The sequence below is a fragment of the Paraburkholderia lebeckiae genome (assembly GCF_014201005.1).
Taxonomy (GTDB): Bacteria; Pseudomonadota; Gammaproteobacteria; order Burkholderiales; family Burkholderiaceae; genus Paraburkholderia; species Paraburkholderia tuberum.
On sequence record NZ_JACHDK010000002.1, the window covers coordinates 344,353 to 400,866 of the forward strand.

The following is a 56,514-nucleotide window of genomic DNA, read 5'->3' on the forward strand; positions in this document are numbered from 1 at the left end:
CGCGCTGCTCCCGGCATTCTTCGTCGCGGTCGCGCCCCCCGGCTCCGCCAATATTCCACTGAAGATCGGAGCCCTGACATTCGGCATCTGTGTCGTGGCCGCGATCGCCGCCTTTACCACGCGCGAGACGTACCGGGTCCGGCTCCACGATCTCGGCGACCGCAACGCGGTTCCGGTACCCAAAGGCGAATACGATCGTCTGCGCGCCGAGATGTTGCGTGAGGCGACCGGAACAGCCGACTCACAGGATCTGACGAACCAACTGCGCTCGTAGCCGAAAGCAAGGGCCATATCGGCAGCGACCGCCCGGCGCAACTTACGCTGTTCGGACGAGCCGCGCAGGAACACGCGGCCGCGGCACTCGCCAATATCTGATGCCACACAGGAGAAAGACACATGCACAACCAAGGTACGCCACGTTACGATGGCCCGCGCGAACTCGCGCAATCCCTGACTCCGTTCGCACGTGTGAGCGCATCCGCAGCGGTCTGGAACAAGGAAGGGCTGCGCGCGGACTCCGAGTATCGCGACCTCGGACTCGCCGCGGTGACCAACGGTCGCATCGGCGCCAAGCACATTCGCGCACTGACCCCGTTCACCGATGCCACGGGCTGGCATTGGCACGACATGACTGCGCACTATCTGTATGTGCTGCGCGGATCGGTGACGTTCCGTTTCGCCGGCGTCGAGGGCGATGTGACTCTCAATGCCGGGGACGACCTCTCGCAACCCGCCGGCGTTCCGCACAATGTGATCTGGCGCTCCGATGACCTTGAAGTCATCGAGATTAACGAGCCCGCTGTCTACGGAACATGGGATCTCGCCGAAGCCCCGGCACCCTGGAAGTGAGCAGTAAGCTATGACTGCACCTTCCGTCAACATCGGACATGAGGCCGCAATGCATCCACATATCACGGGAAGAACGCGACTTTACGGGTTAGTGGGCGATCCGCTGACGGCAGCCAAGTCGCCGCAACTGCTGAACCAGCTTTTTATCGAACAGCGCGCGGACGCGGTCTGCGTTCCGTTTTGGGTCAAGGCGGAAGACCTGTCCGCATTCGTCGCCGGCGCACGAGCGTTACGCAATCTTTCCGGCCTGCTGGTCACAATGCCTCATAAGCAACGGATGCTGGATTTTGTCGACGAACTCCATCCCACTGCTTCCAGGGTCGGCGCACTCAACGTGATACGTTGCAACGAAGATGGACGCTGGGTCGGCGCCATATTCGATGGCGTGGGCTGTGTGCTTGGCATGCAATGGGAAGGCAATCATCCGGCGAATAAGTCCGTTCTTCTCGTCGGTGCCGGAGGCGCGGGCAGGGCTATCGCATTTGCAGTCGCGGCGGCGGGCGCCGGAACGTTAACCATATCCGACGTCGACGAGCAGCGGGCTGGCGAGCTCGCGGAATCCGTTGCTGCCGAAACCGGTTGCATCACGCATTCCGGACCTCCCGACCCGCACGGTTTCGAAGTCGTGATCAATGCCACACCGCTCGGCATGAACGCGAATGACGCCATGCCGGTAAATCCCGAGCGGCTCGCACCCGGCACCATCGTCGTAGACATCATCAATGCGCCAGAGCCGACGCAGCTTCGCCGCGCCGCGCATGCGCGCGGCTGTCGTACCCAGGACGGGGGGCCGATGCATGAAGGGCAGGCAGTGCATGCCCTATGCTTCCTTGGGTTCGATTACCACCCTGCTGGCAGGTCAGCACCAGACGACGGCGTGCTTTTCGCGCCTGCAACGAACGCAAGTCGTTAATGCCTTAACGCATCTGGGAAAGCGCCCGGAATCGACAGTTTTACCAGTTTGAATGGAGGGAAGATGCGATGAACAGTTTCAACGTTTCCACATTGGTATGTGCGGCCAGCTTTAATGCGCGCATCGCGCAAGCACGGAGTCGATTCGTCGACGGTGCGAAGGGAGAACACGCATGAAAGTCGCATTGCTGGAGGCCAGCCATTGGCATGTCCCACTCTATCTCGATGCGCTTGAGGCGCCCGGTATCCAGGTGGTAGCCGTTTCAGATGCGGAGCAAGTAAAAGGACAGGCAATTGCCGCGCGCTTTGGGAGCACGTTGTACTCGTCGGCGTATGAGTTGCTCGAGCGCGAGGATGTCGATTTCGCGTTTGTGTTTGGGCGGCATTCCGAAATGCCGACGCTCGCGGAGGCGGTGATCGAACGAAAAATTCCGTTCGCGCTGGAGAAACCCTGCGGCGTAAACATGTCGCAGGTCACGCGGCTGCGCAAACTGACCGAGGAAGCCAATCTTTATTGCGCCGTACCGTTGATCTTCCGGATGAGCGAGTTGCTCGGCGCACTGGAAGATGCGGAGGATTGCATACCGTCGGACTTTAACTACATGTCTTTCCGTTTCATTGTAGGTGCGCCTGGTCGTTACGAAGCTGCAGGCGCAGGTTGGGCACTCGATCCTGTGTTTTCCGGAGGCGGATCCACGATCAATGTCGCAACCCACTTCATCGATCTCTTCAGATTACTGACCGGCAAAGAAGTCGCGCGAGTCTCCGCCACCATGAACTCCCGAACGCATCGAGGCGCCGTCGAGGACTACTCGTTGCTGACAATGCAAACCGAAGACGGCGTGATCGGGCTCGTGGAGACCGGATACAGCTTTCCCAGTACTCAAGACGAGCAGCGCGAATTCTCCTTCACCCTTTCATCCGATCGCATGTACGCAAAATCGGGCCCCGACCGGATCGAGATTCGGGACCGGAACAATCTTGCCGCCGGCACTCGCAGTCGCCGTCTCCAGTTAGAGACCGACATTTACTACCCACTGTTCGTCAAGCGAGTGCTTGGTGAATGCCGCACAGGTGCAAGGCCGATCGCGTCCTTGCGCGACGCCGAGGCGATGATGCAGGTCATGGATGCGGCCTACGCTTCTGCTCGGCAGGGGGGTGCGCTTCAGACTCTTGAACCGATTTCCGGGTAATCCAGGCCATCGGATTGCGTCGCACGCCTATGCCGCTAACGAGATATTGCAATTTGGCCGATTATCCTGCACCGAAGGAAGGCGACTGGATCGCGCGAGACTTCCGTTTCCACACCGGGGAGGTGATGCCGGAGGTGCGGCTACACTACCGAACCATCGGCGACCCGTCCGGCGAGCCGGTCCTGGGCCTGCACGGCACGACGGGCACAGGCGCCAGCATGCTGACGCCCGCGTTCGCGGGAGAGCTGTTCGGGCCCGGACAGCCGCTTGATGCCAACAATTATTTCATCGTCCTCCCGGACGGAATTGGAGCCGGCGGATCGTCCAGGCCGTCGGACGGGCTGCGCACGCGGTTCCCGGCTTACAACTACGACGACATGGTGCTCGCGCAGTACAGGCTCCTGACCGAGGGCCTGGGCATCAGGCACTTGCGCCTGCTGATCGGCAACTCGATGGGCGGCATGCACGCGTGGATCTGGGCGGTGCGATATCCGGACTTCATGGACGCGCTGGTGCCAATGGCGTCGCAACCGACCGAGATGTCCGGCCGCAACTGGATGCTGCGCCGCATGCTCACCGAGATGGTCCGCGACGACCCTAAGTACCTGGATGGCAATTACGCCAGCCCGCCCCGCTCCTTGCGCATTGCCAGCGCGTTCTTCGCGCTGGCCACCAACGGCGGAACGCTGGCCTACCAGAAAGCAGCTCCGACAATGGAGTTGGCCGACAACTTCCTGGACACCCTGTTGGCCCAGCCTTTCACGTTGGATGCCAACGACTTCTTATATCAATGGGGTGCCTCGCGCGGCTATAACCCGGCACCCGGCCTGGAGCAGATCCGGGCTATGGTGCTCGCCATCAACGCGGCCGATGACGAACGCTATCCGCCCGAGACCGGTCTGATGGAGCACGCGATGCAGCATGTGCGCCACGGCCGGCTGCTTTTGATCCCTGCCAGCGAGGATACGTGCGGCCACGGTACCAACGGCCTGGCGCGTTTCTACAAAGCCGAGTTGCAGGAACTGCTGCAATCAGCCCCACGCCGCGCCTCCAGGTGATGCTGACCGGACAATACGGCGCCCCTTCGTCCGGCGCCTCGCTATTGAGCTGGACCTACACAACATGTCTTTCGAGCAACGACCATGTTCCGTTCGGCGATGGGCTGTTGCTGTCGCCGTGCGGCAGCGGGATGTGACGCATACGCTGCCCTCGCGTCCGCCTTGAGCGTCCGCCCGATGGTGTTGTCGCTGCGGTGCTCGTTTCTGCCGCTCGTGGATCAAGCGAACTGGCGCCAAGGCCCGTTGCGCCACAGAGGCGCAGCGGGACGAATGGAAGCGTCCGCTCCGCAGTCCGAAATGAACTCCGGTGCGATCATTGAATGTCGGCGGCCTTGGGGCCCCAGACTATCGTTCCAGCCGATTCCCGGTTGTAAGTCTGCGAATATGGCTGAACCCTTTTGGCGTTGTCGGTCACGAGTATTGCCCCATTGCATAAAGCTGAGCGACGCTTGCCTCGCTGGCGCGCCGTGACGAGAAGGCGTGCTGCCTGCTCATCCAGCGCGGTGAGTCGCCCGACAGCCTGATCTGCATCCGGCGTGCTCATGCCGCCTCACTCACATCCGCACCGACGCTCTGGCGCGGCCATACGGCACCCAGCTTCGCGGACGCTTGCTGCAATAGCGCGTAAAAGGCCTCGTAACGCTCCGGCTGAACCCGTGTGACCGGCCCGGCAATGCTCATGGTGCCGACCACCGCACCGTCAGACAGCGCGCGCACCAGCACCGCCAATGCGACGACACCCGGCTCGGCCTCTTCGACGACAAGGCCATAGCCACGCTGCCTGGTCCGCTCCAACTCCGGAATCAGCTGCTCGACGCTGGTAATGGCCTTCGGCGTCCATGCGCCCGCGGCGGACGCTTTTCCGAGTCCACCACGCAGGGCGTATTCGATCGCCTGGTCGTTCGGCATTCCAGCCAGCCACGCCTTGCCAACCGATGTGGCATGCAAGACGATGGGACTATGCATGGACGGCGAATACATCAGGCCCGGTGCCGCGCCCTGGGACGCTGCCAGCCACGCGAGTGTTCCTTCGTTGACCACTGTCAGCCGGACCAGCTCGCGGCACTGACCCGCGACCTCATCGAGGATCGGCTGCACCAGACCCGGCAGACCAAGCCCATGCAGGTACCGCTGACCGAGCAGGGACAGCTTCAAGGTCAGACGGTACTGGGAGGTCTGTTCATCCTGTTCCGCCCAGCCCTGCTCGCACAGTTGCGCGAGTACGCGATGCGCGGGGCCCTTCTCCAGCCCGAGTTCGGCGGCGATATCGGAGATGCGCATCCAGCGCGCCTCACGTGCGAGCAACTCGATCGCCTGCAGCGACCGATCAACTGCACCCTTGACAACTCTCATAATTGACGCAACGTGATTCTTAATGGAACGGTGTTACAACAATAGACAACCAACACCGGAAAGTCAATCAAAACGGAGACGAGTGATGAAACTGAACACCCCGCTTGAGCCTCACGGGATAGCGATCGGGCAGAACGTCGGCACGATGCTGACCGCGTTTCTCCCCGCGCTCTTCGTCGCGGTCGCGCCCCCCGGCTCCGCCAATATCCCGCTGAAGATCGGAGCCCTGACATTCGGTATCTGCGTAGTGGCCGCTATCGCCGCTTTCACTACGCGGGAGACGTACCGGATCCACCTCAGCGATCTCGGCGACCGCAACGCGGTTCCCGTACCAAAAGGCGACTACGATCGCCTGCGTGCCGAGACGATGGTCGGGGCAACCGAAACAGCCGACTCGCAGGATTTCGCCAATCAGCTGCGCTCCGAAGTACTCGCGAGCCAACAACATCGGGGGTAGACATGATTTCAAATCAGCAGGACCTGTCGGGCAAGATTGCCGTGGTCACGGGCGCTGGGCGCGGGTTGGGTGTCGCTATCGCCGATGTTCTCGCCGACCGTGGTGCCCATGTGATCGTCAATGACCGCACGCTTGAACCGGCAACCGAGGCGGCGAAAAACATTCAGCGAAGGGGTGGAAGCGCTAGCGCCATCGCTTTTGACGTGGCTGATACGAGCCAGGTCGAGGACGCGTTCCGCCGGCTCCTTGCGGACCATGGTCGCGTCGACATCCTGATTAACAACGCTGGAATTGGCGACTTCGTCAGTTTTCCCGAGATTAGCTCAGAGAAATGGGATCGGATGATTAACATCCATCTCAAGGGCTCGTTCCTCTGCTGCCAGGCCGTTCTCGCGTCGATGAAGGCGCAAAAGTATGGAAAGATCGTCAACGTCAGTTCAGTGGCCGGCAAGCGCGGTGACTTCAGTGGCAACGCACATTACACCGCTGCGAAGGCTGGAATCATCGGCCTGACAAAATCGCTCGCGCGCTACGCGGCACCCTTTGGCATCAATGTCAATGCCATCGCGCCGGGCCTCGTCGCGACGGAACTCACCGATGAGATGAGCCCCGAGATGAAGGCGACGACCATCTCTAACATTCCCGCGGGCCGCCTTGGGCGCCCAGAGGAGATTGCACGGGCCGCTGCCTTCCTCGTCTCGGATGATGCAAGCTACATCTTCGGTGAGACACTCAGCGTGAATGGCGGCTCCTACATGGATTGACGCCCTCGACAATCGCACTGCTGTGGAGCCCTTATGAGAATTGCTGTTTTCGACGTTAGCCACTGGCACTTTCCCCTCTATCTCGCTGCATTGCGAGATCCTAGTGTCCAGGTTGTGGGTATTTCAGATACTGCCTCATTTGCTGGATCAACAGTCGCGGACCAGCTGAATTGCAAGCTGTACGGCTCCAATGAAGATCTGCTCAAAGAGGATTTCGACTTTGCCCTGGTATTCAGCCGTCATTCAGAAATGGCCGAACTGGCCGAGCGGCTGATTGCCCGCGGCATTCCGTTTCTCATCGAGAAGCCTTGCGGACTTAATCTCCGGGAGGTCCGCCGGGTCCGGCAGCTCGCCGAGAAGCACGGCGTTTACATCAGTGTTCCCTTCATCATGCGCGTGAGCGATCTGGCTGCCCGTCTTTCCCCCGCAGAGGGATTTACGCCGGAGGGATACCAGCATCTCTCGTTCAGGTTCATCGTTGGCCCCGTAGCTCGATATGAGCGCGGCGGGTGCAGTTGGATGCTCGATAAACGGCATGCAGGTGGAGGGTGCACGTTAAATGTCGGCGTTCATTTCATCGACCTGATCTCGACCCTGACAAACAACCCGATCACCCACGTCTCGGCGCAGATGCGAACGTATCGGCCTGATGTGACCGTCGAAGAGCAAGCCGTGTTCACCTGCCGGAACGCTGCGGGCCAAATCGGAGTAATTGAAACGGGTTATCTGTATCCATCGACAGCGGAAGATCAGCGAGACTTCGCGTTTTCCATCTCGCATACCTCCTCCTACGCCCGGGGTTATGCCGACCAGCTTTACATCAAAGCGCGGGACCAACAGCAGGGACGCACCGCGACGGTCGAATACAACACGGACGCGTTTTACTCGGTGTTCTTAAGGCGCAACTGGGCCGATCTGGCGAATGGTCGTCCTCCGGTTGCAGGTTTGCGGGAGGCCGAGCATGCGATCGCTGTCGTCGAGGCAGGATACCGTTCTGCAGCCAACGGCGGCGCACCGGAACCGGTCGAAAATGCGGTCTAAAACTGTTGCCGCCTAACGGCTCTACGCTACGCTTCGCGCATTCGTTTCCGCCGTTGCCATCGCTCAAGCTGACCCGGAAACAGTGTGTAAAGCGCATCGTCAACTTGATTAGGAGCGCATCCTACCGAAACTGTGTGACGGGTCACGTGTGCTGGTCGCTATGTCGGGATAGATATGTTTTGGCGAAAAAGGCGACTGACTTTTTATCGTCCCGTACGACGCGCCAGACAGAAACAGGAGCACAGCATTTTTTCGTCCAAGACAAGCAACGTTAGGTCATTCCCAAGCGTCTGTTAGTGACCAGACGCCTGCTGATTCAGCGCTGAAGCAAAAAACTCACGCCTCTGGCTGCGCGTTTATCACGCGCCGCGCGAGCGTCGAATAAGCGAGTGGTTCGAAACGATCGAGCCCGTCCTTGACGGCAGGAATGTCGTTATTTCTGGCTTCCTGCTCCATCTGTGCACACGCATTCGCCACCTCGGTCTCCTGAATCATCGCGAAGGAGCCGCGTAGCGAATGAAGATGGGCCAGCACCGTTTTTATATCGACCCGTTCAATGGCGACATACAGCGCCTCGAGCGATTCCTTCAGTGCCTGGCTCATCGCAGTATTTCGGACAGCCTGACGTGGGTTGCCAAGCGGTAACTCGCTTCAATTCCCCCGCACAAAGAAGGTTGACGGTTTTTCGAGCAGCGCGATGAAAGCGCAGGGTCGCTTCCTGTGTTCATTCTGTGGAAGGAGGACTGTCCGATGTTTTCTGCGCCGAAGTCACCATTCCATTATCCAACGCATATCGGAGCAGATCGACTTCTCGCTCAATACCGAGCTTTTCCATCGCGTTCATTTTCTGAGTACTGGTGGTCTTCTTGCTGCGACTCAGCCGTTCGGCAATTTCGTTTTCCGTCAGGCCCGATGCAAAAAGACGCACAACTTCGGATTCGCGCTGACTCAGGACGTCCGAGGAGCCCCTGCCCCGGCGGTTCCAGTCAATCGACTGGACGATCTCGTTGATGGTCGGCGAATAATATTTGCCGCCGTGATGGACGGCATGAACCGCGGGGATAAGGTGGGTGGCAGCGTCGGACTTGCTCACGATGCACGTTACACCTTGCGTCACGAGCGCACGTACTACTGCCGGGTTGTCCAGCATCGTCAGCACAACGATCTTGATGTCAGGATACCGGCGCTTTATAAACGAAAACAGAGCAATTCCATCACCGTATTCGTCCGCGGGCATCGCGTAATCGGATACGACAACGTCACATTGCGTGTTCGTGAGAAGCGCGATCAGTTCAGTCGAGTTGCTGGCTTTCCCTACCCGTTGGATCGTGCTCACATCTGCAAACTCATGTTCGATACCGATCAGCATCATGGGGTGGTCGTCAGCCAGTATGACCCGAATTTCGGAGGCGACCATATTGTCAATGTCATTGAAATAGGGCTGATCGCCCGCAAACAGTTTCGTGTAGCAGGAAAAACAGGTGTCGACCGGGTTGCTCCGCGCGTGAATGATGCGCCGGGGATGGTTGGGGGCCCATTGCCCCTCTTGCGCAGTCGACGCGATGGCGAGTGTCCCGGCCATTGCGACGACGAGACTGCCAACCAAGGTTTTGCGACGCGCGGCAATTGAAATCGCGAAGCGATCGCTGCATTCGCTGTGGCGCGCGAAGTAGTATTCTCGCAATGCACGCGGTCGACCGATCATCTGACTTGAGGAGCCGGGCCAATGGAAAGCATCGACGTACTTGTCGTGGCGGCATTCGCTTTTGTCGGCAGCCACTTTCTCCTGTCCCATCCGCTGCGGGCGGGTATGGTCCGGGCAATCGGCGAACGGGGTGCCATGGGCGTCTATTCGCTGATTGCGATACTGACGTTCGGCTGGATGGTCATGGCTTACGACAGGACGCCCGTCTCCGATCCGCTATGGCCGGCAGGCAACGTGCTGTGGGCGGTTGTGACCGTGCTCATGCTGATCGCGTCGATCCTTCTGATGGGCTCCCTGATCCGCAACCCGGCGTTGCCCACCGGCGGCCGGCCCACCGCGTTTCCCGACGCGGCGCGCGGCGTGTACGCAGTGACCCGTCATCCGATGATGTGGTCGTTCGCGCTTTGGGGACTGTGCCATATCGCCGTGTTCCCGGTCACCCGGAACATCGTGCTTGCCGGGGCGATCATCATCCTCGCGCTGGTCGGTGCCGCGCTACAGGACCGCAAGAAACGGCGGCTGCAACCCGATCTGTGGCCCGCATGGGAATCGAAGACGAGCTATCTGCCGTTCGCGGCGATCGCCGCCGGCCGCGGGCGGCTGGGCGGGTTCGGCATGCACGCGCTGGTGGGCGGCGTCGTTTTCTGGCTCGTCGCGACCTGGGCGCATATTCCGCTCTCCGGTTGGCCCGCGGGCATCTGGCGCTGGCTCTAGCCGGCAGATTCCACGAGATCTGTTCTCGTGGCGCAAGACTCTTTGTGCACGGTGTGTGTTCGAATTCGCGGCGGATGCGCCTACAGTGCCCTCCATCGGTCCATCGATTCGAACGGCCAGCAGGCCAGATCAATCACACCGTGAGACAAACCATGAGCACTTCCAAAGTCGTGCAGCACCTCCTCGCCCACCGCCACCGCCGCCGTCACGCCTGGCAGTCCGCGCGGCGCGGAGCGCTCGTCGGCTGCGAGCAGGTCCGCCTCCTCCAGATCCGCGAGGATGCGCCGGCACGCCAGCGCATAGCGCTCGCCCGCCTCGCTGAGCCGGATCGTGCGCGTGGTGCCGTGTAGCAGCGGCGTGCCCGTATGCGTCTCCAGAAACGCGATGGCCCGGCTCACCGCCGCGGGCGAGCGGCCCAGCCGACGGCCTGCGCCTGCCAGACTGCCCTCGAAGCGCCAGCGTGGCTGCCTGTGGTTTTACGGCAAACGGAGGTGCAGTGCCGCATTCAACGCCGCGCCGCGTCGCCGTTGACATGCATGCAAGGCCGCTCGATCGTGTGACTGAACGTGGCGCTGGTTCGGCGCTTGCCCTATTCTTCAGAAATTGTTCAGCACATGCTGGTACGCTTCGCAGGCGCTAGCGGGCCGGGGGTACGTCAAATGTCGCCAGCACCGCGAGCTCACCGCGCCCCGTGGTGCCTGCACTCCGCGTGCCGGGCCAGCCGCAGCCTGCGTTTTTCGTGGCGTCTCAACGTTTCCATCCTGTTCGCTCGACCCGATGACCAACCTCAAACATTCATCCGCGACCGCGACAGCGACGCGAATCGCAGCCGGCGATGACCGCACGCAATACGACTCTTTCTCGATCCTGTTGCATTGGATCACGGTGATTCTGGTGTTGGCCCAATTTGGACTCGCCCAAACCTGGGGCTTTGCGCCTAAACCCACGCGTCACCTGATGATCGTTTCCCACATGTCGTTTGGAATATTGCTTTCGGCCGTGTTGATCGTGCGCATTGGGTGGCGTCTGATACCCGGACATCAAAGTCCCGTGTCTGCCGCGGGATGGGTCGAGCGGGCCGCGAAAGGCGTCCACTATGTTCTGTACGCGCTGCTGGTCGGCGAAGCGGTACTGGGTTTCGTACTGCGATGGTCCGGCAACGAATCGATGAGCTTTTTCGGGCTGCTGATCCCCTCTCCGTTCGCGCCCACCAGTAAGGCGACGCATCACGCCATTGGTGAGTCTCATGATTTTGTCGGCTGGGCCATCATCGTCATCGCGGCGGGACATGCCGCCGCCGCGCTGTTTCATCACTATGTGCTGCGCGACGACGTGCTCAAGCGCATGCTGTCGGGCAAAGCGGGCGACGCGTAAGCCGCTCACTTGCCCGCCCGGCGCTTGACCGATAACGAAACAATCGGCTTGCTCGCGCTGAAGCACACCCATTCGGGTGTGAAGGCGCGCGAGCGCTACGCGACCGATGACCCAGATCAAAAGCCCGGCGTTCACATCCGCTGAAATGGTCTCATGCGAGAATCCATCCGCGCGCAACGGAGCAACCATGAAGCTGACCTTTCTCGGTGCAAGCGAGACCGTCACGGGTTCGAAGTATCTGCTCGAAGAACCCGGCTTGCGCATCCTCGTCGATTGCGGGCTGTTTCAGGGCCTCAAAAACCTGCGGCTGCGCAACTGGGCTGCGCTGCCGGCGCCGGCCGACTCGATCGACGCGGTGATCCTGACTCACGCCCACCTCGACCACAGCGGCTATCTGCCGTTGCTCGCGCGACACGGCTTTCGCGGTCCCGTCTATTGCACGCCCGGCACCGCCGCGCTGTGCGAGATCATGCTGCCCGACAGCGCGAAGCTGCAGGAGGAAGAAGCCGATTTCGCGAATCGCCACGGGTTCTCGAAGCATCAGCCGGCGCTGCCGCTCTACACGCAGGACGACGCGCAGCGCGCGTTGCATCTGCTTGCGCCACGACGCTTTGACTCGCCCGTCGAGTTGCCGCACGGGCTGCGCTTCCGCTTCCTGCCGTCGGGGCACATCCTCGGGGCGGCGAGCGTCGTCATGTGCCGCAATCACAAGGTGCTGGCGTTTTCCGGCGACGTGGGCCGCCCCGAAGACCCGATCATGCGCGCGCCCGCGCCGCTCGCGCACGCCGATTACCTCGTCGTCGAGTCGACCTACGGCGAGCGCCTGCATCCGGACGCGAATCCGCGCGACGAACTCGAACGGATCTTCAGCCGGACCTTCGCCAAAGGCGGCGTGGTGGTGATGCCGTGCTTCGCGGTCGGGCGCGCGCAGGCAATCCTTTACTACATCGCGAAGTTGAGGGAGACCGGGCGCATGGCGCACGTGCCCGTCTATCTGGACAGTCCGATGGCGACCAGCGTGACGGAGGTGTATCGCAAGCATCTCGCCGAACATCGCTTGACGATCTCCGACGCGAATGCGATCGACAAGGCCGCGATCATGGTCAGAACCGTCGATCAGTCGAAGGCGATCGCGTCGCATAACGGACCGATGGTGATCATCGCGGGCAGCGGCATGGCGACCGGCGGGCGCGTGCTGCATCATCTGCGGCTGTATGCGTCCGATCCGCGCAATACGATCGCGCTGGTCGGCTACCAGGCGGCCGGCACGCGCGGCGCGGCGCTGGCGGCCCACGAGCCGTCGATCAAACTGTTCGGCGAATATGTGCGGGTGCGCGCGAACGTCGAATCGATCTCGTCGCTGTCGGCGCATGCCGATTACCACGAGTTGCTGACCTGGCTATCGAGTCTGACCGATGCGCCCGCCCACACGTTCGTCACGCATGGCGAGCCCGCCGCGGCCGAGGCGATGCGGCGGCACATCGTCGAGACGCTCGGCTGGTCCTGCGAGGTGCCCGTCTACGGGCAAAGCGTCGAACTCGGGCAGCTTTGAGCCCGTCATCCCGTGACGTAAGCGCATGCAACGGCCGGACGGGATCGTCGGTCGCGAGTGGGAGCGTGCCCGCTATCGTTCGACTGGGACACCGTTGGGTTCGCGTGGGACGCTCGCATCGACAACGAGATCGTCGACCACCGCGCAGACGCCAGGCGCGCTCCACGCGACGCCACGCGCGACCTTGCGTTCCGCGTAGGAGCCCACCTTGCCCGTCAGCGTGACGGTGCCGTCCTTCACGTCGACGCCAATGTGCCTGACTTCGCGCTCGGCGCGCCGCCGCATCGCCTCTTCAAGGTTCCTGCTGATCTCTTGCGACGCAACCTTGCGGCGCACCTCGATTGCATTGGTCAGGCCGCGGACGCCGCGCATCTGGCCGACCGCGCGCGCGACGACGTGGCGCTGGTAGGCCCGGTCGACCGTGCCCGTCAGCGTGACCCAGCCTTGTTCCACCTGGATCTTGACCGCATCGTTGGGCACGGCGACGCTCCAGTACAGAATCGCGTGGACCGCGCCCGCCACGTCCTCGTCGCTGTGTTGGTCCGGCTTCGGCAGGCGGACCTGCATGTCCACCGCGACCGCCTTCACACCCCGCCACGCGCTGCGCGGCCTTTTCGGCGGCAAGTTTCTCGGCAAAGCTCGGCGGATGGCCCGACAGCGTGACGACGCCGTTGGTCACCTCCACACCGATATCCGTCGCGGTGACCGCGGGGTCCCACTCGAGCTCTGCCTCGACTTCCAGCTTCAGTTGCCTGTCGGTTTGCATCAGGTGTCTCCTCGCGGCGCGCCCGTGACAGCGCGCCATCCTCGCGTGTCAGTCGATGGTGAGCCGCTTGCGATCGCCCGACGCCTTTTTCGGCAAGCTGAGCGACAGCACGCCATCCCTGTACTCGGCTTTCGCGTTCGCCTCGTCGACCTCGCCGCCGAGCGCGAACGAGCGGCTGAAGGTGCCGGCGTAGCGCTCGCGGCGGATCACCCGCTCGCCTTCCTTTTCCTCCTGCTTGCGCTCGACCTTCGCGTTGATCGAAACGACGCTCCCGTCGATCTGCACGTCGATGTCTTTCTTGTCCACGCCGGGCAGTTCGGCTTTGACCGAGTAAGCCCCTTCGCTTTCCGTCACGTCGATCTTCATCGACGCGAGTTCGGTGTCCTGGGTCGTCAGCATCGACCGCATCGGCCGGAAGAAACCTTGGAACAGCTCCGACACAGGGTCCAGCGAAAGGGGATCAAAACGCGTCAGATTGCTCATTGCACTCTCCTTGATAAGCAGGCCGCGAGCGGGCCCAGTCGACCGGGCCGAGCCAGGCTCACCCTGTCTTCAGCGTAACCGGGCGCGACGACGCGTCGTTGATCCACGTCAAGCGTACCCGCCCGACCAGTCACGCGCAAAACCTGAAAAACCCGCTATGCAGCAGCACGGGCCTGGCGCCGACCTCGTCGAGCAGACGCCGGGCGGCCTGTTCGATCTGGGAACGGTGCGCGAGGAACGCCTGGAGCAGATCGTCTTCCCGCAGCGAGCGCGCGCCGAAATGGTCTTCGAGCGCCTCGGCCGTGATCGCGCACTGCACGGGCCGATCGTCGACGAGCGCCGGAAACGCCAGCACCAGATCGCGGGCGCAGTATTCGGGCATGCAGGATGGAAAGGAAATGTGCATGGTGACGCCCCCACGGGCATGAAGTGCCGCATCGGCGGATGCGAGGTAGCGGACCCGCCGCGACGTCTCCAGCTTAATCTCGCAATCCACGGCGGATTTGACGTACGTCAAGGCGGGGTCCCGCACGGTCCGCGGTGGCCCCGTTTGCCGCGGCCCTGTGAGCGCGAATGGTCATTCGTCCGAGCGCGTCACGGAACCCGCAGCGGCGTCGCTGCGTCGCGCGGCGGCGTCGATCGTCTGCCGCAACGCCTTCAGTTCAGCGTGCAGGCGCACGATTTCATCGTTCAGATGCTTGATATCCCGATGCATCTCGCGCCGCAACGCCCTCTCTTCCTTGCCGATGAATGCCGCGGCGATGCTCGCGAAGACCAGCGACAACATGCCGTAGCCGAGCAGCACGACAAATGCCGCGAACACGCGCGACGCGGGCGTCGTCGGCGCGATGTCGCCATAGCCCACGGTCGCGCTGCTTTCGAACGCAAGCCACAGCCCTTCGGAGTACGAGTGCACGTGCGGTTCGAGCCAGTAAAATCCGGCGCCGGCCATCGCGAGCACGAGCGCGCCGGCGAGCAGCAGCCACATCAATCGGTTCGGCGTGACGAATTCGCGCAGCGACAGCACGATGCGCAACGCGACGACACCCATGAACGACAGCCGCAGCAGCCATTCGACGGGCTGCCACGGCGGCGTTCCGAAACCGGTGCTGAGCGCCGCGCCCAACGCGATGAGCAGGTCGAGCCAGTTGTTCGCGAGCAGCGTCTTCGGCCGTCTGCTCAGATGGGCCAGCCAGGTGAACGACAACGCGAAGCCGGCGAACATGCCGACGTATAGTGTCCGCGACAGGCTCAGTGCCAGCGGGGTGGGCACTGTCAGTTCGACGTAGAACGCGGGGATCGCACAAAAGCTCAGCGCGCACAGCCCCCAGCGCAGCTGGCGCCATGCCCGCACGGCGCGCGGACCGTCGTGCGCGCTGGCACCGCCCAATCCGTAGCCGCCGAGCCCGTGGTCGATCATGTGGTCCGTCATCGCGCGAATGGCTTCCGGCCTGTCGGTTTTCGCGCAATACCGTCTTGGTGCCGCAAACGCACCGAGGCCGCGCGATCATCGTTGCAGGCTAACCGACCCGCGCCTGTCAGCCTTGATGCAGATCAGTGCTTGTGCAAAAGGCGAGTGCGATCAGCGCTGTCAGAGCGGGTGCAGCACCGTTTGCGCGACGCCGGCCGCCACACACAGCACGACGACCGCAAGCGGGGGCGCCTTCCAGCGCAGCAACAGCAAAAAGCCGATGCACGCCACGGCGAAATCCGTCGCCGACAGGACCGCGCTCGTCCACACCGGCGAATAAAGCGCGGCGGCCAGCAGGCCGACCACCGCGGCATTGACGCCGGCAAGCGCCGCCGCCATCGCCGCACGCGCGCGCAGCGCCTGCCACCACGGCAATGCGGCGAGAACGAGCAGCAGACCCGGCAGAAAGATGCCCACTGTCGCCAGCAGTGCGCCGCTCCAGTGTCTGGGTGGCAGCGCCATCATCCAGCCGAGAAACGCCGCGAACGTGAACAGCGGTCCGGGTACGGCCTGGGCCGCGCCATAGCCGGCCAGGAAGTCGTTGGGCGCGACCCATCCGGTCGCGACGGTTGCACGCTGCAACAATGGCAGCACCACGTGGCCGCCTCCGAACACGAGCGCGCCGGAGCGATAGAACGCATCGAATACGCGGATGCCTTGCGAGGTCCCGCTTGCCGCCCATAGCGGCAACGCGAACAGCAATGCGCAGAAGAGCACTAGCGCGACGATGCTTGCCGTACGCGACACCTGAAAATCGCCGGCCCGCAGAGAAATGGCGCGTGGCGCTTGCACCGCCGTGGTCCGGCACAGCGCGACACCGAGCACGGCGCCGGCGCCGATCACGATCAGTTGGGCGTAGACGGTGCCAAGCACACTGAGCAATCCAAGCGATGCGAGCGCGATTGCCGCGCGGCGGCGATCCGGACACAGACGCCGCGCCATGTCCCAGACAGCCTGCGCGACGACGGCCACCGCGACGAGCTTCAGGCCGTGAATCACGCCCGTGCCGAGCGCGCCGCCCAAGTCCGGCGCGATCGCGGCAAAGGCCAGCATCACGAGTACCGACGGCAGCGTGAAGCCGCACCAGGCGGCTAGCCCCCCACCCCACCCGGCCCGCAGCAGCCCGATCGAAAACCCCGCCTGGCTGCTCGCGGGTCCCGGCAGAAATTGGCACAGGCCGATCAGGTCGGTGAAGGCTTCATCGTCGAGCCAGCGGCGCCGCTCGACGAACTCGCGCCGGAAGTAGCCGATGTGAGCGATCGGGCCGCCGAAACTGGTCAGCCCGAGCTTCAGAAAGACGATGAAAACCTCGATCACGCGCGTGAGCCGTGAGCGGCGCGGCGACGACAAATCAGTATCCATGGATGTGCGGGTTCGAGCGATGCCGGTTTCGAGAGCCGGGCTTCGTGATTGACGACGCACAGTATAGAGGCCTACGGCGCGACCACGCGCCGCACCCGCGATTGATCGTATGCGATCCATCATTGGCGTCTCTCAGAGGGCATTCATTTGAGAAGCGCCGTGCTCGAACGACAGAGGATTCTAATCGTGCTTGTGTTTGCTAAACGAGTAAGGATGAACCAGCACAAGGTTCCCGGCTGACGGTAAGATCGCGACCGGAGTTGTTCGGCGTTTTACTTCATCGAGATCGGCGTCTGTCTGAACGACCGGCACGCGACGCCCACCCCATACTTGCGCGCAAACTGGCCGGGGGTCGTCAGGATGCGGTGTGTCCCAAGCGATCTCCAGGGATTCGCCGGACGGGAATTCGAGAATGAGTGAATCCGCAGCAAGAGGCAGCAACTGACCTGACGCATCCTGGATATACGCCTTGATCTGTTTCGGTTCGGTCATATTTTCCTCCGGTAGGTGTGGTGACGATAAAGATCAGCGATGCTCATCGGGCCTCTTCCATGGGTAGCAACGCGTCGTAGTCGTCGACGCTTTTCGCCGAAGGCAGACGCTGAAATAGCCAGGTGAGATAGCGATAGGGATCGATGCCGTTGACCTTGCAGGTCTCGACCAACGAATAGAGATTGGCGCTCGCATCAAGGTGCAGACCTCTTCGTGCTCGCGTTGAAGCGAATCGTACGCCTCGCGTATCGCGAGAAACGCATTGAGTTCGTCGGCGGTGATGGCGACCTTGATCGGCATGCCGGTTGGACAGGCATGCCGATCACGTATTCAACTGACGCGACGATATACGCGACGCACCAGGATTCCGGCACACGCGCGAGCACCTCGGTCACGTCGCCGAAGTCGGAGATGATGGCCGCGCGCGAACTGGGCGCGCGGCGGAACCAGAGTGGCTCGTCGGCTGCTTCGACGTGAAGCGCCGCGACCGGAAACAGTAGAAGCCCGTTGTCCATGGAGAGTGAGTGGCGTCGGATTGCTCAACCTGATCGGCTCGGATGATCGCCCAAAAACCGAAGACATCGCTATTTCACGGCATACGGTTTGCCGATATTGGAGGTTGCGGGGACGCATGCGCCGCGAGCAGCTGCCGATGGCGTGCTTCGGTGGCATCGTCGGCGGGGAACATGCATTCGATGCGCAACTCCTGCGCGGCCACGTTTTGCGGTGTACCCACGGTCGTGACCATCGAGAAATAGCGCAGCACCACGCCTTCGCTGATGAAGCCGAGCGGAACCATCGGCAGCGTCGCGGGTGTCGCGAAAGAGCCATGATGCGTCTTCCAGTCGCGCGGCACGTCGGGATACGCAAGCAGTTCATCGAGTAGACGCTTCGTGTTGGCGCCGATTACATGACCGACCGACTCGCGATACACGCGTTGCAGCAGACTTCGCGCGACCTCCTGCCAATCGGCGACGAACGGACGCATGCCGCGCGGATCGAAAATCAGATGCAGCATGTTGCGCGGGCCTTCGCGCGCGTTCATGTCGATGAAGCAGTTGAAGAAGCGCGGGGCCGCGTCGTTGGTCATCAGCACGTTCCAGTCGCGGTCCATCACGAGCGCCGGAAACGGCTCATGCTGACGCACGACCCGTTCGAGCGCGCGAACCACGCCGTGCATTTCCTGCGCATTCCACGGTGCTTCCGAATAGATCGGTGCATAACCCGCGGCAAGCAGCAGCGCATTGCGCTCGCGCAGCGGCACGTCGAGGGTCTGCGCAAGCGTCAGCAGCGTGTCGCGGCCCGGCACGCTGCGCCCGCTTTCGATGAAGCTGATCTGCCGCTGCGAGATGCCGGCCTCGAGCGACAGATCGAGCTGACTCACGCCACGCACGTCACGCCAATAGCGCAACAGACTGCCGAGATCGCCCGGCTGCACTTTCGGATCGTGACTCGTGACGTTCATCGTGTCGCCCTCCTGTTGATGCCTGAACGGGATCGCTTCAGCGCGCGGGCGCGTGCCACGCGAATTCGGCGAACTGCGTTTCGAGCGGCGGCTCGGTCACGCTGCCGGTGTAGTTCGTGATCGTCGAGGCGGCGACCACCGCAACCACCTCGAGAATCTGCTCCGCGCTGAAACCTGCCGCGAGGAAGCGTTGCCGGTCCTCATCGGCGAGGCGGCCGCGTTCTTCGATCAGCGTGCGCGCGAGCGTCGACAGCGCCGCGAGCCTCGTGTCGTCGGGCACGCCGCCGTGGCGGATCGCCTCGACATCGGCGCGACGCAGGCCCGCGTTCAAGCCGAGCGCGGTATGAAACGCCACCGCCCATTCGCTCGCGTTCGTCACGGCGTTGGTGAGCAGCAGCGTCTGGATCTCCGGTTCCGTCAGACTGCTCGCATGCACGCGCTCGAACAGGCCGATGAAGCCGTTGATCAGCACCGGTGAAGCCGCCATCTTGGCCGCGATGTTCGGAATCAGGCCGAACGCCTGTTGCAGTTTTTGCAGCACGGCTTTCGATTGCTCGGGAGCGGACTCGATCGTGTGAACGGGATAGCTGGACATGGTATCTCCTTGACGTGTGCGCCATCGGATCGGCGGCGCGGTAGTCGAAGAGTAGAGGCAGCCGCGCGGCGCGCCAATTACATCGGATGTCATCGCCATCGGCCATGCGGCGGCGGCTTCTTTCTGGCGAGCCGCCCTGAACGCGGACTATGATGTTGGAGTTCGTTCCCCTCTTGTCCCGTTCGTCACTGGAAAGGAAGAACATCATGGCCACGATGAAAGCAGTCGAAGTGAAGCAGGCCGGCGGCCCGCTCGAACTGGTTGAACGCGAAGTGCCCGAGGCGGACGCGGGTCACGTGCGTATCAGGATTCAGGCTTGCGGCATCTGCCATAGCGATGCGATGACCAAGGAAGGCCTGTGGCCGGGCCTGGCCTATCCGCGTGTGCCCGGTCACGAGATCGCGGGCGTGATCGATTCGGTCGGTGCGGGTGCCGAGGGCTGGCAGGTCGGGCAGCGTGTCGGGGTCGGCTGGCACGGCGGGCATTGCGGCAAATGCGAACACTGCCGCCAGGGCGACTTCGTGCTGTGCAAGTTCGCCCTCATCCCCGGCATCAGCTACGACGGCGGCTACGCCGAATACATGGTGGCCCCGGTCGAAGCCCTGGCGCGCATTCCCGACGATCTCTCCGATGTCGATGCCGCGCCGCTGCTCTGCGCGGGCATCACGACGTTCAACGCGATACGCAATAGCGGCGCGCGCGCCGGTGAGGTGGTCGCGATTCTCGGAATCGGCGGCCTCGGTCATCTCGGCGTGCAGTTCGCGCGCAAGATGGGCTTTCGCACGGTGGCGATCGCGCGCGGTCAGGACAAGGCCCCGCTCGCGCAGCAACTGGGCGCGCATCACTACATCGACAGCAAAACGGAAAACGTCGCCGAGAAGCTGCAGGCACTGGGCGGCGCGAAGCTGATACTGGCCACGGTGACGAGCGGCAAGGCAATGACCGCGACGCTCGGCGGTCTCGGCCTGAACGGCAAGCTGGTGATGGTCGGCGTTTCCGAAGAGCCGGTCGAAGTGCCGATCGTGCAGTTCATCATGGGACGCAACTCGGTGCAAGGCTGGCCCTCCGGCACCTCGGCCGATTCGCAGGACACGCTCGCGTTCAGCGCGCTCACCGGCGTCAAACCGATGATCGAAGAGTATCCGCTCGCCGAGGCGGCGCAGGCCTTCGACCGGATGATGAGCGGGCACGCGCGTTTCAGGGTGGTGTTGAAGATGGTCTGAGTGGCAGCCTCCAGTGGCGGCAATGGAGATTGCATGACCATTCTGGTTACGGGCAGCACGGGTGTCATCGGCACCCGGTGCTCGAACATCTGAAAGGCGGCGGCGCAGAAACAGTGACGAGGCGAAGAAAAAGCGCGTTTGCCGGCATCCCGGCAAGCGCGCTCGATGACTTCGCAAATCCACCTTCAAAAACTGCGTCGACGTGGCAAAGAACTACTCGCCAGCACTGGCTGGATCAAGCCAGATCGAAACGATCCAGATTCATCACCTTGACCCACGCGGCAACGAAGTCGCGCACGAATTTCTCCTTGCCGTCCTCGCTCGCGTAGACCTCGCCCAAGGCGCGCAGCACCGAGTTCGAGCCGAACACCAGATCGACGCGCGTACCGGTCCACTTGACCTCGCCGCTCTTCGTGTCGGCACCTTCGAACGTTTCCGCGGCCTCCGACACCGGCGTCCATTCCGTACCCATGTCGAGCAGATTGCGGAAGAAGTCGTTGGACAGCGTTTCCGGCTTGCTCGTCAGCACACCTTCGTTGCCAGCGCCCACCTTCAGCACGCGCAGGCCGCCGACCAGCACCGTCATCTCGGGCGCCGTCAACGTCAGCAGTTGCGCCTTGTCGATCAGCAGCTTCTCCGCCGCCACCGGGAACTTGCCGCCCAGATAGTTGCGGAAGCCGTCGTGAACCGGCTCCAGCACCGCGATCGCCTGGACGTCGGTCTGCTCCTGCGAAGCATCCATGCGACCCGGCGAGAACGGCACCGTCACCTGTTGCCCGGCGTTCTTCGCGGCCTGCTCGATACCGGCGCCACCCGCCAGCACGATCAGGTCGGCAAGCGAAATCTTCTTGCCGCCGGACTGCGCACCGTTGAACTCGCTCTGGATGCCTTCGAGCACCTTCAGCACCTTCGCGAGCTCAGCAGGCTGGTTGACGGCCCAGTCCTTCTGCGGTGCGAGCCCGATGCGCGCGCCGTTGGCGCCGCCGCGCTTGTCCGAGCCGCGGAACGTCGAGGCCGAGGCCCACGCGGTCGTGACCAGCTGCGACACCGACAGCCCCGACGCGAGGATCTTCTGCTTCAGCGCCGCGACGTCCTTGTCATCGACGAGCGGGTGATCGACGGCCGGAATCGGGTCCTGCCACAGCAGTTGCTCCGACGGCACTTCCGGGCCAAGATAGCGGGCGCGCGGACCCATGTCGCGGTGCGTCAGCTTGAACCACGCGCGCGCGAACGCGTCGGCGAACTCGTCGGGGTTGGCCATGAAGCGGCGCGAGATCTTTTCGTAGATCGGGTCGAGGCGAAGCGACAGGTCGGTCGTCAGCATCGTCGGCAGCACTTTCTTCGACGGGTCGTGCGCGTGCGGATACGTGGCCTGCGCGTCCTTCGCGACCCACTGGTTCGCACCCGCCGGGCTCTTCGTCAGCTCCCACTCGTGGCCGAACAGGCTCTGGAAGTAGCTCATGTCCCACTGCGTCGGCGTCGCGGTCCACGTGACTTCGATTCCGCTCGAGATCGTATCGCCGCCCTTGCCGGTGCCGAAGCTGCTGCGCCAGCCGAGCCCCTGGTTCTCGAGGCCAGCACTTTCCGGTACAGGGCCGACGCTATCGGCAGGACCCGCGCCGTGCGTCTTGCCGAACGTGTGGCCTCCGGCGATCAGCGCGACAGTCTCCTCGTCGTTCATGGCCATGCGGGCGAACGTTTCGCGGATGTCGACCGCCGCGGCGAGCGGATCGGGATTGCCGTCGGGGCCTTCAGGATTTACGTAGATCAGGCCCATCTGCACCGCGCCGAGCGGGTTTTCGAGGTTGCGTCCGGGCGGATCGGTGCGGCTCTTCTCAGTGCCGTGCAATTCCTCGTCGGCGACGATCACGCCTTCGTCGCTTTCCCTGCCGGCCGCTCCCTTGCCGTAGCGCACGTCGCCGCCGAGCCAGGTCTTTTCATTGCCCCAGTAGACGTCCTGATCCGGTTCCCACGTGTCCGCGCGGCCGCCGCCGAAACCAAAAGTCTTGAAGCCCATCGTTTCGAGCGCGACATTGCCGCTCAGGATCATCAGGTCGGCCCACGAAATTTTCTGGCCGTACTTCTGCTTGATCGGCCACAGCAGTCGGCGCGCCTTGTCGAGGCTCACGTTGTCCGGCCAGCTGTTGAGCGGCGCGAAACGTTGCTGGCCGCGCCCTGCGCCGCCGCGGCCGTCGCCGATGCGGTACGTGCCGGCGCTATGCCATGCCATACGGATCAACAGCGGGCCGTAGTGGCCGAAGTCCGCGGGCCACCAAGGCTGCGAATCGGTCATTAGCGCGGCGAGGTCTTTCTTGACCGCGGCGTAGTCGAGGCTCTTGAATGCCTCGGCATAGTTGAAGTCTTCGTCTAGCGGATTGGAGCGGTTCGAATGCTGGTTGAGCAGGTCGAGGCGCAATTGCTTCGGCCACCAGTCCCGATTGGTCGTCCCGCCGCCGGCGGTATGGATGAACGGGCACTTTGCTTCGTTTGACATGCGTTCTCTCCTTTGGAGGATGTCTCCGTTGTCGATCGGAGTCGGTGCCTAGGTACTTTCTCCAATCCATGCAAGGTACTTGTTATGCGTTTGTCATCGTGTCAGGCTCGCGTGGCAATTTGACGATCCGAAAACCCGACAGTCAGCCGAATGGCTCGGCAGTGCACTCATGAAATCCAGCGTCGGCGCACTACTCCTATTCGAATATAGGCGAGGACAAAGTTCAATAGAATTCGAATACGGCAATGCCGCTAATAGGCGGCGACTATATCGGGTAGCCACCGCGCGGCGTCCCGCATCACTGAACGCCGATCGATCGACACCACGTCGAAGCTTGAGCGCACCCGGCTGTTTTGCGCCAGGCGCAGCCGACTGTGTGATAGGGTTTCGCGTTTCGTCCGCAACAGAGTGGGCACTGCTTTCTTTTCAGGCGAGCGCTTCTGACAGCACCTGAGCGGAGCAGAATGACGCCAACCGGCGTGCGCCCGAGGAGTGTCCCGAACCGTGTCCAAAGCCGTGCCGAAAGCTGCCCCGAACGCTGAGCTCGCCACCGTCCAGCCCGTCGAATCGCTCGTCGTGCCGGAACTGCTCGATGGCCGCGACGGCACCAATCGCGGCGCGGCGGAAAACTCGCAACTATCGGCGCGCAACGACCTCGATGCCGTGCGCGCCTGGCTGTCCAATTACGCGGACACCAAGACCACCTTCGACAACTACCGCAAGGAAGCGGAGCGGCTGCTGCTGTGGGCCGTCGTGCAGCTCGGCAAGCCGCTGTCGTCGCTGACGCACGAGGATCTGCTGCTGTTCAAGGCGTTCATCGCCGATCCGCAGCCGGCCGCGCGCTGGGTGTCGGCGAACGGCGGCAAGTACGCGCGCGGCGACGCGCGCTGGCGGCCGTTCAACGGGCCGCTGTCGCCGGCCAGCCAGCGCCAGGCGCTGATCATCCTGAACGCGATGTTCACGTGGCTCGTCAATGCCGGCTATCTGCGCGGCAATCCGATGGCGCTCCTGCGACAACGCGCGAAGCGCTCGGCGCCGCGCGTCACCCGCTATCTGTCGACGTCGCTATGGGACGAAGTGAAGCTGTTCGTCGAGCAGCTGCCGCAAGATACCGATGCGCAACGTGCGTACTACGCGCGTTGCCGCTGGCTGACCACGCTGTTCTATTTGCAGGGCATGCGCATTTCCGAGGTGGCTGGCGGGCAGATGGGCCAGTTCTTCAGAAGGCTCGGCGCCGATGGTCAGGACCAGTGGTGGCTCGAGACGCTCGGCAAGGGCGACAAGGAGCGGATCGTGCCGGTGTCGGCCGAACTGGTTCAGGAGCTGCGCAGCTACCGCACGCTCAATGGCCTCGCCGCCCTGCCGACCCGCGCCGAGGAAACGCCGCTCGTGCTGCCGTTCAAGGGCCGCAACCGCTGCCTGTCGCGCTCGGCGATTCACGACGCGATCAAGGGCATCTTCGCGGGTGCAGCGATGTGGCTGCGCGCGCGCGGCCCCGAATTCGCCGATCGCGCCGACGAGCTCGAGCGCGCGTCGGCGCACTGGCTGCGGCATACGGCCGGTTCGCATCAGGCGGACGGCGGCGTCGATCTGCGCACGATCCGCGACAATCTCGGCCACGTTTCGCTGAATACGACCAGTCTTTACCTCCACACCGAGGACGACGCGCGGCATACCGAGACCGTTAATCGACACCGGATGAACTGGGACGACGCGAAGTCCAAAGACGGCAATGCGGGTGGCAATTAAGCACGGATCGGGCGTGTGAAGCGTGCGTGTGAAGCGCGCCGGAATTTTTGCGTTATTTCTTTCTATTTCCCAGTTGGATCAATTCATCAGGCGATGCGCGCCGGGCATGCGTTTGCGCCTGCGCGTTTACCCGCTCATTTCCCTGGTCGTCGATTCATATCTCAAGAATGCAAAACGCCGACCGTTAAACGGGCATCGCTCGACAAATAACCAATACAAACCGGGGAATGAACTTGAAAACCATCACAAACGCGATGTTGGCGTCGGCTGCGTGCGCTACCTTTCTCGCGGGCTGCGTGAGCAGTGGGCAAGACCGGCTCGTCAGCGCCCCGAACCGGGTCAACGAAGTGACCGTGACCGCGTATCAGCCGTTGCCGACCGATGTGTACGTCGCCAATGTGGTCGATCGCGATGTGGTGATCGTCGGCGGCGATACGTATATCTGGGTCGTCGGCCGGGACGGCGTCCGGCATCGCCAGTTCTATGCTCATGGCGATCATCGCGCGGAGGTCTTCCATCGCCGTGAGGAACTGCATCGCGTGATGGTGAGCCATGACGGTCATCTGCCGGAGCATCCTGGGGGCGCGCATCCGCCGCTAGCGCACCCGGGCGGCCCCGCGCCGGCGATGGCCGCGCACGGACAGCCGCCGCGAGCCGACAGACACACCGCCGGACCGGTCAGGTCTGCACCCGCGACGGCCGCGCACGGACAACCGCGCCGCGCCGACATGCACGTCGCCGGGCCGGTCAGGCCCGCGCCCGCACCATCGGCAAAGCGGGTGTCGAAGGATCCGAAGAAGTCATAACGTCGCTGATAGGCGCGCTGCCAAAGCGCCTTCCTGCATCGCCCGCTTCCCCCAACTCCCCGCCAATCCCACCCCATTGCCCGCTAGAATTGCCGGCTTTGCCCGCGTCGGGCGCGCCGCAAGGCAAAATACGGGTTTTGCGCGCGCCGCACGCGCGGCCGATCCGGTCGCGAAGCGTCCCCAAACCGTTTTCGGGCCCAGCGGTTGCATCGTCGCCCCGGGCCGCGCGCCGACCCGCAACATCACAGCCCCGCCCGGCCCGTCAGCTTCGCTGCCCGGCGCACACGGCGCGGCGAGGACCGCTCGTCCCCAACAGAGCAGATCAGGAGCCTTTATGAGCGATTCGAATCCATCCTTCCTCGGCCGCATTTCGCTGGCCGTCGGCACGTTTTTCAGCATTCTCGGCAATGGCGACTTCGCCGCCGACATCCTGCGCCTGCGCAACGGCGAAAAGATCGGCGCGGCCCCGGCAGCCGCCCCCGCCGCCGCGGCAACCCCGGCCCCCGCCGCCGCCCCGCAACCGAAGCCGCAACCCGCTCCGGTGCTGAAGGAGGCCTCCCCCGACGCCGCGCTGCAACTGCTCGGCCTGCTGCAACGCGACGCGCGCTTCATCGATTTCGTCGAGGAAGACATCAAGGCCTATAGCGACGCCGACATCGGCGCGGCCGCGCGCCTCGTGCACGAAGGCTGCCGCGCGACGCTGCGCGAGCACTTCACGATCCGCCCGGTGCGCGACGAAGCCGAAGGCAGCCGCGTGACGCTGCCCGCAGGGTTCGACGCGAGCTCGGTCCGTTTGACCGGCAACGTGGTCGGCAGTGCGCCGTTCAACGGCAGCATCAGCCATCGCGGCTGGCGCGTCGAGGATGTGCGTCTGCCGAAGCTGGCGGACGGTCATAACGCTAAAGTCATCGCACCGGCGGAGGTGGAGCTATGAACGACGCACGCTATTCGATCGGCATCGATCTCGGCACCACGCACTGCGCGTTGTCCTACGTGGACACGCACGCGAGCGACGGCGAGAAAACCACCCAGGACGTGCTGTCGATCGCCCAGCTCACGGGCCCCGGCGCAATCGATAATCTGCCGCTCCTGCCCTCCTTCCTGTACCTGCCGCATCCCGACGAACTTGCCTCCGGCGATCTCTACCTGCCGTGGACCGGCCAGCGCGAATTCGCGGTCGGCGAATTCGCGCGCAGCCGCGGCGCCGGCACGCCGATCCGGCTCGTGTCGAGCGCGAAAAGCTGGCTGTGCCATCCGGGCGTCGACCGGCGCGCGGGCATTCTGCCGAACGACGCGCCGCCCGAAGTCGCGCGCGTGTCGCCGCTCGAAAGCTCGGTGCGCTACCTGACGCACCTGCGCGAGGCGTGGGACCACGCGCATCCGGACGCGCCGTTCGGCGAGCAGGACGTCACGGTGACGATCCCTGCGTCGTTCGACCCGGCCGCGCGCGAGCTGACGGCGGAGGCCGCCGAGGCCGCCGGCTTCACGCGCATGACGCTGCTCGAAGAGCCGCAGGCGGCGCTCTATAGCTGGATCCAGAAGAGCGGCGGGCAGTGGCGCAAGCAGGTCGAGGTCGGCGACATCATCCTCGTCGTCGACGTCGGCGGCGGCACGACCGACCTGTCGCTGATCGCGGTGATCGAGCGCGACGGCAATCTCGAACTGCATCGCGTCGCGGTCGGCGATCACATCCTGCTCGGCGGCGACAACATGGACCTTGCGCTCGCGCACGTGGTCGCGCGCAAGCTCGCCGCGCAGGGTACCCAGGCCGACGCGTGGCAACTGCGCGCGCTCACCTACGCGTGCCGCGCGGCGAAGGAAACGCTGCTCAGCGACCCCGCCACCGACACCGTGCCGCTCGTCGTGCCGAGCCGCGGCTCGAAGCTGATCGGCGGCTCGATCCGCACCGAGCTGACGCGCGCCGAACTGACACAGACGATCCTCGACGGCTTCTTCCCGCAGGTCGACAGCGCCGCGCGTCCGGTGAGCCGCGCGCGGGTCGGTCTGACGCAGCTCGGCCTGCCGTATGCGCAGGACGCGGGCATCACGCGGCATTTGGCGGCGTTCCTCGGGCGTCAGGTCGGCGCGCTGGCGGAACTCGAAGGGCTGCGCGAGCATGTCGCGCCCAACGCGAGCTTCCTGCATCCGACCGCGGTGCTGTTCAACGGCGGCGTGTTCAAATCGACGCTGCTGGTCGAACGGATCATGGGCACGCTGAACGGCTGGCTCGCGACCGAAGGCGCGGCGCCGGCCCGTCTGCTCGAAGGCGCGGACCTCGATCTGGCGGTCGCGCGCGGCGCGGCCTACTACGGCTACGTGCGGCGCGGCCGCGGCGTGCGGATTCGCGGCGGCACCGCGCGCGCGTACTACATCGCGATCGAATCGGCGATGCCGGCCGTGCCCGGGCTCGAGCCGCCGGTGCAGGCGCTGTGCGTCGCGCCGTTCGGCATGGAAGAAGGCACCGACGCCGAGCTGCCCGCGCAGGAGTTCGGGCTGGTCGTCGGCGAGCCCGTGCATTTCCGCTTCTTCGGCTCGTCGGTGCGTCGTCAGGATCAGGTCGGCACGCTGCTCGATTACTGGGGCCCCGAGGAGTTGCAGGAACTCGAGGAAATCCAGGCGACGCTGCCGGCGGCCGGCCGCACCGCCGGCGAAGTCGTGCCGGTGAAGCTGCACGCGCGCGTGACCGAAGCGGGCACGCTCGAACTCGAAGCGATCCCGCGCGGCTCCGACGAGCGCTGGAAAGTCGAATTCGACGTGCGCGGCAACGCGAATGCGTGATTGACATGAAGCGGTACAGCGTCGGCATCGATCTCGGCACCAGCAACACGGTGCTCGCGTACGCGCAAGCCGGATCGCAGCAGATTCGTGTGTTCGAGATCGAGCAACTCGTGAGCCCCGGCGAAGTCGCCGCGCGGCCGCTGTTGCCGTCGGTGCGTTATCAGGCGGCCGACGGCGAGCTGAGCGCGGCCGATCTGCAGTTGCCGTGGTCCGGTGCGCGTGCGGCGTCGGCCCACGGCAAGGACGCGACGCAGCCGGTCGTGGTCGGCCGGCTCGCGCGGCTGCTCGGCGCGCAGGTGCCGGGGCGGCTCGTCGCGAGCGCGAAAAGCTGGCTGTCGCACGCGTCGGTCGATCGCGTCGCGCCGATCCTGCCGTGGGGCGCGCCCGACGACGTCCGCAAGATTTCGCCGCTCGACGCGAGCGCGAGCTACCTTGCGCACGTGCGCGCCGCATGGAACCAGCACTTTCCGAAGGCGCCGCTCGAACAGCAGGACGTCGTGCTGACGGTGCCCGCATCGTTCGACGAAGGCGCGCGCGCGTTGACCGTCGAAGCGGCGCGGCTCGCGGGGCTGCCGTCGCTGCGGCTGCTCGAAGAGCCGCAGGCCGCGTTCTACGACTGGCTGTTCCGGCATCGCGACACGCTTGCCGACGAGTTGGCGGACACCCGGCTCGTGCTGATCTGCGACGTCGGCGGCGGCACCACCGATCTGACGCTGATCGAAGTCGGCCTGTCCGACGACGGCGAGCCGCGCCTGACGCGCGTCGGTGTCGGCAATCATCTGATGCTCGGCGGCGACAACATGGACCTCGCGCTCGCCCATCTGGTCGAGGCGCGGCTGTTGGGTGGCGCCGGCGGCGGTGCGCAGGCGCCGCAACGGCTATCGGCGGCGAGCCTGTCGCAGCTGGTCGAGCGATGCCGCGTCGCGAAGGAGCAATTGCTCGGCGCGCAGGCGCCCGAGTCGGCGCCGGTCACCTTGCTCGGCGCGGGCTCGAAGCTGATCGGCGGCGCGCGCACGACGCAGGTCACGCGCGACGAGGTCGAGAAGATCATCGTCGATGGTTTCTTTCCGCAGGTGGCCGCCGATGAGCGTCCGGGCCGGCCGCGCGGCGCGATCGTCGAATTCGGCCTGCCGTACGCGACCGATGCGGCGGTCACCCGGCATATAGCGGCGTTTCTCGAACGCTTCGCCGCGCAGTCGCGCAAGGCCCTGGGCGCGGATTCCAGCACGCCGGACGCATCCGGCACAGCCGCCCTGCCCGTTCCCGACACGCTGCTGCTCAACGGCGGCGTGTTCCGCGCCGACGCGCTGTCGCGGCGTCTGGCCGACACGCTCGGCGGGTGGCGCGGCGCGCCGCTCAACGTGCTTCACAACGACAACCCCGACGTCGCGGTCGCACGCGGCGCGGTCGCCTATACGCTCGCGCGCGCGGGCTTCGCGCCGAAAATCGGCGGCGGTTCGCCGCGCAGCTATTTTCTGGTGCTCGACGAAACGCCTGCCGGCAAAGACGACGCCGAGCCGGACGCGGCGCCCGCGCAACGCGGCATCTGCCTGCTGCCGCGCGGCACCGAGGAAGCTCACGAGATTCTGATCGCGGAGCGCACGTTCGCGCTGCGGCTCGGGCATCCGGTGCGCTTTCACCTGGTGTCGTCGAGCGCGGACACCGCGTATCAGCCCGGCGAACTGGTCGACCTCGCGAGCGGCGACTTCGTGCGCCTGCCGCCGATCGCGACGATCGTCCAGCCACGCGACGGCCATCGCGCTCGCGAAACCGCCGTGCGCATTGCGACGTCGCTGACCGAGGTCGGCACGCTCGACGTCCATTGCATCGAGCTCGATGAGCCGTCGCAACGCTGGCTGCTCGAATTCCAGCTGCGCCACGCCGACGCGCAAGTGGACCTTTCCGCCGAGGGCGCACCGCAACGCCAGCCGGCGCTCGGTCGCGCGATCGAACTGATCGACCGTTGCTTCGGCGCCCGCGCGCAAAACGTCGACCCGAAGGAGATCAAACGACTGCGCGCGCAGCTCGAACATCTGCTCGGCCCGCGCGACAGCTGGAACAGCGCGTTGCTGCGCGAACTGTTCGGCGCGCTGTGGGAGCGCGCGCGCCGCCGCCGCCGCTCGGCCGATCACGAACGACTGTGGCTGAATCTGGCCGGCTATTGCGTGCGGCCTGGCTTCGGTTATCCGCTCGACGAATGGCGCGTCGAGCAACTGTGGACGCTGTTCGACGATGGCATCCAGTACGTGACCGACAGCCAGGTATGGTCGGAATGGTGGACGCTGTGGCGCCGCGCGGCCGGCGGCCTCGGCGAAGATGCGCAGCTGCGCGTGCTCGACGCGATGGACTATCTGCAGAAGGCCGCGCAATCGCGTCACAAGCTGCCGTTCGATGTCGCGAAGACCGGCTTCGCCGATATGGTGCGCCTGTCGGCATCGCTCGAACGGATTCCGGCCGAACGCAAGATCGAACTCGGCGAGGCGGTGCTCGCTCGCCTGAAAAAGCCCTCGGAAAACCATCAAAGCTGGTGGGCGGTCGGACGGATCGGCGCGCGCCAGCCGTTTTACGGCAGCGCGCATAGCGTCGTGCCGCCCGAGGTCGCCGCGCAATGGCTCGATGCGATCCTCGCGCTCGACTGGAAGAAGGTCGACCCCGCCGCCTTCGCGGCCGTCCAGATCGCCCGCATGACCGGCGACCGCTCGCGCGATCTGCCAGACGAGCTGCGCGCGAGCGTCGTGCGACGCCTCGAAGCGGCGAGCGCGCCGCGCGCCTGGATCACGATGGTCAGCGAAGTCGTCGCGCTCGATAACGCCGACGAAGGTCGCGTGTTCGGCGAATCGCTGCCGGTCGGGTTGAAGCTGATCGGCGGCTAAAGCGTTTTGCGCGGCGCGAAGCTCAGCACCGCCCGTGCGGCGTCCAGATGCACAGCAACGCGCACACAGGCGGATACCTGCGTGCGCGCATTGCTTCAGCACGCGCCGCTCAATTCGGCACGTTCACGGCGCCATTCGTTGCGGAAATCGCATTGACACCCGGGCTCGCCGCGATCGCCGGCAGGTTGGCCGTGGTCAGCGCCGGTGCGGCTCCCGGCACGCCGCCGCGCGGTATCGTGTGGATCACCTGCGACGGCGGCAACGGCGTGCCGTTCTTCAGATGAGCCCACATCAGATTGAGCGCCTGAAGATTGTAGTAATGCAACGGCACGAAACGCGTATCGAAACCGGCGACGCCGAGGAACGCGTCAAAGTGCTGAGCGTTCGTGACTTCGTACAGCGCCAGCCTGCTCGCGCCGCCCTCGGCCACCTGATTCAATCCGAGATACGGCCGTGACGCGTGATTGATCGGCACCAGCGCGTCCGCGCGTCCTTGCACGACGATGGTGGGCTTGCCATGCAGATTCGCATTCACGCGAATTGCATCGACGCTCGCATTCAACGAACCGCTTGTCCACCGCGCGCGCAGGCATGCGGCGCCCGCGTAGCTCGCATCGGCGGTCGCGAGCCGATGATCGACCGCGCCGGAGGCGCCCGCGTTGTAGACGAGGTTGATGCCATTGGTCGGCGGCACGCCGTTGCCGTTGCCGAACACCGTCAGCATCGGCGACACCGCCGGCGTCACGCCGGCTGCGCCAGCTGCGCTGGTGGTGCCGAAGCTGAAGTCGCACAGGTTGTCGGCGACACTTGCGCGCGCATACGCATTCGCATAGGTCACGGCGACGGCCGGCACCGCCTGCGAGTCCCACATCGGCGCTTGCAGCAGGTCCGAGTCGGTCTGATAGCCGTTCTGATGCAGCAGCGCGAGCGCATTGGTGGCCTGCGTGACCGTATCCGTTCCCGCGATCACGCCGGCCGCCGCGAGCGACGTGCAACGCGCGGTGCGCAGCGCGGTGGTGGTCGCGCTCGGCAGCGCGCTCAGATACGGCGCGCCGGTCGCGGCGGGCGCGAGCGCGGCGCACGGCTGCAGCAGGTTCGCGAGCGTCATGTAATCGGCGAGCGGTTTGCCGAACGCGCCGACCGGCACGCCGCCCTGCGCGACCGATACCTGCGGCGCAAGCCGCAGATTGATCTGCGGCTCGCCGACCACCACTGCCGTGATGAGACCCGACGTGTCCTGCTCTGCCGCCGCGAGCGACGCGCCGCCGCCGTTGCTGACCGACGCGGCGATCGTCGTGATGCTGCCGCTCGCATAGCGCACCGTGCGCGTCGAGCCATTCAACGCGCCGTACGAATCGTTGAGCGCCCAATACGCGAACTGGATCGCCTGCAACGTATTCTTGCCCCAGTCCTGCTCGGGGTTCTGTTGCGAGTGCGCATGCTTGAACGCATAGCGGTTCGGGAACTGCGCGTTGAACGCCGCCAGCGTGCTGCTGCCGAGCTTCGCTGTGAAGAGGCTCGCCGTGCCCGCGGCGGTCGCATCCTGCAACGTGCCGTCGATCAGCGTCACGCGATTCGTCGACAGCTCGTGCGCGCCGTTGCCGCTGCCCTTGTCGGTGTAGGCCACCGCGCAGCCGCGCTTCAGGCCCCACTCGCCGGCCGCCGAAATCGCGCCGTACACGCCGCGCGAACCGGACGACGTCGCGGTGACGATGCACGGTTGGTCCGGATTGAAGCTCGTGGGAATCTGCACGAGCAGGCTAACGTTCTGCGCGCCGCTGCCGTCATCGGCATAGGCGAGGTATTCCTTGCCCGCGATCTTGCCTTCGCCGAGCGTGTCGTTGCCGTTCAGGTCGACGTTGGGCCCCCAGAAGCGTCCATAGCCGCCGTTCGCCGTCATGTCGACGAGCGCCCGATAGTTCGACCAGATCGCGAGACGCCGCAATTCGGCGGCCGTAGGTTGCGCCGCATTCGCGATGGCCGGCGCCGTCGCCGATGCGAGGCCGGTCTTGCCGAGGCCCGCGGTCAGCAGATCGTCGCTGTTGCCGTCATAAGATTTCGTCGTCACCGCGCTTTTGATGAAGCCAGGCAGCACGTTGCTCGGCGGCGGCGGTTGCAGCCCGTCGTTGCCGCTGCCACAGGCCGCCAGCACGATTGCGGACGCCATCACGGTCGCGGCGGTACCGAGCCTCCAAGAGTTGCGCATGGCCGCCGGGATTTTTTTCGGTGTTGTCATCTGTTCTGTCTCCGTCATTTATACGACGTTGTATTGGCAACGGTACCCAACTTGTTGCCGACCCCGCTCCATCTGGTTCGCTAGAACGAGATGCTTCGGATACCGATGCATCGCTAGCGTGCATTGACCTCTCTCTGGAGTCAATACACGGTCATACCCTTACATAACGAGCATCAGGATTCGGGCGAAACAGCCGGCCGGCTAGTCGGAATCGGCCATGCGGGTGAACCCGTCGGCGCTCCAGTCTTCGGAGCCGACACCGTGGCGAACGAAGAAAACTCCGTGCGGGTCGTAACGCTGCTTGATCGACAGCAAACGCGCATAGTTGGCCCCCCAATATGCCGCTTGCCAGTCCTTCTGGAAATAGCTGCTCTCGGCGACGTATGCGCCACCGGCCGTTGCGACTTTCCCGAGTTCGTTGATGGCCAATCCGATGAGCTTCGTATCTCGCTGTGCCTTCGAAACATCGGGTTGGTGACCTGTCAGTCCGTCGAATGCCGGTGGCTTCTCGCTCGCGACGATTGCCAATGCGAACGACTCCGCCACGACTGGATTGACTGGGGTTTGCAGGCCGGCGGCAATGACATCGGCAGGGGCGCCGGCGAGCCCTTTCTGAAAATGAAGTTCGACCAGCCAGTAGCGCGTAGCGCCCATCAGCGCGTCGACGAGTTCGGGTTGGCGTTCGCGCGCCAGCATTGCTGCAGGCAACCAAAGCGAGTCGAAGCCGTGGATCACATGACCGGCCTCGGCGAGATTCGATTGTCGGGAGATTCACGACAGAGGTCGAGCGGTGACTCCGGTCGGATCAGGTAGCCATCCACCTGCTGTTTCAGTCGCGCCCAGTCCGAAGGCGTGGGCCATCCCGGTTCGCCCGGTCGTACGCGTCGCGGGACCTCCGCAGCCTGAGCGGCACCAGGCCGAAGCAACGGCCCGATTGACTGACCCAGCGGAACGACCGCAAGCCACCTGATCACATCACGGCGCTTCACCATGGCGCTCCTCCACGCTGAAACCTGATCGTTTCCATTTCTCAGACGATCGCTCGCGACAGCGGTGGCGGCACGGGCTCACGCCTCGCTCGATGCAATCGCTCGAGCGTCTCGTGGAAAAAGTTCGACTTCAGCCTCGATCTCCACGGGAATGCTGAAGGGAAGCTCGGCCAGTCCCACCGCGCTGCGAGCGTGAACGCCGCGCTCCTCGCCAAAGACAGCGAGTATCAGTTCCGAAAAGCCGTTGATCACCGCGGGCTGTCGGTTGAACCCTGGTGCCGAGTTGACCATGCCGAACACCCTCGTCCAACAGGCGATGCGCTCCAGACTTCCGAGCTCGCGCTTGAGGCTGCCCAGAATAGCGAGCGCGGTGAGACGCGCCGCCACGAAGGCCTGCTCCTGCGAAACCTGACTGCCCACCTTGCCAAGTGGCTCGGCCAGCGAGCCGTCCGCGTTGGTCGGTCCATGGCCCGAGATGCAAGCCCTGTTGCCGACTACCCGTACCCATGGGAACGGAAGCGTCAGGCCTGGAGGAAGCCGCAACGGTTCCGGCAAGACGTAGCCAAGTGCGTGCAAGCGATCTTCAACGGTCGACATATTCAGACTCCACGTGAAAGCCCGACGGCGTTTATTCGCGCGCGCGCCTCGATGATCGCGCAGCAGTGTGGCTGCGGCACGTCGCTGCGGTGACAGCGCTTTCAGATGCCCGCTTCCCTCACGTTCCGCCCTGCTTGCGCATCTGCCCGATAGCGCGAGCGCGTGCAGCCTCGGCCTCCTGGACGAGCCGGTACGCAACGTAATATTTAAAGACATTGCGCACGTACGTCGTTGGCTCGATGCCGATTTTCTCGGCGACTACGATTTCGACATTGTTGAACCACTTGTTGGGATCGAGACCCCGCGCCGCCGCTTCCTTGCGCATTCTTGCGATGTTTGCGGGTCCTGCGTTGTAGCTTGCGAATGCGAACAGCGAGCGGTCCCGTTCCGAGAAATGAGCATCGGGAAAGTAACGGGCCATCAGCACATCGAGATATTTCGCTCCCGCATGTACGTTGGACTCCGCCACCCTGATGTCGCCAACCGCAAGTTCCTTCCCCGTGGCTGGCATCAGCTGCATGATCCCGATTGCGCCAACGTGACTGCGGGCGCTCTGGTTCAGCTGGGATTCCTGATAGCCCTGAGCCGCAAGCAAAAGCGGATCGAAGCGGTACTGCGCACCGTATTTTTCGAAAAGACCGACCGTCTGCCTGAACCGCTTCAGCTCCGCTGACTCCGTATTGTTGGAGATCTGCTTGATGCGCTTCATTTCCTGCTGCAGACGGACTTCCGCGACACTCTGCTTCTTCACGTAATTCAGGTAGAAGTCGTTGATCGCCTCCTGCAGTTTGGGGCTCTTGAAGCGCACCGCCCAGCCGACGTAGCCTGCGTCGCGCACCGAAATATCTTTGTGCACGACGATTCCAGCCAGTACCGGCGCCCATACCTTTGCCTTCCAGTCGTCCACGACAAGGATCTGGAGCAGCCCGACATTGAGCATCTCCATCGCGTCCTCGTCCTCGAGCGCGTCGGGCAGCGGCACGAGTTTCACCGGAGCTTTGCCTTCCTTGCCAAAACGCGCGTTCAACGCGTTCAGGCTCTCGTAATAGCTGCTGCTGGGCCGCACATGGACCGTCTTACCGCTGAGATCGTCGAGCTTCGCGAGGGCCGGCGACTTCGGCCCGGTCACGACCACTTCGCGTACTGCTGTCCGGTCACGCGGCGCCACGAAGTCGACCTGCTTCAGGCGGGCCTCCGTGACCGTCAGATTGCCCGCGGCGATGTCGCCCCGGCCCGCTATCAGCCCCGGGAGCAACTGGTCGCGAGTCGTCGGAATGATGACCAGGGTGAGCGGACGCTTGCCGAGCGTCGCCCGGTACTTCTTGTTCACATAACGCTCGAAGTCCCGCATGAGACCAGCGGTCAGCCCACGTTCGTGACCTTGCTCATTCAGATAGAGCGTTCGACTGTAGGGAACCAGCACGCGGATCAGACGCCGGTCGAGCATGGCATCGAAATCGCCCGTGAACGGTTGATTGCCGAGATCGATCCGGCGCGCTGCGGGAGCCGACGCCGCGGCGGTTGGGGATGCCGGGAGGGCCGACGAGGCGGCCGGCTGCGCGGCGACACTTTGGGCGGCGACGCACGCCGCGGGGCCGACGATCATGCCTGAGCAGAACGCCGCGATGTACAGCAACGTTTGAATGATGCGCATCGTAAAACACCCTGCTGTCGCACCCGGCGACTGCGTCGACGTTCACTACGCGCATCCATATTGCCACGATGGCAACAGGTGAAAATGGGACGATGGTCCTATAAGCAATGCGCCATGACTGAAGATAGAGCCGTACCGACGTAATCGCCAACGCCCACTACGCCATCGTCACGAGATTTCGTCCTTTATGCTTCGAGCGATACAACGCACGGTCAGCGCTCGCGAAACCGTCGCGATGCGCGGGTCGCGACAGATCGCTGATAAGCGTGAGCGACGCGCCAATGCTGACTGTCACCACCCCAAGCGGCGAAGCGCGATGCTCGATCGCGAGGTCCGCCACGCGCTGGCGCAGCGTTTCGAGCGTGTCTTCGAGCACCGAAGGTTGCGCTTCGAGAATCAGCATTCCGAACTCCTCGCCGCCCATGCGCCCGACCACGATGCGCTCGCTGTCGGCGGCGGCCTGCATCACGGAGGCGACCAGACACAGACAGTGATCGCCGGCCTGATGACCGTAGGTGTCGTTGTACTGCTTGAACCAGTCGACGTCGACGACCACCGAGCCCATCACGTCGCCGTCGCGCGCCTCCTTCCAGCGGCGCGCGATGGTTTCGAGCAGAAAGCGCCGGTTGTACAACTGGGTGAGCGGATCGATCGCGGTGGCCGTGCGCATCTTCAGATCGTTTTCGATCATCGCGCGCAGGTGGTAAAACACGCCGCGCCGGCCCGCGTCGAGCCGACCCGGCGCCGGGTCCATCGCGCACAGCGCGCCGACGATCTCGCCGTTCGGCGCGCGCAACGCGATCGCCGCGTAAAAGCGCACGAACGGATGACGCTTGACGAGCATGCATTCGCCGAAGCGGCTGTCGTTGTGCGCATCCTCGATCACGAACAGGTCGGCATCGCGCACCGCGTAGTCGGCGAGCGAGCGCGCACGCGTGACGAGCGGCATCGCCATGCCGACCTCGGCGCGATAGTGCTGATGCTCCTCGTCGAGCAGCACGATCGCGGTAATTGCCGCGCCGGTCACGCTCTTCAGAATCTCCGCCGCATGCGTGAAGCACTCGCGCATCACCTGGTCGTCGTGCAACAGCCACTCGATGACCGAAGACTCGACCTCGGGTTCGCCGGCGGCGGTCGAGTCGACTGGCATCCGGCTGGCGAGGCGGTCGTTACTGTGAGCGAGTTGCACGGAAGGGTTCCAGAATGGGCTTAGCTTATGTCAACGGCATAGGCACGCGAAACTTGAGCACAGAACGTGGGATCGCGCCCAAGCGCCGGAGCGCCTCCGGGAGCCCCAAAGAAAATGGGCCGGCTCTCGCGAGCCGGCCCATCGATCGATGCGACGTTCAGGTAATCAGACGCGCCGCTTTACTCCTTGTCGCCCTTCACCTGCGGCAGCGCCGAAGTCTCGTTCGACGACAGCAGGCCCACCTGCGAGTAGATGCGCAGCTTGTCGCGCGTGTCGGTGATGTCGAGGTTGCGCATCGTCAGCTGGCCGATGCGGTCGCGCGGCGAGAACGTCGATGCGACCTTTTCCATCGACAGACGCTCGGGCTGATACGTGAGGTTCGGCGACTTCGTGCTGAGGATCGAGTAGTCGTTGCCGCGGCGCAGCTCGACGGTCACTTCGCCGGTGATCGCGCGCGCGACCCAGCGCTGCGCGGTTTCGCGCAGCATGATCGCCTGCGGATCGAACCAGCGGCCCTGGTACAGCAGACGGCCGAGGCGGCGGCCGTTCTCGCGGAACTGCTCGATCGTGTCTTCGTTGTGGATGCCGGTGACGAGACGCTCGTATGCGATGTTGAGCAGCGCGAGGCCGGGGGCTTCATAGATGCCGCGGCTCTTCGCCTCGATGATGCGGTTCTCGATCTGATCGCTCATGCCGAGACCGTGACGGCCGCCGATCCGGTTCGCTTCGAGCAGCAGCTCGACCGCGTTCGGGAACGTCTGGCCGTTCAGCGCGACCGGCTGGCCTTCCTCGAAGCGGACCGTCACTTCTTCCTTCGCGATCTGCACGTCGTCGCGCCAGAACGCGACGCCCATGATCGGGTTCACAATCTTGATGCCGGACTCGAGGCTTTCGAGATCCTTCGCTTCGTGCGTCGCGCCGAGCAGGTTCGAGTCGGTCGAATACGCCTTTTCGGCCGACATCTTGTAGTCGAAGCCCGACTGGCGCATGAATTCCGACATTTCAGAACGACCGCCCAGTTCGTCGATGAACAGCTGGTCGAGCCACGGCTTGTAGATCTTCAGGTCCGGGTTCACGAGCAGACCGTAGCGGTAGAAACGCTCGATGTCGTTACCCTTGTACGTGCTGCCGTCGCCCCAGATGTTGACGCCGTCTTCCTTCATCGCGGCAACCAGCATCGTGCCGGTCACGGCACGGCCGATCGGCGTCGTGTTGAAGTAGGTGACGCCCGCCGTCGAGATATGAAACGCGCCGCACTGCAGCGCCGCGATGCCTTCCGAGACCAGCTGCGCGCGGCAGTCGATCAGGCGCGCGCCTTCGGCGCCATATTGCGTGGCGCGACGCGGGATCGAATCGTAATCGTCTTCGTCGGGCTGACCGAGGTTGGCCGTGTAGGCGTACGGCACGGCGCCCTTCTTGCGCATCCAGTGCAGCGCGGCGCTAGTGTCGAGGCCGCCGGAAAACGCGATACCGACCTTCTGGCCGATCGGAAGACTTTCAAGGATTGTACTCATAAGCAGTAGCGTTAACTCGACGTACGGGGAGATTTTGGGGGTAACAGCTGAGTATCGGGCAAGCCTGGCGATCAGGCAAGTTACGCGGGAGTATACCGTGAACCGCCGTCCGGCCTTGGATTTTGCCGGTCGGCGCGGCCTCGCGCCGCAATCTCGCCGCGCCGAATATCCGGCTTGATTCACGCTGTATTTGCCGTAACGGGGGCGAATTTATTATCGTCTAAGGGTAGCATCGCGGATTGCGTCAACGCACCGGCCGTTCACCCCGTTCATTCCCCTTGCCCGCCGCCCATGACCACGACCACCCCGCGCCCCACGACGAACGCCTCGCTGGTCACCAAAGTGCGTATCGCCGAGCAGCGCGTCGCGCTGTTGACGAGCGCACCGCCGTCGGTGCCGGTACCGCCGCTCACGGCTTGCCTCGCGCACGGCGTCACGCTGTTCGGCGGCAACGACGGAATTCGCGACACGTGGACGCCATACGGCTCGCCCGACATGCTGGAACGGGCAATGCTGATCGCGATGCGCTACGGCCTCCGCCGCGACGACGATCTCGCGCTCGCGTTCGATTGCGTCAGCGGCACCGCCGCGCGCGCATGCGCCACGCCGTCCGCTACAACAAAGACGTTTTTTGGACTCGAATGATCAATCTTTTTCAGGCCATGCAGGCCTTCGTCAAGGTGGCCGATGTCGGCAGCTTCGCGCAGGCCGCCGCGCAACTGAACGTGTCGACGTCGGTCGTCACGCGTCACGTGTCGAGCCTCGAACAGCATCTCGGCATTCGCCTGTTTCAGCGCACCACGCGCAAGGTCGTGCTGACCGAGGCCGGCGCGCAATACGCGGACGGTTGCCGCGTGCTGCTCGCCGAACTGGAGGAAGTGGAGTCGCGCGCGACCACCGCGTCGCGCGACGTGGCCGGCGACCTGCGCATCGTCGCGCTCGGCAGTTTTTCGCTGTTTCGGCTAACGCCGCTGTTCGCCGAATATCAGGCGCGCTTTCCGCAAGTCAACCTGCGCGTCACGCTGACGGAAAAACGGGTCGATCTGCTCGAAGGCGGCTTCGATGTCGGCATCGTGACCGAGCATATGATCCGCTCGGAGTCGCTGGTGGTGCGGCGTCTGATCAACTCGCACGCGGTGCCGGTGGCAGCGGGCGCGTATCTCGCGCAGGCCGGTCATCCGCAAACGCCGACCGAACTGGACGGGCATCGGCTGATTGCCGCGCCGTTCGACACGACCGGCCCGACGTGGATCTTCCGCAAGGGCGACGGCGATGCCGAAAGCGCGAGCGAGGACGGCGACGACAGCGGCGAGAGCATCGCCATCGATGCATCGTTCACGGTCAACAGCATGATCATGCAGAAGCAGGCCGCGCTGGGCGCGATGGGCATCGCGCTGCTGCCGCTCGAAATGGTCGAGGACGAGTTGCGCGCCGGCACGCTAGTGCGCGTGCTCGACGGCTATGCGGTGCTCAATGGCGACGTGGCCGTGTCGCTGGTGTATCCGAGCCGCGAGTTCGTGCCGCGCAAGGTGCGCGAGTTCATCGATCTCGCGGTCGGTTTCTTCAAGTGACGCTTCAAGGCCGTTCGCCGCGCGCGAGCCGCGCGTCGATGTCGTACACGACCGGCATCAGATCCGCGACGCTGTCGATCACGTAATGCGCGCCCGCCGCCTTCAGCCTGGCCGTCGCGGCGTTGCGGCGCGCGGCGAATTCGTCGGCCGGCAACGCCTTCACCTCCGCCTCGCTCATGCCGAATGCGTTGCCGCTCACCGCGACGCCGACCGCCCACGTGCCGGCGTTGATGCCTTCTTCGATGCCGACCTCGGTGTCGTCGACCTTGATCGCCTCTTTCGCGCGCCACACGCCGAGTTCCGGCAGCGTCCGGTAGATCATGTACGGTGACGGCCGCCCTTCCGGCGTATCGCCGGTGCACACGATGCTGTCTGGCGCAAAGCCCTGCGCGGCCGCGCCCGGTACGATTTCGTCGATGATCTCGCGGGTATAGCCGGTCGTCGTGCCGATGCGGATTTCGTTCTGACGCAATGCGCTCGCGACTTCGGCGACGCCCGGGATCACCGCGCTATAGCTCGCCGCGACCGCGACGTTCTTCGGCACGAACACGTCGTACACGGCGTCGATATCGGCGTCGTTCGGCGTGTGGCCGTGGCGCTCGGCCCAAGCCTGCGCGACGCGCGGCAGCGCCATCAGCGCCGCGATGTGCGGCCGCTTGGCCATGCCCATCGGGCCGCGCGCTTCGTCGATCGTGATCGGCACGCCGAACTGCTCGAAGGTCTCGACGAAGGCGGCCATCGGCGCGCGTGAACCGTAGTCGACCACCGTGCCGGCCCAATCGAAAATCACTGCCTTCACGTGTTTCATCTGCTTGAATCCCCAGGAATCCGAATGTATTGGGTTTGCTGTCGCGACTCAGGCCGCCTGCGCGAGCGCCTTGCGTTCGTCGAGCGCGGCGGGCGGCGGCCCCGCGTGCGTGACGCCCATCGTGCGCAGCGCTTGCGCGCAGGCATCGACCACGCGTCGCATCACCTGCTCGTCGACCTGACCGATGCAGCCGATGCGGAAACTGTCGACCACCGTCAGCTTGCCCGGATAGATGATGAAGCCCTGCTCCTTCATCAGTTCATAGAAGCGCGCGAACTCGAACGACGGATGCGCCGGCGAAAAAAACGTCACGATGATCGGCGAGCGCCAGCGCCCGTTGAGCAACGGCTCGAAGCCAAGCCCGTGCATGCCGGCCACCAGTACGTCGCGATTGTTGGCGTAGCGCGCGAGCCGCGCGGGCTGCCCGCCTTCGAGCCGGTGCAGACGCAGCGCCTCGAAGAACGCGGCCACCGTATGCGTGGGCGGTGTGAAGCGCCACTGGCCCGTGCGATTCATCACGTCCCATTGATCGTAGAGATCGAGCGCGAGCGAATGGCTGCGGCCTTTCGCTTCGCGCAGGGCGCTCTTGCGCGCGATCACGAAGCCGAAACCCGGCACGCCCTCGATACACTTGTTCGCCGACGACACGAACGCCTCGCACGCGATCTGCCGCACGTCGAGCGGCACCGCGCCGAAGGCGCTCATCGAATCGATCAGCAGTTTGCGACCGTGCCTGGCGGCCGCGGCTGCAATCTCATCGAGCGGATTGAGGATGCCCGAGCTCGTTTCGCAATGGATCGCGACCACGTGCGTGATCGACGGATCGGCGGCAAGCATGCGCTCGACTTCGAGGCCGCGCGGCGGCAGGTAGTCGCCCTTGTCGAGCAGTGTGCAGGCGCGGCCGAGATAGCCGAGCGTGGTCGCCGCGCGCTTGCCGTACGCGCCGTTCGCCAGCACGAGCGCGTGGCCGTCGCGCGGAATCAGGCTGCCGAGCATCGCTTCGACGCAGTAGCTGCCGCTGCCCTGCAGCGGCACGCAGTCGTAGTCGCCCGCGGTATCGCCGGCGATCTCCAGCAGGCTCGCGCGCAACTCGGCGGTCATCGCGCGGAAGTCGCCGTCCCACGAGCCCCAGTCGCGCAGCATCGCCTGTTTGGTCGATAGTGCAGTGGTCAGCGGGCCCGGCGTCAGCAGATAAGGCTCGCCGCCAGCCGGCGCGGCGCAGGGTGTGGTGCAACGGGTCGAAGTTGCCGCGGCTGCCACGGCCAATGCCGCCGCCGAACCGCCGATCGCGCTTTCCATGTCCGCAACTCCGATATCGCTATGTCGATAGCTGACACGATACAGAAGCGTTGTCCATCGGCAAAATCGATATAATCGATGACGGTATCGCAAAAACTTATTTGATGACGAGGCAAACGTGCAATACGCGCAATTGCGGGCGTTCCATGCAGTCGCGGAACATGGCGGCTTTTCGAAAGCGGCGCAGGCGTTGTCGCTGACGCAGCCGGCGGTGTCGGATCACGTGCGGCGGCTCGAACAGGATTACGGCGTCAAGCTGTTCGAGCGCGGGCCGCGCGGCGTGGAGACGACCGAACTCGGGCTGCGCCTGTTCAGCGTGACGCGGCATATGCTCAGTTGCGAGCGGGACGCGCGCCAACTGCTCGAATCAGCGGGCGGGCTGGAGTCGGGTTCGCTATCGCTCGCGGCCGATGCGCCCGATCTCGCCGTCGCGCTGATCGGCGCGTTTCGCCAGCGGCACCCGGGCATCGTCGTCACGCTGTCGATCGCCAATGCGGCAGAGTGCATGCAGCGCGTGCTGTCGAGCGCGGTCGACGCGGCGATCACGGCCGCGCCGCAGGTGCATAGCCGCTTGCGGTCGCGCGTGTTGCGGCGCGATCCGCTGGTCGCGATGGTGCCGGCGAGCTACCCGGCCGCGAAGAAGCGCCGGCTCAGTTACGCGGAGCTCGTCGAACAGCCGATGATCTTCCGCGAGCCGCAATCGGTCACCCAACAACTGCTCGAAATCGAGCTCGTGCGCGAGTCGTTGCAAGTCGAGCCGGTCATGTACGTGGATGGCCGCGAGGCGCTGGAGGAAGCGGTCGCGCAGGGAATCGGCGTCGGCGTCATTGCGCGCGCGGAGTTCAACGAGTCGCGGCGGATCCGGATGGTGCCGCTGCTCGATTGCCGCGTGCAGATGATCGAATCGCTGACGCGGCTCGCCGAGCGGCCGGGTTCGAATCTGCTCGACGCGTTTTTTGCGGTGGAGTTGCCGGGAGCCGAAACAGAGGTCTCGGGGGGCGACGTTCAACGCGCGTAGCTCGCGCGCCGTCGCTGCAAGGAGCGGCGTGGCCTTCATGCTGCCGGCCCCGCCGCCCGCTATCGCGCTCGAATCGTTCCGCGGGTTGCCACGAGCGTTGGCAACCCCTTCAGACTTAACGCGACCCGCCACTCGCGATCAGGCTCTCGCCCGTCATCCAGCGCGCATCGTCCGAAGCGAGGAACGTGACGACATCGGCGATATCGTCGGGTTGGCCGATACGGCCGAGCGGCGTCGTGCTGACCACCCACGTTTCGAAGTCCGAGCCGATCACGCCGGCGCTGTGGGTGCCCTCGGTCTCGACCATGCCCGGATTCACCGAATTCACGCGGATCTTGCGCGGTCCGAGTTCCTTCGCGAGCACGCCGGTGATCGCATCGACCGCGCCCTTGGTCGCCGTGTAGACCGCGGTGGTCGGCGGCGTGATGCGGCTCGCGACCGAGCTCACGTTGACGATGCTGCCGCCTTCGCCCAGATGCCTGGCCGCCGCCTGCGTCACGAGCAGCAGCCCGAGCACGTTGACATCGAAGTGCTTATGGAAATGCGCTTCGGTGATCTCTTCGAGCGGCGCGAATTCATAGACACCCGAGTTGTTGACGAGAACGTCGAGCCGCCCGTACGTTTCAATCGCCGTATCGATGATGCCGTTCGCGTCCGCGGCCTTCGACACGTCACCGCCAACCGCGACCGCCTTGCCGCCCGCCGCGGTGATATCGGCGACCACCTTGTCGGCGCCCGCGCGGCTCGACGCATAGTTCACCACGACCGACGCGCCTTGCGCCGCCAATGCCTTCGCAATCGCCGCTCCGATGCCTTTCGATGCACCCGTTACAACCGCTACCTTGCCTGTGAGCTTGCTCATCATCGTGTCCTTTCAATGGTTCGCGCCGGCATGCCTCGCGAGGAGTCGCGGGGCCCACGCCGCTAAAAGCCGGAAATGCAGTGGCGCTGTCACTGATCGTTAATTTAGGCATGGCGCGAGGCCGGATAAAGCGGCTCGAGACGAATTGATACGCCGCTTCCGACGAACAATCGATTCGCATCAGACCTCGATGGCCCCGTTTACGTGGCTTACGTCGATTGATGATGTTTGGCTTGCGCCGCGGCGTCGGCGTCGGCGTCGCGGAAGCGCGCGCTGACCGACCGCAAGAGCGGCGCGCAGCAGCACAGACGTGCACCGCACAAGACTCGTACGGGCAGACGCCTCGATCAGGCGCTACACACTAAAAGCGTTTTTATTCACCGCGCTTTTGTTCGCTGCCGAGCAGCAGCGCGATGTGCGCGGCCACGCTCGCGAGCACCGCGAGCGCGCCGAGCGTATCGAGAATAATGGGCCACACGATCTCCCTCCTCCGCTATCCGCTGCTCCCAACGTCTTTCAAACGAATGCGCGCGCCATCAATTGAACGCCGAGGCCGAGCAGTCAGATAAAGCAATGAATGGTGCCGCAACCAGCGTGCCGAGTACGATGCCCGCCAGCATCGGCCATAAGCGTCCGACGAGCGCGCGCACGCCCGATCCCGCAAACAGCTGCCACACGTTGGTGACGAACGACGGCAACAGCATGCGCGAGCTGAATGCGCTGCCGCGCGCGGAAAAGGCGCTCGTGCGCCATCTGGCCGGTATTTAGCGGCGCTGTTGCTATCATTCGTTGCCCTCGCGCAGCGCCGCGGCGGCAGAGCCGTACCGCAACCGGCAGCGCCCAACGCGCAGCAGACCAACGCAACACCAATTGCCGACGCATCACACCTCAGAGGCATGCATGGAATTTCGCCAACTTCGCTACTTCATCGCGGTCGCCGAGGAAATGAACATCACGCGGGCGGCCAATCGTCTGCATATGACACAGCCGCCGCTGTCGCGGCAGATCCAGCAGATCGAGCAAAGTGTCGGCCTGCCGCTGTTCGAGCGCGGCTCGCGGCCGTTGCGGCTCACCGAAGCCGGCCGCATTTTCTACACGCAGGCGAAACGTCTGATCGATGAAGCCGACGAACTCGCGCCGCTCACGCGCCGGCTCGCGCAACTCGCGGAACGCATCGTGATCGGTTTCGTACCGTCGACGCTGTATGGCGCGCTGCCCGCGGTGATCCGCTCGTTTCGCGAGGCTGCGCCGCACATCGAGCTGTCGCTGATCGAGATGTTCACGATCGAGCAGTTGGCCGCGCTCAAAGGTGGCCGGATCGACGTCGGCTTCGGCCGGCTGCGCTTCGACGATGCGCAACTCGCGCGCGAAGTGCTGGTCGAGGAACGGATGATCGCCGCATTGCCGCAGGACCATCCACTCGCGCGGCAAAAGAAGCCGCTGACGCTTGCCGCGCTCGCCGAGGAAACGCTGATCGTCTATCCCAGCACGCCGCGGCCGAGCTATGCGGACCAGCAGATCTCGGCAATGCACGATCAGGCGCTGGAGCCGAAAGCGATCCATGAAGTGCGGGAGTTGCAGACCGCGCTGGGGCTGGTCGCCGCGCAGGTCGGCGTGTGTCTCGTGCCGGAGAGCGTCGAGGGCTTGCGCGCGCATGGCGTCGCGTACCGGCCGATTCCGTCGGCAAGCGCCGCGTCGCCGATCATCATGAGCCGGCGCCTGCAGGACGAATCGCCGGCGACGATGCTGATGTGCTCGCTCGCGCGGCAATTGTTCAAGCGCGTCTGAGCGCCGCGTGCCTGAGCACGGCGACGCGGCGCATCGTACCGCGCTACTTCACATCGAACCCATAATCCCCATGCGTTCGATGTCCGTCCGACGCCACCGCGACCCAATGCACGGTGTAGTGCCCGGCCGCGAGCGTCGGCAGCGGCACCGTCATCACCGCGGGCTGCTGCGCATCGACGGAGGACTTCCGCGTGCTGACCTGCTTGCCGCTCGCATCGGTGACGGTGAGCGAGCTGAACGCCGGTTCGAGCGGCCCGTCGAAGGTCACCTTGACCTGCGCGGGCGCGGCCACCGATGCGCCCGCGCCCGGCTCCTGCTTCTGCGGAAACACATGCGCGAACGCCGCGCTCGCGAGCGTCACGCCGGCGATCAGTGCCGCCGCGCGCATCGCGTGATGTTTGAAGCTGTTGTTCATCGTCTTTCTCCTGCGCTACTTAAGGGAACAGCGGCTTGCCGAGCGTGGTCGGCGCAATGTCGTCGAAGAACAGGTGCGCCTGCACCAGAATGCCGACGTGCGAGCCGCTCGCGCGGTTGATCGGAATCTGCGCTTCGACGCCGAACTGTCCATAGCGATTGATCCAGATAAAGCCCGGATTGACCGTGCCGGTCGTCTGCCCCTGACTGCGCGACAGCGGAATCTCGACGAGCGGAATCAGGTTCGCGAACGGCTGCGGCAAACCCGCGTCGTGCACATGCTGCTGCAGATACGGCAGGCTGTACTGCACGGTAAAGCCGTAGTTGAACGCGTTCGGCTGGCCCGCGCCGGTGGTGAGCGCGGGGCCCGCCTCGGCCGTGACCGCGACCGGGCGCAGATACGCGAGCGAAGCGGGCAGATCGCCCATGCCCTTGCCGATGTAGATGGTCGGCGAGATCGTCGAGAAGTTGTCGGCGATCGCGCGGCTGCCGGTGCCGCCGAGCTCCGCAGCGACGCCGATCGACGTCATCAGCTCGTGCGGCTCGTTCACGTACAGCAGGTACTTGAGGCCGACGCCGAAGTTGTCGAAGCCGGCCGCGCGCGGGTTGTTCTGCATCACGTACCCGCCGTCGATCGACACCGCCAGACGCGGCGTGATCAGCTTGTCGTACTCGAAGCTGAAGGTGTTGATGCTCTGGTCGCCGTCGTCGCCGGGCACGCGCTGATGGCCGTACTCGAAGTTGGCTTCGTCGCCGACGCCGGGGTCGTCGACGGCGAGCGTCGAGGGGAACACGCGATCGCCCGCGATCGCGTGCGCGTGCGCGATGGACGGCGCGGCGATGAGGCCTACGACGCCGCACGCGGCGTAAGCGGTGTAGGCGACATAGGTGGCGGCCGCGACGAGCGGCGCCGCGCGCGGCGGACGGCCGCCGCGCATTGCTGGTGTGTGCATCGGGTGCATCCTGTCTGATCGGTTGAGACGAGGCCAGCGCGCGTCGTCGAACGGACGCGCGCGAGCGGGCGCGATGCGGGTTCGCGCATCGCGTCGTAACGAATTCGGATCAGCAGACGGAAGGCGGGGCGCGTGGCTGCGCGAAGCTCAGCGGTTCGACGCGGCGCACGCTGTCGAAGCGCACCGCGGCCGTATGCTGGCGCGCACGGACGGCGGCGACGAACAGCATGCCGACGCTCGGCATCACTGGCAGATGCGCGAGCAGGCTGCAATAGCCGCAGGCATCGCCGGACATCTGGGCGTGCTTTGCGCCGGCATGGCTGGCAGGCGTGGCGGAGTCGCCGGGCGGGTTGGCGGCGGGCCGGGCGGTGTCGGGCGTGTCGTCCTGCATCCGCATGCCTGGCATCGACGCCGTGTCGTCCATCGACGTCATCTGGCAATGCCCGCCCATCATCGCGTCGGCGCGATAATGGGCGGCGAGCGTTTGCGAGATGGTCGGCGCGAGCGTCGTCAGCAGGATCGCGAGCAATCCCAGCCAACTGCCGATCTTCCGATGCCAACGATTCAACATGCGCTCAGCGCCACGCCGCGAGTTTTTGCAGTCCACTACTGCCAGACCGCGATTTGCGGCAAATTATGCCATGTACGTCGTTATTCCTCGGCCGTGGGTGGCAGGCTTCGTCGACCGCCGCGCGCCCGGTCAATAGAGCGCACCGTCGACGGCAAAGCCGCCCCGTACAGGCGACAATGCCTTCACCTGGCTTCCCGCACGGAGTCTTCATGAAAGGGCAGCGTCCGCGGCCTCCGCACTTTCCCGCCGAACCTACGCGCGCCGAATGGCGCGAGCACCTGCTGCCCTACTTCATCACGGCGCTGCTGATCGCGTTCGCGATCGTGCTGATCATCTGGATCGCCAATCCGGCGCCGCCGCGCACGATCACGATCAGCGCCGGCCCGCGCGACAGTTCGTTCGTCGTCACCGCGAACCAGTACCGCAAGATCCTCGCGCGCAACGGCATCCGCCTGAACGTGCTCGAATCCCAAGGTTCCGTGCAGAACCTGCAGCGGCTGCTGGATCCGACGCAGCACGTCGATATCGCTCTCGTGCAGGGCGGGGTGGCCGAAGGGCTCGATACTTCGTCGCTGGTGTCGCTCGGCAGCGTGTTCTATGTGCCGATCGTCGTGTTCTATCGCGGCGCGGCGCTCACGCAACTGGCGCAGCTCGAAGGCAAGCGGATCGCGGTCGGCCGCGAAGGCAGCGGCACCCGGCTGCTCGCGCTGCAACTGCTCGCGGCGAACGGCATCGAGCCCGGCGGCGCCACCACGCTAGTGCCGAGCGACGGCCTGCAGGCCGCCACGCAGCTGGTTGCCGGCGAAGTCGACGCGGCGCTTCTGAGCGGCGATTCGACAACGCGCGGCCTGATGCTGCGGCTGTTGCGCGTACCCGGCATCTCGGTGATGAATTTCGACGAAGCGAGCGCCTATACACGCGTCTTTCCGTTTCTCGACCAGATCGACTTGCCGCCCGGCGTGCTCGATCTGAAGCGGCGCATTCCGCCCGAGACCGTTCACCTGATTAGTCCGACGGTCGAACTCGTCGCGCGCAGTACGCTGCATCCGGCGATTTCGGATCTATTGATCGAGGCGGCGCAGGAAGTGCACGGCGCCGCGGGCCTGTTGCAGCACGCCGGCCAGTTCCCGAACCCGGTCGAGCACGAATATCCGATCAGCGAAGACGCGCAGCGCTATTACCGGACCGGCAAGGGCTTTTTGTATCGGACGCTGCCTTTCTGGCTCGCGAGCATCGGCGATCGTACGCTCTTCCTGCTGTTGCCGGTCGCCGTGCTGCTGTTGCCCGCCATGCGCGTGATTCCGGCGCTGTACCGGTGGCGGGTGCGCTCGCGCATCTATCGTTATTACGGTTCGCTGATCGCGATCGAACGGCACGCGCTCGCCGGCGCAACCGACGAGGAGCGCATGCAGCTACTGGGGCAACTGGACGAGATCGAGGCGGCGCTGAGCCACCTGCGCATGCCGCTCGCGTATGCGGATGCGTTTTACGTGCTGCGCGAGCATGTGGGATTCGTGCGCAGCCGGTTGACGGCTGCGCCGCCCGTCATGGCCTCGTGATCGAGGCCATGACGGGCTGTGCCAAGGTTAGGCTTGGGAGGGGGGCGAGGCGGGAGCGGTGGCTTGCGGTTCGTGTTGCGCGCTGGTCTGCGCCTGAGCGTCCGCGCCCCCGGCGGCATCCGCCGCTACGGCTTCCGGCGACGCAGCAGCGGCATCCGCTTGGCGGGCCGCTTGTTCTGCGACTGCCGCTACTGCTGCTTCGGCATGTGACTCATCGGCCTGCGACTCTTTAGCGGCCGCGCCTTCGGCCGGTGTACCTGCATCGGTCGGCGCATTCGCGCTTGCCGTCGCGGTGGCGGTCTTCTGCGCGACCTTCGCCGCGCGATGCGCGAGCAGGCGCTGTGCACCCGCCGCTTCCTGCGCCGTGACCTTGCCGGCTTCGACGCCCGCCAGGTCGACGCGCGCCGCGCCTTCGACGAGGCTCTTCCAGTAGCGCCCGCCACGGCACCACGTCTTGATCGCGTCGCGCAGTTCGGCTTCGCTCAGCGACAGCTCCTTCGCATGCACGACGAGGTCTTCGAAAATGCCGATCTTCAGCGCCAGCTTCGGGGCCGGGTTCTTCGGGAAGGCGACCGGGAAACGTTTTTGCAGACGACCGATCGAGCGCACCACCGGGTCCACCGGCTTGGCGTCCACCGCCGGCTTGGCGGGCTCGGTGTGGCGCGCCGGCTGCGGGCGCCCGGCGCGCGTGCCCGGCTTACCGTCCGGGCGAGCGCCGCCCTTTGCGGCCGGCTTCGCGCCGGGCCGGCCACCGGGCTTCGTGCCCGGATTGGCGCCACGGTCGGCATGTGAAGCAGGTTGTGCCCCTGAATTTGAAGCGGGCTTGCCAGCGGCCTTCGAAGCGGGGCGCGCGGCCGATTTGCGATCGGGCTTGCCGGCGGACTCTGCGGCGGCGCGCGCCGCGGCCAGTTGCTTCTTCAGTTCAGCGAGTTGTTCGAAACCCATAGTGCACAACCAATCTGTCGATCTGTAAAAACGAGATTGTAGCAGCGTGCGCTCACGTGCTTGTGACAACCCCGAACCGCAGTGGCGATCGTCAATTCGCGGCCGTGACGGGCGCGTCGGCGGCGGGCGCGCGCAGCCCCGTGACGGACACCCGCAAACCGGGGCCCCCGACATTGTTGCTCAGCGACAGGCCGAGTTGATGCCGCTCGGCGATCCGCGCGACGATCGCGAGACCGAGCCCGCTGCCCTCGCCCTTCGACTCCTCGCCGCGATAGAAAGGGTCGAACACGCGTTCGAGCTCCGCCTCCGGAATTCCCGAGCCGCTGTCGACGACCTCGAAGCCCACGCGCTCGCCCGTGCGTCGCAGCACCACGTCGACACGGCCGCCCGGTGGAGTATGACGGATTGCGTTATTGATCAGGTTCGCTAACAACACGCTGATACTGTGCGGCTCCGCGAGCACGGTATAGGCGTCGTTCGGTGTGCGCGCGTGTTCGCATTCGAGGCCGAGATCGATCTCGCGCAGCTCCGCGAGCACGGAGCAATCGCTGACCGCCTGCTCGCCGATGCGCCGCAGGCTGACCGGCACCGTCGACGTGACCGGCTGCGCGTCTTCGCGTGCGAGCGTCAGCAGTTGCTGCACGAGGTGGATGATCCGGTTCACCCGATTTTCGACGCGCTCGAGCGTTTGCCCCTCGCCCCTCAGCGATCCATCGCGCGACGCCGCCTGCAGTTGCAGCTTCAACGCCGCGAGCGGCGAGCGCAACTCGTGCGCGGCATCGGCGATGAACGTGCGCTGCGCCTGCGACGCCGTATGCAGCCGTTGCAGCAGATCGTTCAGCGCTTCGACGAGCGGCCGGATTTCGACCGGCAGGTTGCCGTCGAGCCGCAGCGGTTCGAGCGAATCGATCGAACGCGTCGCGAGCGCGCGCGACAGGCCGCCGATCGGCGCGAGCCCGCGCGCGACGACCAGCAGCACCAGCGCGATCGTCACCGGCAGTAGCACGCCGAGCGGCCACAGCGTGTGCAGGGCGAGATGCAACGCGAGTTCTTCGCGCACCGAGACCGGTTGCGCGACCTGCACGTAGCGGTCTGTCTGCGCGACGCCGAAAATGCGCCAGTGGTATTCGCCGCGCGGCACTGTGTGAAAGCCCGGCGACAGACGCTCGAATACCGGCGCCTGCGCAGAGTGATAGACGAGCGTACCGCTGCGGTCCCAGATTTCGGTGACGATGCGGTCGTCGGCGAGAGCGCCGAGGTCGGGGGCCCGCCGCTCGCGGCTGCCCACGCCGCTCAGCGCCGACGGCAGCGACAGCGCGACGGTGCGCAGTTCGTAGTCGAACAGCTCGCTCGCCTCGCGCCGCGCGGTATGGAAGATCGCGAAAGCCGCGACCATCGACGCCGCCGCCATGCCGAAGATCAGCCAGCCGAGCAGCCAGCGGCGAATCGACGTCATCCGCACCTCTTCAGGCGGTAGCCGACCCCGCGCACCGTCACGACCTGGTCCGCGCCGATCTTGCGCCGCAGACTGTGCACATGCACTTCGATCGTATTGCTGCCGACTTCCTCGCCCCAGCCGTACAGCTTTTCTTCGAGCTCGGCCTTCGTGAACACGCGGGTCGGCTCCTCGATCAGCGCCTGCAGCAACGCGAATTCGCGCGGCACCAGCGGCAGTGGCACGCCGTCCTTGGTCACTTCATGCGCGGCGGGGTCGAGCGTCAGTTCGCCGTGACTGTAGACCGGCTGCTTCTGGCCGGTGCGCCGGCGCAGCAGCGCGCGAATGCGCGCGGCCAGTTCGTCGAGATCGAACGGTTTGATCAGGTAGTCGTCGGCGCCGGCATCGAGACCGCGGATGCGTTCGTCGACCGCGTCACGCGCGGTCAGGATGATCACGGGCGCCGCGCCGCCGTTGCGTCGATACGCGTTCAGCACGTCGATGCCGTTTTTTTTCGGCAGGCCGAGGTCGAGCAGCACGAGGTCGTACACGCCGTTATCGAGCGACAGTTCCGCCGCGCGGCCGTCCTCGGCCCAGTCGATCGCGTAGCCGGCGCGGCGCATCGCGCCCAGCACCGATTCCGCGATCATGTCGTCGTCTTCGACCAGTAGCAGGCGCATGGCCTCTCCTCTCCTTGGTGCGGTTTTGGCCGCCGCATTATCGACCGCGGCAGCTTAACGAACCCTTACGGGGTACTGATGACGCGTCGATTTTGCGCGGCCCGGGTCGCGCGATTCGACGTTAAGCCTGTCTTAAGCGCGCGCTGCGGAAAATCAGCCCTCTCTGCGAGGCCTCGTTCGCGAGTCGCTCGCCCCTTCCGATGATTCGCAGGAGCCGGATTTTGCCTGATTTCCATCCCGTCGCGGCACTGCGTCGGCGCGCACTGATGCCGTTGTGCGTGCTGCTGATGAGCGGCTGCGCGACCTATCACCGCGAGCCGCTCGCGCCGCAGGACACCTCGACGTCCGCGCGATCGCTCGAACGGATCCGCATCGATCCCGCCAGCATGCCGCTGCCCGAACTGGCCGCGCATCGTTTCGATCCCGCCGACGGGCTCGACATCGATGAAGTCGCGATGCTCGCGGTCGCCAACAACCCCGATCTGAAGCTGGCCCGCGACGATCTCGGCATTGCCGGCGCGCAGGCTTATTCGGCGGGTCTGCTGCCCGATCCGCAACTGAGCGTGTCGAGCGATTATCCGGGCGCGGCCGGTACCACGCGCGCGTTCAATTATGGCCTCAGCATCGACGTGATGGCGATCGTGCTGCGCAGCGCGAATAAACAGTCCGCCGACGCGACGCTCGCGAAGACCGATCTCGGCCTGCTCTGGCAGGAATGGCAGGTCGTCGCGCAAGCGCGGCAGTTGTTCGTGAAGCGCTGCTTCCAGCAGCGCACGCTGCCGCTGTTGCAACAGCAGCGCGAGCTCGCGCGCACGCGCTACGAGCGCATGGCCGCGGCGCGCGCCGCTGGCAATCTGACCGACGATACGCTCACCGCCGCGCTGCTCGCCTACGGCGACGCACGCAAGCAATACACCGATGCCGAGCGCGCGGCCGCGCAAACCCATCACGATCTGAATGCGTTGCTGGGCCTCGCGCCCGACGTGCAATTGCAATTGCAATCGGGCTGCGACGATGACGTCGCGCCGCTCCCCGACGCCACACTCGACTCAGCGCTCGCCGAGCTCGCCCGCCGCCGCCCCGACCTTATCGCGCTGCAGGCAGGCTACGAAGCGCAGGAGCAGAAATATCGCGCGGCGATTCTGAGCCAGTTCCCGAGTCTGTCGGTCGGCTTCGTGCGTGCGCGCGACACGTCGAACATCTACACGAGCGGCTTTCAGGTCAACCTGAGTCTGCCGATCTTCAACCGCAACCAGGGCAATGTCGCGATCGAAAAAGCGACCCGCCAGCGGCTTCGCGACGAGTACCAGACCCGCCTGAACCAGGCGTATGCGGACGTCGCCCGGCTGCGCGAAGACAGCGCGATTCTCGCGCGCCAATTGCAGCAGACCGAAGCCGCGCTGCCCGGCGTCGAGCGCGCCGCGCGCGAAGCCGCGGCGGCCTACGCCGAACACAACCTCGTGCTCGGCGCATACACCGATGCGCAAAGCGCCGCGCTCGCGAAACACATCGACGTCGCGACGCTGCGCGAAGCGCTCGACGAACAACGCGTCGGCTTGCAGGCGCTGCTCGGCAGCGCGATTCCCGATGCTTTCTCTTCCGCTCAGACTTTCATCGACACTCATGCGAAATAGCCTGTTTTCATCGCGGCATCCGTGGCCGCGTGTCGCGGCCGTCGCCGCGCCGCTCGTTTGCGCGATCCTGCTGTATGCGTCGGTCCATCCGGTTCATGCGGACGACAACGCCGCCAGCGAAGCTCAACCGTCGGTCGCGGTACAGACCGTGCGCGTGCAGCGCGCCGCAATCGCGCAGCCGGTGCGCGGCTTCGGGATCGTCGCGGCCACCGCGTCGAACCTGACGACGATCAACCTGCCCTACGTGTCGCGTATCGTGCAGATGCGCGTGCAGGCGGGCGAGACCGTCAAACGCGGCACACCACTCTTCGTCGTGCAGGCCGATCCTGCCGCCGTGCTTGCCGCAACCCAGGCGAGAAGCGCGCTGACGCTCGCGCAAGGCGAACTCGTGCGTACCCGGTCGCTGTACGACAAGGGGCTCGCGACGCAATCGCAGCTCGCCAGCGCGAGCAAGGCCGTCGACGATGCGCGCGAAGCGCTCGCCGCGCAGAATCAGACCGGCATCACGAGCGGCAACAAGGTCGTGACCGCGCCGTTCGACGGCGTGGTGCTGCAGCTATCGGCGGCACAAGGCGACCAGGTGCAGGCCGGCGCGGCGATTCTGCAACTCGCGAGTGGCGCGAGCCGCGACGCGCGCGCAAACGTGACGCTCGGCGTCGAGCCCACCGACGCCGCAACGATCCATCCCGGTGACATCGTCACGCTGCACGGCCTGTCCACGGCACTCGCGCAGACGTCGATCGAAGGCCGCGTGGTGCTCGTCGGAGGCGCGATCGATCCGCAATCGCAACTGGTCAACATCGGCGCGACGGTACCGCTCGCGCAGACGCCGTTCATCCCCGGCACACGCGTTTCTGGCGACATCGCGACCCGCACCGGCACGCACTGGATCGTGCCGCGCGCGGCCGTGCTGCGGGATGGCCAACACGCGTACGTGTTCCAGATCACGCCGCAAAACAAGGCGCGCCGCGTCGCGGTGAGCATCGCGGTCGAAAACGGCGAGCGCTACGGCGTCGACGGTCCGCTCGACCCCATGCTCGGCGTCGTGAGCAGCGGCAACTACGAGCTGAAAGACGGCATGGCGGTACGCGCCGGCGGGGATGGCGCGCGATGAACTTCGGTCAATGGATGCAGACGCATCGCCGCTCGCTGCTGTTCGTCATCGCCTTGCTCGCGATAGCCGGCGCGCTGAGCGCATTCCGTCTGCCGATTTCGCTGTTCCCGAACGTCGCGTTTCCGCGCGCGGTCGTGTCGCTCGACGCGGGCGAC

At 64.9% G+C, this 56,514-nt stretch carries 52 protein-coding genes and 5 pseudogenes (2 of these 57 cut by a window edge); 27 read left to right on the top strand and 30 right to left on the bottom strand.

The annotated features are described in order from the left end of the window. The 5 genes from HDG39_RS04835 to HDG39_RS04855 all read left to right on the top strand — a co-directional run. Positions 1-274 carry the 3' end of an MFS transporter gene (locus tag HDG39_RS04835; RefSeq protein WP_184003691.1) on the top strand. Its footprint begins 1,160 nt before the window's first position, so only the last 274 of its 1,434 coding nucleotides appear in the window; its start codon lies off the left edge, out of view; its stop codon occupies positions 272-274. A 122-nt stretch (positions 275-396) separates the two neighbouring features. After that, positions 397-849, top strand: coding sequence for a cupin domain-containing protein (locus HDG39_RS04840; RefSeq protein WP_090805074.1), 453 nt, complete (start codon positions 397-399; stop codon positions 847-849). 10 nt (positions 850-859) lie between these two features. Then, positions 860-1,762, top strand: a complete 903-nt coding sequence (locus HDG39_RS04845; protein WP_260327530.1) for a shikimate dehydrogenase family protein — start codon at positions 860-862, stop codon at positions 1,760-1,762. Positions 1,763-1,934: 172 nt separating this feature from the next. After that, entirely contained in the window at positions 1,935-2,954 is a 1,020-nt protein-coding gene (locus HDG39_RS04850; protein ID WP_184003693.1) for a Gfo/Idh/MocA family protein, read from the top strand. Between the two features lie 29 nt (positions 2,955-2,983). After that, positions 2,984-4,012, top strand: coding sequence for an alpha/beta fold hydrolase (locus tag HDG39_RS04855; RefSeq protein WP_184003695.1), 1,029 nt, complete (start codon positions 2,984-2,986; stop codon positions 4,010-4,012). Positions 4,013-4,325: 313 nt separating this feature from the next. On the opposite strand, the gene HDG39_RS04860 is transcribed toward HDG39_RS04855, so the two are convergent. After that, positions 4,326-4,556 carry a hypothetical protein gene (locus tag HDG39_RS04860; protein WP_184003697.1) on the bottom strand — a complete coding sequence of 77 codons (231 nt, stop codon included), beginning with the start codon at positions 4,554-4,556 and terminating at the stop codon, positions 4,326-4,328. Beyond that, the gene (locus HDG39_RS04865; protein WP_184003699.1) at positions 4,553-5,365 is read right to left on the bottom strand and encodes an IclR family transcriptional regulator; all 813 of its coding nucleotides are present in this window, start codon (positions 5,363-5,365) and stop codon (positions 4,553-4,555) included. Before HDG39_RS04865 ends, HDG39_RS04860 begins: the two co-directional genes overlap by 4 nt. 115 nt (positions 5,366-5,480) lie before the next feature. Between HDG39_RS04865 and HDG39_RS04870 the strand changes: the two are divergent. From HDG39_RS04870 to HDG39_RS04880, 3 genes and pseudogenes are all read left to right on the top strand, one after another. Beyond that, positions 5,481-5,822: pseudogene (locus tag HDG39_RS04870) on the top strand (MFS transporter); the annotation flags it as partial. 2 nt (positions 5,823-5,824) lie between these two features. After that, complete coding sequence (locus HDG39_RS04875; RefSeq protein WP_184003701.1) at positions 5,825-6,586, top strand: SDR family NAD(P)-dependent oxidoreductase; 762 nt, start codon at positions 5,825-5,827, stop codon at positions 6,584-6,586. A gap of 33 nt (positions 6,587-6,619) precedes the next feature. After that, the gene (locus tag HDG39_RS04880) at positions 6,620-7,627 is read left to right on the top strand and encodes a Gfo/Idh/MocA family protein (protein WP_184003703.1); all 1,008 of its coding nucleotides are present in this window, start codon (positions 6,620-6,622) and stop codon (positions 7,625-7,627) included. 336 nt (positions 7,628-7,963) lie between these two features. Here the strand turns inward: HDG39_RS04880 and HDG39_RS04885 are convergent, their stop codons facing one another. Together HDG39_RS04885 and HDG39_RS04890 are read right to left on the bottom strand one after the other, a co-directional pair. Continuing rightward, positions 7,964-8,230, bottom strand: a complete 267-nt coding sequence (locus HDG39_RS04885; protein ID WP_260327531.1) for an Hpt domain-containing protein — start codon at positions 8,228-8,230, stop codon at positions 7,964-7,966. Between the two features lie 121 nt (positions 8,231-8,351). Further along, positions 8,352-9,044, bottom strand: coding sequence for a response regulator (locus HDG39_RS04890; protein WP_184004178.1), 693 nt, complete (start codon positions 9,042-9,044; stop codon positions 8,352-8,354). Positions 9,045-9,353: 309 nt separating this feature from the next. Between HDG39_RS04890 and HDG39_RS04895 the strand changes: the two genes are divergently transcribed. After that, entirely contained in the window at positions 9,354-10,046 is a 693-nt protein-coding gene (locus HDG39_RS04895; RefSeq protein ID WP_184003705.1) for an NnrU family protein, read from the top strand. A 173-nt stretch (positions 10,047-10,219) separates the two neighbouring features. On the opposite strand, the pseudogene HDG39_RS04900 reads toward HDG39_RS04895, so the two are convergent. Then, a pseudogene (locus HDG39_RS04900) lies at positions 10,220-10,486 on the bottom strand (LysR family transcriptional regulator); the annotation flags it as partial. 163 nt (positions 10,487-10,649) lie between these two features. Between HDG39_RS04900 and HDG39_RS04905 the strand changes: the two are divergent. Both HDG39_RS04905 and HDG39_RS04910 read left to right on the top strand, forming a co-directional pair. Next, entirely contained in the window at positions 10,650-11,420 is a 771-nt protein-coding gene (locus HDG39_RS04905) for a cytochrome b (RefSeq protein ID WP_260327532.1), read from the top strand. 187 nt (positions 11,421-11,607) lie between these two features. After that, positions 11,608-12,972 carry an MBL fold metallo-hydrolase RNA specificity domain-containing protein gene (locus HDG39_RS04910; protein WP_184003707.1) on the top strand — a complete coding sequence of 455 codons (1,365 nt, stop codon included), beginning with the start codon at positions 11,608-11,610 and terminating at the stop codon, positions 12,970-12,972. Positions 12,973-13,044: 72 nt separating this feature from the next. On the opposite strand, the pseudogene HDG39_RS04915 reads toward HDG39_RS04910, so the two are convergent. From HDG39_RS04915 to HDG39_RS04945, 7 genes and pseudogenes are all read right to left on the bottom strand, one after another. Next, positions 13,045-13,738: pseudogene (locus HDG39_RS04915) on the bottom strand (BON domain-containing protein). A 48-nt stretch (positions 13,739-13,786) separates the two neighbouring features. Next, positions 13,787-14,221, bottom strand: a complete 435-nt coding sequence (locus HDG39_RS04920; RefSeq protein WP_184003709.1) for an Hsp20/alpha crystallin family protein — start codon at positions 14,219-14,221, stop codon at positions 13,787-13,789. A 130-nt stretch (positions 14,222-14,351) separates the two neighbouring features. Then, a complete protein-coding gene (locus HDG39_RS04925; RefSeq protein WP_184004182.1) occupies positions 14,352-14,627 on the bottom strand; it encodes a DUF1488 family protein in 276 nt (91 codons plus the stop codon). A 171-nt stretch (positions 14,628-14,798) separates the two neighbouring features. Next, positions 14,799-15,653: a potassium channel family protein gene (locus HDG39_RS04930; RefSeq protein WP_184003711.1), complete on the bottom strand. Its 855-nt coding sequence runs from the start codon at positions 15,651-15,653 to the stop codon at positions 14,799-14,801. Positions 15,654-15,812: 159 nt separating this feature from the next. Beyond that, positions 15,813-17,054, bottom strand: a complete 1,242-nt coding sequence (gene chrA / locus HDG39_RS04935) for a chromate efflux transporter (protein WP_184003713.1) — start codon at positions 17,052-17,054, stop codon at positions 15,813-15,815. A 180-nt stretch (positions 17,055-17,234) separates the two neighbouring features. Further along, positions 17,235-17,546, bottom strand: a complete 312-nt coding sequence (locus tag HDG39_RS04940; RefSeq protein WP_184003716.1) for a hypothetical protein — start codon at positions 17,544-17,546, stop codon at positions 17,235-17,237. Positions 17,547-17,589: 43 nt separating this feature from the next. Beyond that, positions 17,590-17,739, bottom strand: a pseudogene (locus tag HDG39_RS04945) (transposase domain-containing protein); the annotation flags it as partial. A gap of 29 nt (positions 17,740-17,768) precedes the next feature. On the opposite strand from HDG39_RS04945, the gene HDG39_RS04950 reads away from it, so the two are divergent. Beyond that, complete coding sequence (locus HDG39_RS04950) at positions 17,769-18,023, top strand: hypothetical protein (protein ID WP_184003718.1); 255 nt, start codon at positions 17,769-17,771, stop codon at positions 18,021-18,023. A gap of 112 nt (positions 18,024-18,135) precedes the next feature. Here HDG39_RS04950 and HDG39_RS04955 read toward each other — a convergent pair whose 3' ends face one another. Both HDG39_RS04955 and HDG39_RS04960 read right to left on the bottom strand, forming a co-directional pair. After that, on the bottom strand, positions 18,136-19,011 hold the full coding sequence (locus HDG39_RS04955; protein ID WP_184003720.1) for a helix-turn-helix domain-containing protein: 876 nt from the start codon (positions 19,009-19,011) through the stop codon (positions 18,136-18,138). A 37-nt stretch (positions 19,012-19,048) separates the two neighbouring features. Then, entirely contained in the window at positions 19,049-19,606 is a 558-nt protein-coding gene (locus HDG39_RS04960; RefSeq protein ID WP_184003722.1) for a carboxymuconolactone decarboxylase family protein, read from the bottom strand. A gap of 206 nt (positions 19,607-19,812) precedes the next feature. Between HDG39_RS04960 and HDG39_RS04965 the strand changes: the two genes are divergently transcribed. Next, entirely contained in the window at positions 19,813-20,829 is a 1,017-nt protein-coding gene (locus HDG39_RS04965; protein WP_184003724.1) for an alcohol dehydrogenase, read from the top strand. Positions 20,830-21,064: 235 nt separating this feature from the next. Here HDG39_RS04965 and katG read toward each other — a convergent pair whose 3' ends face one another. Further along, a complete protein-coding gene (katG, locus tag HDG39_RS04970; protein ID WP_184003726.1) occupies positions 21,065-23,323 on the bottom strand; it encodes a catalase/peroxidase HPI in 2,259 nt (752 codons plus the stop codon). A 504-nt stretch (positions 23,324-23,827) separates the two neighbouring features. Here katG and HDG39_RS04975 point away from each other — a divergent pair. From HDG39_RS04975 to HDG39_RS04995, 5 genes are all read left to right on the top strand, one after another. Continuing rightward, positions 23,828-25,072, top strand: a complete 1,245-nt coding sequence (locus HDG39_RS04975; protein WP_184003728.1) for a tyrosine-type recombinase/integrase — start codon at positions 23,828-23,830, stop codon at positions 25,070-25,072. 227 nt (positions 25,073-25,299) lie between these two features. Then, positions 25,300-25,878 (top strand): hypothetical protein, encoded by a 579-nt coding sequence (locus HDG39_RS04980; RefSeq protein WP_184003730.1) that lies wholly within the window; start codon positions 25,300-25,302, stop codon positions 25,876-25,878. Positions 25,879-26,212: 334 nt separating this feature from the next. Then, positions 26,213-26,812: a DUF2760 domain-containing protein gene (locus HDG39_RS04985; RefSeq protein WP_184003732.1), complete on the top strand. Its 600-nt coding sequence runs from the start codon at positions 26,213-26,215 to the stop codon at positions 26,810-26,812. Then, on the top strand, positions 26,809-28,656 hold the full coding sequence (locus HDG39_RS04990; protein WP_184003734.1) for an Hsp70 family protein: 1,848 nt from the start codon (positions 26,809-26,811) through the stop codon (positions 28,654-28,656). Before HDG39_RS04985 ends, HDG39_RS04990 begins: the two co-directional genes overlap by 4 nt. 5 nt (positions 28,657-28,661) lie before the next feature. After that, entirely contained in the window at positions 28,662-31,529 is a 2,868-nt protein-coding gene (locus HDG39_RS04995; RefSeq protein ID WP_221305616.1) for an Hsp70 family protein, read from the top strand. Between the two features lie 109 nt (positions 31,530-31,638). Here HDG39_RS04995 and HDG39_RS05000 read toward each other — a convergent pair whose 3' ends face one another. The 6 genes from HDG39_RS05000 to argG all read right to left on the bottom strand — a co-directional run bounded on the left by HDG39_RS05000 (position 31,639) and on the right by argG (position 39,708). After that, positions 31,639-33,735, bottom strand: coding sequence for a D-(-)-3-hydroxybutyrate oligomer hydrolase (locus tag HDG39_RS05000; protein ID WP_184004184.1), 2,097 nt, complete (start codon positions 33,733-33,735; stop codon positions 31,639-31,641). Between the two features lie 231 nt (positions 33,736-33,966). Further along, positions 33,967-34,500, bottom strand: a complete 534-nt coding sequence (locus HDG39_RS05005; protein ID WP_311665299.1) for a BBE domain-containing protein — start codon at positions 34,498-34,500, stop codon at positions 33,967-33,969. 332 nt (positions 34,501-34,832) lie between these two features. After that, a complete protein-coding gene (locus tag HDG39_RS05010) occupies positions 34,833-35,351 on the bottom strand; it encodes a RidA family protein (RefSeq protein WP_184003738.1) in 519 nt (172 codons plus the stop codon). Between the two features lie 118 nt (positions 35,352-35,469). Then, a complete protein-coding gene (locus HDG39_RS05015; RefSeq protein ID WP_184003740.1) occupies positions 35,470-37,005 on the bottom strand; it encodes an MltF family protein in 1,536 nt (511 codons plus the stop codon). Positions 37,006-37,162: 157 nt separating this feature from the next. After that, the gene (locus tag HDG39_RS05020; RefSeq protein ID WP_311665295.1) at positions 37,163-38,194 is read right to left on the bottom strand and encodes a sensor domain-containing diguanylate cyclase; all 1,032 of its coding nucleotides are present in this window, start codon (positions 38,192-38,194) and stop codon (positions 37,163-37,165) included. Positions 38,195-38,373: 179 nt separating this feature from the next. Then, positions 38,374-39,708, bottom strand: a complete 1,335-nt coding sequence (gene argG, locus HDG39_RS05025; protein WP_184003742.1) for an argininosuccinate synthase — start codon at positions 39,706-39,708, stop codon at positions 38,374-38,376. Between the two features lie 345 nt (positions 39,709-40,053). On the opposite strand from argG, the pseudogene HDG39_RS05030 reads away from it, so the two are divergent. Both HDG39_RS05030 and HDG39_RS05035 read left to right on the top strand, forming a co-directional pair. Beyond that, positions 40,054-40,308: pseudogene (locus tag HDG39_RS05030) on the top strand (cytosine deaminase); the annotation flags it as partial. Positions 40,309-40,349: 41 nt separating this feature from the next. Next, a complete protein-coding gene (locus tag HDG39_RS05035; protein WP_184003744.1) occupies positions 40,350-41,279 on the top strand; it encodes a LysR family transcriptional regulator in 930 nt (309 codons plus the stop codon). Between the two features lie 4 nt (positions 41,280-41,283). Here HDG39_RS05035 and phnX read toward each other — a convergent pair whose 3' ends face one another. Both phnX and HDG39_RS05045 read right to left on the bottom strand, forming a co-directional pair. After that, positions 41,284-42,087, bottom strand: a complete 804-nt coding sequence (phnX, locus tag HDG39_RS05040; RefSeq protein ID WP_184003747.1) for a phosphonoacetaldehyde hydrolase — start codon at positions 42,085-42,087, stop codon at positions 41,284-41,286. Positions 42,088-42,135: 48 nt separating this feature from the next. After that, a complete protein-coding gene (locus HDG39_RS05045) occupies positions 42,136-43,386 on the bottom strand; it encodes a 2-aminoethylphosphonate--pyruvate transaminase (RefSeq protein ID WP_221305617.1) in 1,251 nt (416 codons plus the stop codon). A 118-nt stretch (positions 43,387-43,504) separates the two neighbouring features. Between HDG39_RS05045 and HDG39_RS05050 the strand changes: the two genes are divergently transcribed. Then, positions 43,505-44,404 (top strand): LysR substrate-binding domain-containing protein, encoded by a 900-nt coding sequence (locus HDG39_RS05050; protein WP_184003749.1) that lies wholly within the window; start codon positions 43,505-43,507, stop codon positions 44,402-44,404. A gap of 115 nt (positions 44,405-44,519) precedes the next feature. On the opposite strand, the gene HDG39_RS05055 is transcribed toward HDG39_RS05050, so the two are convergent. Next, on the bottom strand, positions 44,520-45,266 hold the full coding sequence (locus tag HDG39_RS05055; RefSeq protein WP_184003751.1) for a glucose 1-dehydrogenase: 747 nt from the start codon (positions 45,264-45,266) through the stop codon (positions 44,520-44,522). A 540-nt stretch (positions 45,267-45,806) separates the two neighbouring features. Between HDG39_RS05055 and HDG39_RS05060 the strand changes: the two genes are divergently transcribed. Then, positions 45,807-46,034 carry a hypothetical protein gene (locus HDG39_RS05060; RefSeq protein ID WP_184004210.1) on the top strand — a complete coding sequence of 76 codons (228 nt, stop codon included), beginning with the start codon at positions 45,807-45,809 and terminating at the stop codon, positions 46,032-46,034. A 132-nt stretch (positions 46,035-46,166) separates the two neighbouring features. Continuing rightward, positions 46,167-47,054 (top strand): LysR family transcriptional regulator, encoded by an 888-nt coding sequence (locus HDG39_RS05065; protein ID WP_184003753.1) that lies wholly within the window; start codon positions 46,167-46,169, stop codon positions 47,052-47,054. A gap of 43 nt (positions 47,055-47,097) precedes the next feature. Here the strand turns inward: HDG39_RS05065 and HDG39_RS05070 are convergent, their stop codons facing one another. The 3 genes from HDG39_RS05070 to HDG39_RS05080 form a co-directional block, all read right to left on the bottom strand. Beyond that, on the bottom strand, positions 47,098-47,469 hold the full coding sequence (locus HDG39_RS05070; protein WP_184003755.1) for a copper resistance CopC family protein: 372 nt from the start codon (positions 47,467-47,469) through the stop codon (positions 47,098-47,100). Between the two features lie 19 nt (positions 47,470-47,488). Next, positions 47,489-48,421, bottom strand: coding sequence for a hypothetical protein (locus HDG39_RS05075; RefSeq protein ID WP_184003757.1), 933 nt, complete (start codon positions 48,419-48,421; stop codon positions 47,489-47,491). A gap of 109 nt (positions 48,422-48,530) precedes the next feature. Next, positions 48,531-48,992, bottom strand: coding sequence for a DUF2946 domain-containing protein (locus tag HDG39_RS05080; RefSeq protein ID WP_184003759.1), 462 nt, complete (start codon positions 48,990-48,992; stop codon positions 48,531-48,533). A 209-nt stretch (positions 48,993-49,201) separates the two neighbouring features. On the opposite strand from HDG39_RS05080, the gene HDG39_RS05085 reads away from it, so the two are divergent. Continuing rightward, positions 49,202-50,551 carry a TAXI family TRAP transporter solute-binding subunit gene (locus HDG39_RS05085; protein WP_184003761.1) on the top strand — a complete coding sequence of 450 codons (1,350 nt, stop codon included), beginning with the start codon at positions 49,202-49,204 and terminating at the stop codon, positions 50,549-50,551. A 27-nt stretch (positions 50,552-50,578) separates the two neighbouring features. Here HDG39_RS05085 and HDG39_RS05090 read toward each other — a convergent pair whose 3' ends face one another. The 3 genes from HDG39_RS05090 to HDG39_RS05100 all read right to left on the bottom strand — a co-directional run bounded on the left by HDG39_RS05090 (position 50,579) and on the right by HDG39_RS05100 (position 53,611). After that, on the bottom strand, positions 50,579-51,496 hold the full coding sequence (locus HDG39_RS05090; RefSeq protein ID WP_184003763.1) for a ProQ/FinO family protein: 918 nt from the start codon (positions 51,494-51,496) through the stop codon (positions 50,579-50,581). A 91-nt stretch (positions 51,497-51,587) separates the two neighbouring features. Next, positions 51,588-52,952 (bottom strand): ATP-binding protein, encoded by a 1,365-nt coding sequence (locus HDG39_RS05095; RefSeq protein WP_184003765.1) that lies wholly within the window; start codon positions 52,950-52,952, stop codon positions 51,588-51,590. Next, positions 52,949-53,611 (bottom strand): response regulator, encoded by a 663-nt coding sequence (locus HDG39_RS05100; protein ID WP_184003767.1) that lies wholly within the window; start codon positions 53,609-53,611, stop codon positions 52,949-52,951. Before HDG39_RS05100 ends, HDG39_RS05095 begins: the two co-directional genes overlap by 4 nt. A 221-nt stretch (positions 53,612-53,832) precedes the next feature. Here HDG39_RS05100 and HDG39_RS05105 point away from each other — a divergent pair, with 221 nt between their 5' ends. The 3 genes in view from HDG39_RS05105 to HDG39_RS05115 are tightly spaced (each overlapping or abutting the next) and all read left to right on the top strand, a layout consistent with a single transcriptional unit that may run on beyond the window. After that, positions 53,833-55,245, top strand: a complete 1,413-nt coding sequence (locus tag HDG39_RS05105) for a TolC family protein (protein WP_184003769.1) — start codon at positions 53,833-53,835, stop codon at positions 55,243-55,245. Continuing rightward, complete coding sequence (locus HDG39_RS05110; protein WP_184003771.1) at positions 55,235-56,359, top strand: efflux RND transporter periplasmic adaptor subunit; 1,125 nt, start codon at positions 55,235-55,237, stop codon at positions 56,357-56,359. Before HDG39_RS05105 ends, HDG39_RS05110 begins: the two co-directional genes overlap by 11 nt. Further along, on the top strand, positions 56,356-56,514 hold the 5' portion of the coding sequence (locus tag HDG39_RS05115; protein WP_184003773.1) for an efflux RND transporter permease subunit. 2,901 nt of this gene lie beyond the right edge of the window; 159 of the gene's 3,060 nt are visible here — the first part of the coding sequence; it begins with the start codon at positions 56,356-56,358; its stop codon lies beyond the right edge, outside the window. Before HDG39_RS05110 ends, HDG39_RS05115 begins: the two co-directional genes overlap by 4 nt.

What these genes read in the sequence shown, in the direction of transcription:
- HDG39_RS04840 (WP_090805074.1), top strand. Translation starts at nt 397, where the DNA reads ATGCACAACCAAGGTACGCCACGTTACGATGGCCCGCGCGAACTCGCG.
- HDG39_RS04845 (WP_260327530.1), top strand. Translation starts at nt 860, where the DNA reads ATGACTGCACCTTCCGTCAACATCGGACATGAGGCCGCAATGCATCCA.
- HDG39_RS04850 (WP_184003693.1), top strand. Translation starts at nt 1,935, where the DNA reads ATGAAAGTCGCATTGCTGGAGGCCAGCCATTGGCATGTCCCACTCTAT.
- HDG39_RS04855 (WP_184003695.1), top strand. Translation starts at nt 2,984, where the DNA reads ATGCCGCTAACGAGATATTGCAATTTGGCCGATTATCCTGCACCGAAG.
- HDG39_RS04860 (WP_184003697.1), bottom strand. Translation starts at nt 4,556, where the DNA reads ATGAGCACGCCGGATGCAGATCAGGCTGTCGGGCGACTCACCGCGCTG.
- HDG39_RS04865 (WP_184003699.1), bottom strand. Translation starts at nt 5,365, where the DNA reads ATGAGAGTTGTCAAGGGTGCAGTTGATCGGTCGCTGCAGGCGATCGAG.
- HDG39_RS04875 (WP_184003701.1), top strand. Translation starts at nt 5,825, where the DNA reads ATGATTTCAAATCAGCAGGACCTGTCGGGCAAGATTGCCGTGGTCACG.
- HDG39_RS04880 (WP_184003703.1), top strand. Translation starts at nt 6,620, where the DNA reads ATGAGAATTGCTGTTTTCGACGTTAGCCACTGGCACTTTCCCCTCTAT.
- HDG39_RS04885 (WP_260327531.1), bottom strand. Translation starts at nt 8,230, where the DNA reads ATGAGCCAGGCACTGAAGGAATCGCTCGAGGCGCTGTATGTCGCCATT.
- HDG39_RS04890 (WP_184004178.1), bottom strand. Translation starts at nt 9,044, where the DNA reads ATGGTCGCCTCCGAAATTCGGGTCATACTGGCTGACGACCACCCCATG.
- HDG39_RS04895 (WP_184003705.1), top strand. Translation starts at nt 9,354, where the DNA reads ATGGAAAGCATCGACGTACTTGTCGTGGCGGCATTCGCTTTTGTCGGC.
- HDG39_RS04910 (WP_184003707.1), top strand. Translation starts at nt 11,608, where the DNA reads ATGAAGCTGACCTTTCTCGGTGCAAGCGAGACCGTCACGGGTTCGAAG.
- HDG39_RS04920 (WP_184003709.1), bottom strand. Translation starts at nt 14,221, where the DNA reads ATGAGCAATCTGACGCGTTTTGATCCCCTTTCGCTGGACCCTGTGTCG.
- HDG39_RS04925 (WP_184004182.1), bottom strand. Translation starts at nt 14,627, where the DNA reads ATGCACATTTCCTTTCCATCCTGCATGCCCGAATACTGCGCCCGCGAT.
- HDG39_RS04930 (WP_184003711.1), bottom strand. Translation starts at nt 15,653, where the DNA reads ATGACGGACCACATGATCGACCACGGGCTCGGCGGCTACGGATTGGGC.
- chrA (WP_184003713.1), bottom strand. Translation starts at nt 17,054, where the DNA reads ATGGATACTGATTTGTCGTCGCCGCGCCGCTCACGGCTCACGCGCGTG.
- HDG39_RS04940 (WP_184003716.1), bottom strand. Translation starts at nt 17,546, where the DNA reads ATGACCGAACCGAAACAGATCAAGGCGTATATCCAGGATGCGTCAGGT.
- HDG39_RS04955 (WP_184003720.1), bottom strand. Translation starts at nt 19,011, where the DNA reads ATGAACGTCACGAGTCACGATCCGAAAGTGCAGCCGGGCGATCTCGGC.
- HDG39_RS04960 (WP_184003722.1), bottom strand. Translation starts at nt 19,606, where the DNA reads ATGTCCAGCTATCCCGTTCACACGATCGAGTCCGCTCCCGAGCAATCG.
- HDG39_RS04965 (WP_184003724.1), top strand. Translation starts at nt 19,813, where the DNA reads ATGGCCACGATGAAAGCAGTCGAAGTGAAGCAGGCCGGCGGCCCGCTC.
- katG (WP_184003726.1), bottom strand. Translation starts at nt 23,323, where the DNA reads ATGTCAAACGAAGCAAAGTGCCCGTTCATCCATACCGCCGGCGGCGGG.
- HDG39_RS04980 (WP_184003730.1), top strand. Translation starts at nt 25,300, where the DNA reads ATGAACTTGAAAACCATCACAAACGCGATGTTGGCGTCGGCTGCGTGC.
- HDG39_RS04985 (WP_184003732.1), top strand. Translation starts at nt 26,213, where the DNA reads ATGAGCGATTCGAATCCATCCTTCCTCGGCCGCATTTCGCTGGCCGTC.
- HDG39_RS04990 (WP_184003734.1), top strand. Translation starts at nt 26,809, where the DNA reads ATGAACGACGCACGCTATTCGATCGGCATCGATCTCGGCACCACGCAC.
- HDG39_RS04995 (WP_221305616.1), top strand. Translation starts at nt 28,662, where the DNA reads ATGAAGCGGTACAGCGTCGGCATCGATCTCGGCACCAGCAACACGGTG.
- HDG39_RS05000 (WP_184004184.1), bottom strand. Translation starts at nt 33,735, where the DNA reads ATGCGCAACTCTTGGAGGCTCGGTACCGCCGCGACCGTGATGGCGTCC.
- HDG39_RS05010 (WP_184003738.1), bottom strand. Translation starts at nt 35,351, where the DNA reads ATGTCGACCGTTGAAGATCGCTTGCACGCACTTGGCTACGTCTTGCCG.
- HDG39_RS05015 (WP_184003740.1), bottom strand. Translation starts at nt 37,005, where the DNA reads ATGCGCATCATTCAAACGTTGCTGTACATCGCGGCGTTCTGCTCAGGC.
- argG (WP_184003742.1), bottom strand. Translation starts at nt 39,708, where the DNA reads ATGAGTACAATCCTTGAAAGTCTTCCGATCGGCCAGAAGGTCGGTATC.
- HDG39_RS05035 (WP_184003744.1), top strand. Translation starts at nt 40,350, where the DNA reads ATGATCAATCTTTTTCAGGCCATGCAGGCCTTCGTCAAGGTGGCCGAT.
- phnX (WP_184003747.1), bottom strand. Translation starts at nt 42,087, where the DNA reads ATGAAACACGTGAAGGCAGTGATTTTCGATTGGGCCGGCACGGTGGTC.
- HDG39_RS05045 (WP_221305617.1), bottom strand. Translation starts at nt 43,386, where the DNA reads ATGGAAAGCGCGATCGGCGGTTCGGCGGCGGCATTGGCCGTGGCAGCC.
- HDG39_RS05055 (WP_184003751.1), bottom strand. Translation starts at nt 45,266, where the DNA reads ATGAGCAAGCTCACAGGCAAGGTAGCGGTTGTAACGGGTGCATCGAAA.
- HDG39_RS05065 (WP_184003753.1), top strand. Translation starts at nt 46,167, where the DNA reads ATGGAATTTCGCCAACTTCGCTACTTCATCGCGGTCGCCGAGGAAATG.
- HDG39_RS05070 (WP_184003755.1), bottom strand. Translation starts at nt 47,469, where the DNA reads ATGAACAACAGCTTCAAACATCACGCGATGCGCGCGGCGGCACTGATC.
- HDG39_RS05075 (WP_184003757.1), bottom strand. Translation starts at nt 48,421, where the DNA reads ATGCACACACCAGCAATGCGCGGCGGCCGTCCGCCGCGCGCGGCGCCG.
- HDG39_RS05080 (WP_184003759.1), bottom strand. Translation starts at nt 48,992, where the DNA reads ATGTTGAATCGTTGGCATCGGAAGATCGGCAGTTGGCTGGGATTGCTC.
- HDG39_RS05085 (WP_184003761.1), top strand. Translation starts at nt 49,202, where the DNA reads ATGAAAGGGCAGCGTCCGCGGCCTCCGCACTTTCCCGCCGAACCTACG.
- HDG39_RS05090 (WP_184003763.1), bottom strand. Translation starts at nt 51,496, where the DNA reads ATGGGTTTCGAACAACTCGCTGAACTGAAGAAGCAACTGGCCGCGGCG.
- HDG39_RS05095 (WP_184003765.1), bottom strand. Translation starts at nt 52,952, where the DNA reads ATGACGTCGATTCGCCGCTGGCTGCTCGGCTGGCTGATCTTCGGCATG.
- HDG39_RS05100 (WP_184003767.1), bottom strand. Translation starts at nt 53,611, where the DNA reads ATGCGCCTGCTACTGGTCGAAGACGACGACATGATCGCGGAATCGGTG.
- HDG39_RS05110 (WP_184003771.1), top strand. Translation starts at nt 55,235, where the DNA reads ATGCGAAATAGCCTGTTTTCATCGCGGCATCCGTGGCCGCGTGTCGCG.